Here is a 56,390-nt window from a genome sequence, read left to right on the forward strand (position 1 = left end):
GGGGTCAGCCGGCCGCGGATCTCCGCCAGCTTGAGGAGGTTGGCCTCCGCGTCCGAGGTGAGGGTCTGGGCCTCGCCCGCGTAGTGGTCGTCGATGACGTCCTCCAGTTCGGCGGCGGTGTGGACGGGCAGCAGCCGGGCGGCGATCTTGTTGAGGTTCCGGTACGACCCCTGGAGCCGGAACGGCGGCTCGGTCCGCGCCGCGTCGGATCGCGCGGCGGAGGCGATGTAGGCGCGGTTGACGGCGAGGACGGTGTCGCGGGCGCGCAGCAGGTTGCGCAGGACGGCGAGAATCTCGTCCAGCTCCACCTGCGTGTACGGGTGCGCGAGCCGGTCGGGCCGGACCGTGCCATCGCCCTCGGCCAGCCGCACGAGCAGCTCGGTGTCGGCGCGGCCGCGGGCGGACAGCGGCGCCAGGACGGGGTTGGACGTGAGGGCGTTCTCGATGTAGCTGAGCGCGAACAGGTCGTCCCGGCCGGACAGGACGTCGCCGAGGTTCCACACGTCGGCGCGGTTGGCGAGCATGTCCGGGAGCTGGAAGCGGGCGCCCGACTCGGTGTACGGGTTGCCCGCCATGCAGACCGCGAACCGCTTGCCGCGCAGGTCGTACGAGCGCGGCTCGCCGTCCCGGACGCCGTCGATCCGGCGCTGGGCGTCGCAGAGCGGGATGAACTTCTGGAGCAGTTCGGGCGAGGTGTGCTGGATGTCGTCGAGGTAGAGCAGCACGTTGCCGCCGAGCTCCAGCGCCAGGTTGATCTTCTCGACCTCCTGGCGGGCGGTGGCGTTCGGCGCCTCGGCGGGGTCGAGCGAGGTGACGCCGTGGCCGAGGGCGGGGCCGTCGACCTTGACGAGCAGCAGGCCGAGCCGGTCGGCGACGTACTCCACGAGCGTCGTCTTGCCGTAGCCCGGCGGTGAGATCAGCAGGAGCAGCCCCATCCGGTCGGTGCCGCCGGCGGCCGTGCCGAGCTGCTTGGCGAGGTTGTCGCCGATGAGCGGCAGGTAGATCTCGTCGAGCAGGCCGTTCCGGACGAACGAGCCGAGGACGGCGGGGCGGTGCTCGTCCAGGCGGAGCCGCTTCCGCTCGGTGGCGATCAGCTCGGTGCGGCGGTGCTGGTACGCGCGGTACGCCGGGACGCGTTCCGCCTCGAACCGCCGTACCCGGGCGAGGGTCTCGTCCAGCCGCACGTCCAGCTCGCGGCCGGTCAGGCGGGGGTGCGCGCCGAGCAGCCCGCCGACGGTGGCGGTGAGGGCGGCGGGCGAGTCGCGGCGGGGCGCGTCGCAGAGCAGCGCCGCGACGGCCTCCGCCTGGTCGGGGTCGCCGGGCCGGTACGCGTCGAGCCAGGCGCGGGCCAGCTGGTAGCGCTCGGGGAGCCCGGGAAGGGCGGCGAGGTCGCGTTCCAGGCCGGCCGCCGCGCTCCCGATCTCGGCGCGGAAGTCCTGGAGGAGGCCGCGCGCGAGCGCCCCGCTGACGAAGCCGCCCTCCCCCGATGCCAGCTCCTCGAACAGGTACTCCCCGGCGAGCCCGCCCGCCGCGGGCAGCCCGTTCGCGTCGCAGAACGCGCCGATCGCCGCGTCCAGCTCCGCTCCCATCTCCGCGCCCGCACCGCCGGCGCCGCCCGTCCGGAGCCCCCCGAACGCGCGGCCCTCGTCCAGGCTGCCCGGCGCGTGGCCGCCGTCCGGGCTCCGGGGCGCGGGGCTGTGGCTCGCGGGGCGTGCGGTGCCGAAGGCCGCGCGGGCTCGGGCCAGCGACGCCGCGCGGGTCGCCAGGGCCGCGCGGGCGGGGGTGTCGAGGCCGTGCGTCCAGTAGAGCTGGGCGGCTGCGCGGGCGGCGGGCGGGTAGCGCAGCAGGCCGGCGTCCGCGGACAGGTCGCGGAGCGCGCGCAGGATCAGGGCCGCGTCGTGGTCGTGGACGCCCCGCTCGTACCCCTCGTCGAAGCGCTCGCCGGCGGCGTGCCGGACGTACCCGAGCAGGTCGCCGGAAGGCGCGCCGGGCAGGAGGGACGCCGCCAGGTACTCGGCGCGGTAGACGTCGGCGGTCTCCGAGACGAGGAGCTGGTCCCAGAACGGGCGCGTCTCCAGGAACGCCGCGTCCCGCACGGGCGCGCGGTAGTCGGTGCCCGTCACGGCGAACGCGAGCGCGCCCTCGTGCGGGACGAGCGTCAGCTCCGCGGGCCGGGTGTTGACGGCGAAGCGGTGCCGGCCGAGCCGGATCAGCTCGCCGCCGCCGGCGTACAGGTCGTCGCGGTCCCGCAGCGCGCGGCCCGCCTCCTGGCGGGCGGCCTTGAGCCCGCCGTCCAGCTCCTCGGCGCGGGCCACGTCGCCCAGCTCGCGCAGCTCGGCGGCGACCGCGCGCAGCCGTTCCACCATCGCGTCGGTGCCGAAGTAGGTGTTGACGTCGTCGAGCGAGTCCAGCGCGGCGGCGCGGCGGCGGACGCCGGCGAGGATGCGGCCGGCGGACCCGGCGAGGCGCTCGGCGCGGCGGGCGCGCTCGTCCAGGAGGGCCTGGCGGCGGGCGGAGAACGCCTCGTACACGTCGGCGCGGCGGGTCTCCAGCCGGGCGAGGAAGTCGTCGAACTCGGCGAACCGCGCCTCCAGCCCCTCCAGCCTCAGCAGCAGCCGGCCGAGCTGCTCGTCGCAGCGCTCGGGCGTGCCCGCCAGCGCCAGCGCGCCCGCGACGGCCTGGTCGAGCAGCGCGGACTCGGCGGCGAACGCGGCGCGCCCCTCGGCGTCCAGCAGCTCGCGGCGCCGCCCGTCCAGGACGGCGCGGGCCCGGTTGACGCCGCCGAGCGCCTCGCCGACCCGTTCCAGGATCTCGGTGCGGACCGTCGCGTCCGCGATGTCGAGCCCGCCGACGACCTCGGTGACGATCTCCAGCCCCTCGGTCTGGGCGGTGAGCCGGCCGGCGACGGGCCCGGCCTCGGCGGCCGTGCCGATCGCGGCGGCCTCGGCGTCGAGCCGCTCGATCTCGGCGTGGTAGCCGTCGAACGCGCCGGCGCCGCGCAGGAAGGCGACCGTGCGGTGGCCCGCCGCGTCCTGCTCCGCCGCGAGGGCGGCGGCCAGCGCGTCGATCCGGGCGCCGTCGGCGAAGCGCGTCCCGCGCAGGCTCTCCAGGTGCCCGCGGGCGCGGCGGAGCTCGGCGAGCCGGGCCATCCACGCGTCGGCGGTCGCGGGCTCCTCGCTCTCGCCGAGGCGGATCAGCGACGTGACCGCGGTGTCCGCCTCGTCCACCGCCGCGGCGGCCCGGCGGGTGAGCTCCTGGACGTTCTCGTACTCGGCGAGGACCTGCTCGGCGGCCGTCCGGACGTCGGCCAGCGGCGCCAGCAGGTCGCCCAGCTCGTCCTCGCCGAGCCAGTGGTGGAAGTCGGCGGCGCGGACGCAGGCGGCGATGAGCGCCTCGAAGACCGCGGCGGACGCCGACATCTCCTCGACCATCCGGGTGATCGACAGGCAGTCGGAGATGCCGCGCACGAGGTCGGCGTTGCCGACGCGGTCGAGGGGGCCGGTGCCGGCGGGGCGGGCGGCGGCATAGGCGTCCGACATGTACGGACTCGCCCACACCTGCACGGGATGCACCCGGGCGGCCTCCCCGCCCGTCTCCCGCAGCACCACCAGCGTGCCGTCCTCGAACAGCGCGTGCCCCTGGCACACGACCGGCGCCGCGACCTCCTTCCGGATCACGTTGTAGTGCAGCAGCAGCGTCCGGCCGTCGCCCGGCGCGCGGAAGACGTACAGGACGTCCTCGCCGTTCGGCGACCGCACGACGCGCTCGTACTCCAGGCCGGTCACGTCGGTGTCGAACGTCTTCACGGCGCCCGTGTCGAGGTAGTAGCCGCCGGGGAAGACGATCCCGGCGTCGCCGGGCAGCCGCCGGCACGCCCGCTCGATGCCGTCCAGCCGGGTCACGGTCCCGGTGCGGGTGTTGAACACCAGGTGCCGCCACGCCGTCTCGTTGTACGGGCGGACGCGCAGCAGGACCAGCGCGCCGACGCGGGCGTGGTGCACGCCGGCATCGGCGAGGCTCTGCAGCGGCTCGTCCACCGGCTCCGAGTGGACCTCGGCGTCACCGGCCGTGATCGACAGCGTGCCGCCGAGGGTGTCGACGAACACCTCGCCGCCGATGGAGATCTTCGGATGCCGGCCGGGGACGTGGTCGGCGCGGGTCGTCTCCGTCCACGCGAAGTCGTGCGACGGCGGCCGGACGTGGTCGCGCTCGCCCCGGTTGTCGAGGTAGCGGACGGCGCCGGGGTCGGCGCCGGTCCCGATCTCCCAGCGGAGGACGCGCACGTCGTCCAGGCGCGGGCCCGTCTGGAAGACCGCGAGCAGTCTCCCGTCCCCGACGCGGAGGCGGAGGAGGCGGGCCTGCCGGTAGTAGCGGTACATCTCGGCGAAGTCGCGACCGAACCGCTCGTCCTGGAGCAGGGCGGGCAGCGCCGCGTCGCCGGCCGGGACGATCGAGACGTCGTCGCCGTCGCGGGCCACCCGGTGGAGGGCGAGGACGTCCCCGGCCGCCGCCGGCCCGCCGCCGCCCGTACCGGCCGCGCCGTTGTGGCCGAACAGCAGCAGGCCGCCGACCGCCACGACGTCGCGCGGGACGCGGTCGTCGCCGGTGCGGATCCGCTCGGTGCCGAGCAGGCGCGGCTCCGTCCCGCCGAACACCTCCAGCCGGCGGGCGTTCAGGTCCGCCGCGCGCCGCGCCAGCTCGGCGGCGTGCCCGGCCAGGCGGGCGCGCAGCACCTCGTACGTGCCGTGGTCGAGCCCGCCCCCGGCCGCCGCGGCCGGTGGCGCGGTCGGCGGCTCGGCCGTCGACGGCACGGCGGTCGCGGTCTCGGGGGCGGGCTCGCTCATCGGTGGTCCTCCTCCGGATCCGGCTCGGTCAGTTGGACGTGAGGTTCACGGGCGCGTGGTCGCCCGCGTGGTTGGGCGCGTCCAGCTCGGCGACCGGCATGTCGGCCACGCCGAGCCGCTGCGCCGTCTCCAGCAGCTCGCGCATCCGGCCGCTGTCCGGGCCGCCCTGCTTGATGAGCCGCAGCAGCAGCGCGGACAGCGTCAGGTCGCGGACGCCCGAGGTGTCCAGCGAGCCGAGCAGCCCCGCGAGGTCGTCGGTGAAGCTGCGCGTGCCGTCCAGCCACGGCCCGGCCAGCTCGCGCGCGGTGGCGGAGTTGCCCACGAACCCGTCGACGCTCTTGCCGAGCGAGATCGCGCCCATGAGCCGGTCGAAGAACACGCTCTCGCCGCCGACGATGCTGATGTCGGCCTGCTCCAGCCCGGCCGCGAGCACCGCCGCCTGCGCCTCGGCGACCTGCCGCTGCACGTCGATGCCGGCCATCCGGACGTCCTTCTCGGCCTCCAGCCGCAGCCGGTACTCCTCGTGCTGGCGGGTGGCGTCGTCCAGCGCCGCCATCGCCGCCGCCTTCTCGGTGAGGCCCTCGGCCTCGGCCTTCAGCTTCTCCCGTACGGCGACCGCCTCGGCCATCGCCAGCTCCCGCGCGGCCGCGGCCTCGGCGTGCCCGGTCCGCTCGATCGCCTCGGCGTTCCGCTCGCGCACCTGCACGTCGGCGAGCCCGGCCGCGGCCGTCTCCGCCTGGATCCCCTCGGCGAGCCGCACCTTGGCGCGGGCGTCCAGCTCGGCCGTCCGCTCGCGGGCCTCGGCCAGCACGAGCGCCTCGCGCGCCTTGTGCGCGGCGGCGGCCTCGGCCGCCTCGGCGGCCTTGATGTCCTTGACCAGGTTCTCCTGCGCCTCCGCCTCGGCCTGGATGATCACGGCCTGGCGGGTCCGCTCGGCCTCCTCGACCACGCGCAGCCGCTTGATGTGCTCCTCCTGCTCGGCGACCGTGCGCTCGACCGCGATCCGCTCCCGGACCACGTTGGCGATCTCCCGCCGCTCCGCCTCGATCTCCTTGTCCGCCTCGATGCGGGTCAGCTCGGTGGCGCGCTCGCGGGCGATGACCTCCAGCAGGCGGTCCTTCTCGATCCGCTCGCTCTCGATCGCGATGACCCGCTCCTTGTTCTTCGCCGCGACCGCGACCTCCCGGTTGCGGTTCTCGGTCTGGACGCCCAGCGCCTCGTCGGTGCGCAGGTGCGCGGTCTGCGCGCGCAGCCGCTCCTCCGCCTGGACGCGCTCGATCTCCGCCTGCTCGCGGGCCCGCACGGTCTCGACCTCGCGCTGCTGCTTCAGCTCCGCGTCGGCCTGCCGCCGCTCCAGCTCCAGGATCGCCTCGCGCGCCTCGACGTCCTGCCGGGCGATCTCCTTCTCCTCGTTGCGGGCCAGCTCGTTGGTCCGGACGTGCTCCAGCGCGGTCAGCTCGGTGATCTTCCGGATGCCCTGGGCGTCCAGGATGTTGGACTTGTCGAGCGAGAGCAGCGACGTCTGCTCCAGGTAGTCGATCGCCGCGTCCTCCAGGCTGTAGCCGTTCAGATCGGTGCCGATGACCTGGATGATCGCGTCCCGGAACTCGTTGCGCCGGGTGTAGAGGTCGGCGAAGTCCAGCTGCTTGCCGACGGTCTTGAGGGCCTCGGAGAACTTGGCCGAGAACAGCTCCTGCAGCGTCTCCTGGCTGCTCGCGCGGGCCGTGCCGATCGCGGCGGCCACCTTCTTCACGTCCTCGGCGGTCTTGTTGACCCGGACGAAGAACGTGATGCGGATGTCGGCGCGGATGTTGTCCTTGCAGATCAGCCCGTCCCGGCCGGTCCGCTCGATCTCGATGGTCTTGACCGAGATGTCCATCTGCTCGGCCTTGTGCAGCACCGGCAGCACGATCGCGCCGGTGAACGTCACGTCCACCTTCCGGAGCTTGGAGATGATCAGGGCGCGGCCCTGCTCGACCTTGCGGAACAGCCTGGTCACCATCAGCACGAGTGCGAGGACGACCAGCAGCGCCAGGGCGAGCACCACGCCCGCGCCGATCGTTATGGCATCCATCTGGGATCCCTGTCTGTGAGAAGGGAGGAAAGGGAATGCGGGGCCTGCGGGTCCGAGTGGGAGGCCGGCGGTCAGTCCAGGCCGGGCGCCGCGTCGTACGGCATGACCCAGAAGAACTCGCCGGCGGGGTCGTAGTCGAAGATCAGCGCGGCGCTGCCGCGGGTGAGGGCGCCGGGTTCCGCCCGTCCCGCCACCGCCAGGTCCGAGTCCGGCACCCTGACCTGCACCACCGCGGACGTCCCGTCGTCCGCGGTGACCTCGGCCTGCCCGAAGTCCGCGCCGACCCGGCCGGTGCGGATCACGCACGTCCGGCCCACCAGGTCGCGGCGCGAGCCGCCCGCGGCCGCCGCCCATCCGGCCGGGACGAACCGGCGGACCGCGCGTACCAGCGCGGCCGTGGCCAGCCAGGACGCCGCGAGCGCGGCGGGCAGCGTCACCGCGCCGGGCACGCCCAGCGCGGAGCCGGCCAGGCTCGCGAACCACGCGACCGCGACCAGCGCGGACATCGCCACGGTCACGGGCGCGCCGCCCAGCCTGGCCGCGGCGAGGGCGTCCCCGACGCCGGCCCCTGTATCGGCGTCGAGGACGTCCAGGCCGACCGCCGCCAGCAACCAGTAACCGGCGACGACGATCAGCGGAAAGGTGAAAAGCGCGGTCGGAAAACCCAGTGCGACATCAATGAATTCGCCCATGCGAATGGCACGCTTCCGTGAGGATGACAGGTGTCATCGGACCGCCGCCCGGCGGGCGGCGATCAGCGATCGGTGATCGGAAAGAAGCGGGGAAGGCGCCGGAAAGGGCGTCAGCTCGGGCGCCGCGGCGCCGCGCCGTGCCCGGCGGTCCCCTGATCAGGGAAGGCGGCCGCGCGCACGAAGGCGCGCAGGGCGGCGGGCATGTGCAGGAGATCGCCCACGGACACGGGGCAGTTCAAGGTGCCGAATCGGCTCACGGTGCGCACCTCCTGATCGGCAGACCAATGCTGTCTCGCCGACCAGGCTTCCCGGCACACCAGTAGTTAGCGTAGCGTACTTCCGGCCCTTTGGAAAGGGCCGCATGACCATTCCGCTATAGCGCGATGCCGTTTCAGGCGCCCATCTGCGCTTTCATTCGGCCGATTCGGCCCCGGCCCGAGCGCCCGGCCGCGGTTCGGCGGGCCCGGCGGGTCTCAGAGGTCGCGGGTCCAGTTCTGGCCGACGAGGTCGTGCCCGAAGCTGCGGTGGTTCTCCTCGTCGACCAGCTCGAAGCCCGCGGCCTCGTAGATGCGCCGGGCCGAGACCAGGACGTCGTTCGTCCACAGGGTGATCCGCCGGTACCCGGCCTCCTTCGCGAACCGCAGGCACTCGTCCACCAGCCGGGAGCCGAGGCCGAGCCCGCGCGCCGACGGGTGCACCAGCAGGATCCGCAGCCGCGCCGTCTCCGCCGGGTCGGCGACGCAGAAGACGCAGCCGACGCGCCGCCCGCCGAGCTCGGCGATCCAGGCGGCCTCCCGCCGCGGGTCCCGTTTCGTCCCGTAGTCGGCGACGATCTGGGCCACCAGCGCCTCGAACGACTGGTCCCAGCCGAACTGCTCGGCGTACACCTCGCCGTGGGCCTGCACGACCCAGCCGAGGTCGCCGGGCTCGCCCAGCCGCCGTACGGTCACGTTCGCCTCGCCCGGGTCGCTCATCGGCCATCCTCCCGCACTGACACGACTGTTTCAGTACGGCTAGGGTAGCACCGTGGCCAGCGACACGTCCGCCCCTTCCGCTCCGTCCGCCCGGCAGACGGAGCTGCTCGAACTCGCCTACCGGTACGTCCTCGAACATGGCCTCGCCGACCTGTCGCTGCGCCCCCTCGCCGCCGCGATCGGCTCCAGCCCGCGCGTGCTCCTGTACCTGTTCGGCAGCAAGGACGGCCTCGTGCGCGCCCTGCTGGCCCGCGCCCGCGCCGACGAGCTCGCCCTCCTGGAACGCCTGCGCGAGCAGGGCGCGCTCGACCTCGCGACCGCCGCCGAGCAGGTCTGGAACTGGCTGTCCGCCCCCGCCCACCGCCCGCTGCTGGCCCTGTGGGCCGAGGGGTACGGCCGCTCGCTGGTCGTCCGGGACGGCCCCTGGCACGGCTTCGCCACCGCCACCGTCGACGACTGGCTCGCCCTCCTCGCCGAGGCGCAGCCCCCCGCCGAACGCACCGCCCCCGCCGGCGAGGCCCGCCGCACCCTCGTCCTCGCGGTCCTGCGCGGAGCCCTCCTCGACCTCCTGGCCACCGGCGACCGCACCCGCACCACGGCCGCCGTACGGGCCCACCTCACCGCCCTAACGGCGGATGGAGCGCCGGCGTCGGACCGGTGACGGCCCGCCGAACGATCCGCTTTCACGGCCCCCCGAGGGGTGCGGGACCGCACCGGGCGACCAGACTGGACGGCGGCCCGCCGGACGGGTGGTGGGCGGTCGAGGATGTCGGGGAGGGGCCATCTCCACGCCCAGCGCCGGGAACGCGGCGAGCCTGGTGCCCGGTTACCGCGATCTGTCGATCCTGCATCGCGGGGCGAGCGCGGTCGTCTACCGGGCCGTCCACGAGGAGTCCGGGGCCGTGGTCGCGCTGCGGGTGCGGCGCGGCGGGGGCGACCCGGCGCCGGACGAGTCGGCGGCGCTGGTCCGCGCCTCCCGCGACGAGCACCTGGTCACCGTGCGGGAGACCGGCCGGACGGCGAGCGGGCGGGCGTACGCGGCGCTGGAGTTCTGCGGCGGCGGCACGTACGTGCCCGCCGGGCCGCTCCCGGCACGGGAGGCGGTCGGGGCCGCCGCCGCGGCCGGGAAGGGGCTGCTGGCGCTGCACGCGGAGGGGCTCGTCCACGGCGACGTGCATCCCGGCCGCCTCTTCCGGGGCGGCGGGGGCGCGCTGCTGTCCGGCGCGGCGGCGCTGCGCGGGCTGGACACCGGCGATCTGGAACGGATCGACGCGGGGCACGCGGCGCCCGAGATCCTGCGGCGGGGCGCGCCCACGGCGGCGGCCGACGTGTACGGGCTGGCCGCCACGCTCTGGACGCTGCTCGCCGGGCACCCGCCGTACGCCGGCGACGATCCGTGGGCGGTGCGGCAACGGGCGCTGACCGGTCCCGTACCGCCGCTGCCGCGCGGCGGCCTGCCCGAGCGCCTGCGGGACGCGATGGCGGCGGCGATGAGCGCGGAACCGGCGGAACGTCCCTCGGCCGCGGCCTTCACCGCGGCGCTGGACGAGGTCCTGCGGGAGATGCCGGAGACCGCGGTCGCGGCACCGCGGCCGGAACGGGCGGTCTGGGAGGAGCTTCCGGGATGGTCGTGGGAAGCCGACGCCCCGCGGCCGGAGCCCGCCCCGGCACGGGCGGGCACGGCACGGGAGGGCGCGGGGGGCCGCGCCGGGAAGCTGCGGCCCGCGCGGCGGCTCGGCGGCGTGGTCGCGGCGGCGGTCGCGCTCGCCGTCGTGGGCGCCGGGATCGGCGTCGCGGCGCTGCTCTCCGGGCCCGGGACCGCCCCGGAGGCGCCGCGGGCGGAGCCGGGAACGCCGGTGGTCACCTCCACCCCGACGGCCGTGCGGAACGTCGAGGAGTACGTGCCCGGCCGGGTCCGGATCGTCGACGCCCGCGTCACGATCGAGGTGTCGTGGCAGGACCGCAGCGCGGGCAGGGCCGCGTACTACGTCGTCGGCGGGCCGGACGGGCAGCCGGCCTCCACGCTGGCGACCGCGCCGGCCGGCTCCGAGAAGGTCGTGGTCACCGCGCTGAACCCGAGCGTCGACTACTGCCTCACGGTCGTCGCGGTCGCGGACGTCGACCGGGTCGCGCACGCCGAGCCCGTCTGCACCCGCCGGGTCAAGCGCTCCGACTGAGCCGGCCGGCGGCCCCGGCGGCGGCCCCGGCGGCGGCCCCGGCGGCGGCCCCGGCGGCCGGCACGGCGGTGCCGCCGGTCCGCATCAGCTCCTGCTCGCGGTTCAGCTCGCGCTGCCGCTGGAACGCCCCCGCCACCGTGAGCGCCCCGATGAGGATCGCGACGACCACCAGCCCGGCCAGCACCGCGGGCCACACCCGCTGACGGCGCCGCCAGCTGCGGCCCGACCCGTACAGCAGCGCGCCGTTCAGCTGCCGGCGGCGCAGCGCGTCGGCCTGGAGGACGTACCGCTCGGCCGACGGCGTCGCGTGGAACGCGGCCGGAACGGGCTCCACGCCGGCGCCGCGCCCGGCGCCGGGGTGGGATTCGGGGCCGGTCAGAACATGCCCTCCAGCCGGCGGCCCAGGGCACCGAACTGGTTCCCGGCGCCCTCGGTGCTGGTGATGAGCTTCTGGAACTCGCCGTTCACCTGCTCGAACCGCTGCTCGTACTCGTCGAAGAGGCGGCGGGCGCCGTCCCGGCCCGCGCCCTCCCACTCGTTCAGCGTGCGGCGCGCCTGCCCGTCGATCTGGGCGAGCAGCGCGCGCAGCCGGGACAGGTGGTGCGCCTGGTCGCCGGCGAGCCCGGCCAGCTTGCCGGAGTGGCCGTACACCTCGAAGCCTGGGCCTGCCATGGGGTCCTCCCGGATGAAGAAGTCAGAGCGTGATCTGGCGGGGGATCGAGTTCAGGCCCGCCTGGGCCACGTCGAAGTCGTCCACGGTGCGCTGCACCGTGGAACCGACGGCGGTGTGCGCGTCGGTGAGCTTGATGCCGTTGTCGTCGCACCAGCGGATCAGGCCCTCGCAGTGGTCCATGAGCGCGCGCAGCGCCCCGTTCAGCGAGGAGAGCCCGGCGCCCTGGATGGCGTCCCCGGCGCGTTCCATGTCGGCGCGCAGCGACTGCGCCTGGGCCAGCAGGTTCTGGGACTCGCCGCCCAGCCGCTCGCCTCCCCGGCCCAGCGCGTCGCCCTGCGTCAGCCCGACGAATTCGTTGCTCATCCTGCCTCCCCGATCGTCTCCGGACCGCCGCCGCCAAGATCACGGCGGATCGCGTCCAGCCAAAACGATCAAGGTGATCGAGGGGCCGCCGGAAGGTGAACTCTCCGTGCGGAAATGTTCATCCGGCCCTTGCTGCACGCACCCGCGAAGATCATTAACCTCGCCGGGGAGGGGGTCTGATGTCAGAGGTCGGAGTCAATCCGAACGGTGCGGTGAGCGCGGGCGGCGAGGCGGGGACGATCGCCATGTCGTTCCGCGGGATCACCACGATGTTCCAGTCGGCGGTGGACGTCGCGTACCTGCGGGCCGCGGAGTCGCCGATCCAGAGCGGGTACGCCGAGTACGGCACCGACAACGTGTCGAAGATGGCGCGGGTGCAGGCGCACGGCGAGGCGCTGAGCGGCAACGTCGAGGCCGGCGGCGCCGACGCGGCGCGCACCGACCGGGCCGTCGACGACGACTTCGCCGGGGTCGCCGACCTGCTGCGCCGCGACCTCGACCATCAGGTCCCCCGGGGCTGACATGGCGGTCTTCGATCCCCGCGACACCGACGCCGACCCCGAGATGATCGACATGTCGGTGGACGCGTTCTACGGCGTGGCCGGGCAGCTGACGGGGCGTACCGGCGAGCTGGAGGGCGCCTTCAACGGCGCGGCGATGAACTTCTCCGACCTGGTCGCGGAGCACATCTCGCGGCAGCGCCGCTACAACGCCGAGGACTGGCGCGGCTCGGTCGAGGCCGCGGTGTACGGCGCGGGCGTGACCAAGGGCTGGGCGGGCGACGTCCGCGACTTCAAGCGCCGGCGGCAGGCGCTCATCGGCCGGTGGGAGGACGCCAGGGCGGCCGACTTCGGCGTCCAGCGGATCGAGCCGCGCCCCGAGTTCGCGCCGCTCGACCCGGCGGAGCGGATGGAGCGGGAGACCGAGTTCGCCGAGGACTTCGCGCGCCGCCGCGCCGCCGCCGAGGCGTCCCTGCTGCGGGAGCTGAACGGCGAGGCGAACGCGCTCTGGGAGGAGCTCCAGAGCAAGGCCGGGCTGCGCGGCCGCCAGCTCACCCAGGGCCCGACCCCGCAGAACCTGCGCCATCTGGTCGAGCACGGGATGCTGGGCTGGGCGCCGTACAACATCCGGGGCGCCGAGGCGCCGCTGCCGCTGGACCCGGAGGCGGGCGCGCTCGACGCGGAGGCGCTGCGCTCCTACCTGGACGGCGACCTGCCGCCCGACGCCGGCTACGCCGCGATCATCGCGGCGCTGACCGCCGCGATGAGGCAGGGCGCGGCCAGGGAGCGCGACGGCGAGAGGCTCGACCCGGCGGTCCTCGGCTACCTCGAAGGCTTCTACGGCGAGCTGGGCGACGACGTCCTGCTGATGGTGCCGGGGTTCGTGACCGCAGGCACCGGCCTCGGCGGCCGGCCGCGGCTGCGGGACGACACGCTCCGGGCGGTCGGCAGCGGCCTGCTGATGCTGTCGAACGAGCGGCTCGGCGGCGGCTACGACCGGCTGCCCGCAACCGTGCGGAACCTGTTCAAGGGGAACGTGGTCGCCGACGGCGGCGCCATGACGCCGCACGAGGGCTGGGGGCAGGACTACACGGCGCTCGCCGCGCTGCTCGGCGAGGCCGACCCGGGCCTCACCGGCGGCGAGCGGTTCTCCACCGAGCTGATCGCCGTCACGCCGCACTACCTCGACGTGGTCACGTCCCACGCGAACCGCTTCGAGAGCGACACGCGGCTCACCGACGCGGCGGCCGCCGCGATCCTCGGCGTCGCCACCCGGAACGAGGAGGCGAACCACGCGATCCTCACCGGCGACTACGATCCCGGCACGATCGGCGAGGCCACCCCGGAGCTGCTCCGGTCCCTCTACACCCACGACTGGAGCGACGATGGGCGCGCGGCGGCCGGGCTGACCGAGTGGATCCACCGCGACGGCGTGGACGAGGACCTCGCCGGCGAGGCCGCCGCCGCCCTCATCGACACCGTCACCGACACCGGCGGGATCTACGCCTCGCTCACCGACACCGGCGTCGGCGGCAAGGACTCGATGGGGATGGTCAACCCCGAGCTGTCGCGCGGCTTCGCGAAGATCGGGATCACCTACCTCGACGACTTCGCCCGCCTCCAGGACGATCCGGACAGGACCGCGTACGGCTCGGGGAACCTGGAGGTCGCCTACGGCGACCGCGCCCGCTTCTTCGAGCTGATCGCGGGCGACGAGGGCGCCGCGCGGCACCTGATCGCGGGGGTCGAGGCGTACGAGCACCACGGCCTGAACGGCTACGTCACCGATCCCGGCCAGGACGGCGCGTCCCGGTTCGGCGGCGCGAACGCCAGGCTGCGCGCCTACCTGGACGCGGGGCTGCTCAACGAGGCGATGGACCGTACCGGCAACCGGCACGACGCGGCCATGGACGCCCAGTTGCGGGAGGTGAACGGCAAGACGTTCGCCTCCGGCTTCATCAAGGAGACGGTCGGCAACGTGCCCGTCTTCGGCTCCATCGCCAAGGCCCTCATCGGCGTCGGCAAGGAGGCGTACCGCTACGACTTCCGGGGCGCGATCGCCACGCCCGGCATGGAGATCCAGCTGCCGAACGGGCAGCAGCAGTACTCGCGCGCCGGGCTGACCCGGGAGACGATGCTGACCGTCATCGACGCCGCCGTCCGCGACGGCCGGATCGAGCTGGACGACGTACCGGAGGTCCTGCGCGGCGAGGGCGGCGCGGACCGTCCGATCAGGCGGCTGGACGAGGTGCCGGGCAGCGAGCTGGACCGCGCCGAGGACGCGGCGCGCGCGCTGCTGGACGAGTCGGTGCCCGGCTTCCGGGACCTGCTGGAGGTCCAGGAACGCGAGTACGCCGACGTCTTCCACGCCAACGCCGCCACCAACCCCGACCACTACAAGCAGTACGTCCGCCAAGGCCGGACGATGAACTACTGGAAGTAGCCCGCCCACGACGTCGACTCGTGGCGTGTCTCCCCTGCGGAGCCCTCGCAACAGGACGACACGCCACGAGTCAACGCGGCGCGGCGCGGCGGCCGCGGGCTAGAACGACAGGTCGCGGACGCGGTCGAAGAGGCCCATGGACGCGGCGGCGGCGACCGCCATCGCCACGATCGCCAGCGTCTCGGTCCAGTCGAGGACGCGGCGGAGCCGGGCGCGCGGCACCGGCGGCAGCGGTACGGCGCTCAGCCCGCACACGATGACCGCGGCGGCCAGGGCGAGCGCCGGCGTCCAGCCGGCCAGCCGGTCCTGCTCCGCGGCCGCCGCCACGGCGACCGCGCCCAGCCCCGCGGCCCCCGGCACCCGCACGCTCAGCACGTGCGCCACCCGGTCGAACATCCGCGAGCGCAGCACCAGCGCCGCCGCCGCGACGGCCGCCAGCACCTGGTCGCGGGGCCCGCCGGCCGCCAGGACCAGGAGCGTGAGCACCGCGCCCGTCCCCAGGCCCGCCAGCGCCCCGATGAGCAGGTCCTCGGTCGTGCGCAGCCGCTCGTCGACCTGCCCGGCCGGGATCCGGCCGTGCTCGCGCGCCCGCTGGTCGGCGCCCGCGAGACCGCCGAGCGTCATCGCGGCGCGGGGCAGCGCGCCCACCGCGAGCACCAGGAGGACCGCCGTCACCCGTACGCCCTGCGCGGGCGCGCCGATCAGCGCGCCGGTCGACAGCACGCCCGCCGCGCCGACCAGGACCGCCGTCCCGCTCACGAACGGCAGCGCCGCCGGCAGCCGCGCCCACGCCAGGCCCGCCGCCGCCAGCGCCCCGGTCGCGGCGAGCGCCCCGAGCGCGGCCGGTACGGGCGCCGCGCCGGCCAGGGCGGTACCGGCCAGCGCCGCCGCCAGCCCGCCCCACAGGCAGCCCGCGCCGGCCATGATCCGGCCCAGGACCGGCCGGTCGCCGCACGTCCAGGCGGCGGCCACCGCGGCGAGCGCCGCGGCCAGCGCGCAGGCGGCCCGGCCGGCGGCCGTGCCGGCGGGCAGGTCCCACGCGGTGGCCCACCCGGCGGCCGCGGCGGCCGCGAGCGGGCCCGCGGCGGCCATGACCAGCGCGAACGCCAGCGTCGTGCGGGGCCCCCAGAGCGGGACCGAGCCGTCCACATGGTCCTCGACCGCGCCCCGGACGTCCTCCACCTCGGCGGGCCGGACGCGGACCGAGCGCGGGTGCAGCATCAGCACCTCGCCGTCCGCCACCCCGGCGGCCTCCAGCGACTCCGCCGCCGCGACCGGCCGCCCGTCCAGCCGCGCCAGCCGCCACGCGGCGGGGTCCGCGCCGTCCCGGTCCGGGACGCAGATCTCCATCAGCCGCGGCAGCAGCACCGCCACCGGCACGCCGCCCGGCAGCACCAGATCCGCCCGCCGCCGCGGCCCGGCCACCGTCACCCGGCAGTACCCGTCCGCCGCCGCCTCACCACTCTCCGCCTGCCCGCTGCCCGCCTGCGCGTCGTACGCCCTCGCGCTCTCCGGCGCGTGCCCGCCGTGCGCGTGCCCGCCGTGCGCGTGCCCGCCGTGCCCCTGCGTGCCGTACCCCTGTGTGCCGTACCCCTGCGTGCCGTGGCCCTGTGCGTTGTACGCCTGCGCGTCGTAGGCGTGTGGGCTGGTCGGCGCGTGACCGTTCAGGGCCGGTGCCGTGCCGTTCACCAGCGCCATCCTCGGGTCGTCACGCGCGGCTCACCTTCCGTTCTCCCGGCCGTCGTCCGGCGGCAGGAAGATCATCGTTCGGGCAGGAGACGAGCGCCAGCATGGCCCGCTCCGCTGAAGCGGGGCCGACCGGCGGGTGTACGGAAGGGGAACACGGTGGCCACGACCCCGGTACGGCGGCCCCCGCGGCGGCCGGTGCCCGACCCGGGCGGCGAGCGGCTGGTGCTGGCGGCGCCGCCGCAGCTGCCGGAGAACGCGCCGCTCGGCGGGATGAGCGCGATGATCATGATGCCGGTGGTGTCCGGGGCGGGCGGGCTGCTGATGACGCTGACGCTGGGCCGCCGCCCGCTGTTCGCCGCGGCCGGGCTGCTGTTCATGGTCGCCAGCGTGACGGTCGGCCTGGTGATGTTCCTGTCGCAGTACAACGGGCCGCGGCGGCGCGTCCGCGAGCAGCGCGAACGCTACCTGGACTACCTCGACGGGCTGCGCGCCACGATCAGGGAGGTGGTGGCGGCGCAGCGCGCGGCGTCCGCCGTCCGGCACCCGCCGCCCGCGGCGCTGCCCGACCTGGCCCGGCTGCCGGGCCGCCGGTGGGAGCGGCGCGCGTCCGATCCCGACTTCCTGCGGCTGCGCGCCGGGACCGGCACCGTGCCGCTGGCCCGCCCGCTCAGCGCCCGCATCGACCGCGCCGACCCGCTCACCGTGTACGACCCGATCTGCCTGGACGCCGCCGAGCGCCTCGTCGCGCACTACGGCCGCGTCGCGGGCGAGCCGCTGGAGCTGCCGCTCGCCGACGCCGGAACGGTCTCGATCGTCGCGGACCGGGCGGCCGGCCGTGACCTGGCCCGCGCGCTCGCCGCCCAGCTCGCGGCGTCCACCTCGCCCGCCGACGCCGCGCTCGCCGTGGTCCGGGACGGGCGGCTGGCGGTGGAGTGGGACTGGCTGAAGTGGCTGCCGCACAACGCCGCGGACGGCCTGCTGGACGGCCCGCTGCCCGCCCGCCTGGTCGCGGCGAACACGCTGCAGATGGCGGAGCTGCTGGAGGCCGAGATCGAGGAGCGCACGGTCGCCTGGCAGCGGCGGCGCGGGCGCCCGCCGGGCCCGGGGACGCGGCGGCTGGTGGTCGTGGTGGACGGCGAGTACCAGTCGATCCTCACCGGGCTCGCGTCGGCGGCGCCCGTACCGTCCCTGGCGATGCTCGGCATGCACGTGATCGTGCTGGTGACGGACCGGCGGGAGGAGCCGGAGGCGGTCGAGGTCCGGGTGAGCGTCGGCGGCGACGGCGCCCTGACGATCGAGCGGCTGGTGCCCGTCCCGGATCCGGCCCGGGCCGGCACTCCCGACGCGCCCGCCCCGGCCGGCGCGGCCGCTCCCGAGCCGCTGCCGGAACCGGTCCACGGCACGGCCGACCGGGCGGACGGCGCGCTGCTCACCGAGCTGGCGCGGGAGCTGGCGCCGTTGCGCGCGTCCGCCGCGGACGCCGGCGACGCGCTGCACGCCACCGTCGGGCTGGCCGACATCCTCGGCGTCCGCGACCCGGCGGCGCTCGACACCGGCCGGACCTGGCGCCCGCGGCCCGGCGGCGACTTCCTGCGCGTCCCGGTCGGGGTCGGGCCGTCCGGGCAGCCGGTGCTGCTGGACCTGAAGGAGTCGGCGTTCGGCGGCATGGGGCCGCACGGGCTGGTGGTCGGCGCCACCGGCTCGGGCAAGTCGGAGATGCTGCGCACGCTGGTCGCCGCGCTGGCGATCGGCCATCCGCCGGACCGGCTGGCGCTGCTGCTGGTCGACTTCAAGGGCGGCGCCACGTTCGCGGACATGGACGCGCTGCCGCACTCCGCCGGCATGATCACCAACCTGGCCGGGGACGACGCCCTGGTCGAGCGGTTCCACGAGGCGCTGTACGGCGAGATGGCCCGCCGCCAGCAGCTCCTCAAGGACTGCGGCGCGCTGCCGAACGTGCACGCCTACGAGGAGCTGCGCGCGGCCGGCCGTACCGATCTGGAGCCGCTGCCGCACCTGCTGGTGATCATCGACGAGTTCTCCGAGCTGCTCACCGCGCATCCCGACTTCGCCGACCTGTTCGTCGCGGTGGGCCGGATCGGCCGGTCGATCGGGATCCATCTGCTGCTGGCCACGCAGCGGCTGGAGTCCGGGAAGATCCGCGGGCTGGAGTCGCACCTGTCGTACCGGATCGGGCTGCGCACGTTCTCCGAGGGCGAGAGCCGCGAGGCCATCGGCGTCCCGGACGCCTACCGGCTGCCGCCCGAGCCCGGGTCGGGCATCCTCAAGGTCGACACCTCGGTGTTCGAGCGCTTCAAGGCGGCGATGGTGTCCGGCCCGTACTCGCCGCCGCGCGGCGCGGAACGGGCCGCGCTCCCGGTACTGCCGCTCCTTCCCGGCAACGGCCTGGGCGCCCTGCTCGCCGCCGGTGATCCGGACGGCGCCGCGTCCCCCGTGCCCGCCGCCCCGGCCGGCCGGAGCGTCCTGAAGGTCCTCGTGGACCGGATGGCTCAGGCGGGCGCGCCGCCCGTGCGGCCGGTGTGGGTGCCGCCGCTGCCGGACGCGCTGCCGCTGGACGAGGTCCTCGGCGAGCCTTCCGACGATCCCGAGGAGCTGGTCGGCGTGCTCGGCCTGACGGACCTGCCGCGCGAGCAGCGGCAGGAGCCGGCGCGCTGGGACTTCGCGGGCGGCGACGGCAACGTGATGGTGCTCGGCGGCCCGCAGACCGGCAAGTCGGTGCTGCTGCGCACGCTGGTCGCGAGCCTGGCGCTGCGCTACCCGCCGGGCCGCGTCGCCGTCTACTGCCTCGACTACGGCGGCGGCGCCCTGACCCCGCTGGAGCGGCTGCCGCACGTGGCGACGGTCGCGACCCGTTCCGATCCCGAACGGGTGGAGCGGGTCCTCACCGACCTCGCGGGCCTGCTGGACGAGCGGGAGCGGCTGATGCGCCGCCACCGGCTCGACTCCCCCGCCGCGCTGCGCCGCGCCCGCGCGAGCGGCCGGGTGCCCGAGTCGGTGTACGGCGACGTCTTCCTGCTCATCGACGGCCTGGCGGCGGCCCGCGAGGCGTTCGAGGACCTGGACGAGCGGCTGGCCGGGCTGGTGACCCGCGGTCCCGCGCTGGGCCTGCACACCGTCGTGACGGCGGGCGCGACGTCGCAGGTGCGGTCCAAGACGCAGTCGGCGTTCGGCGGCCGGATCGAGCTGCGGCTGACCGACCCGTACGACTCCGCGATCGGCCGCCGGGCCGCCGAGAAGCTGCCGCGCGACCGGCCGGGCCGGATCCTGCTGCCGGGCGAGCGGGTCGGGCAGGTCGCGCTGCCCCGGATCGACGGCGGCACCGGGCTGGACGATCTCGCGACGGCCGAGCGGGCGCTGATCGACGAGGCGGTCGCGCGCTGGTCCGGCCCGTCGGTCGCGTCCGTGCGGGTGCTGCCCGAGCACGTGGACCTGGCCGAGCTGCCGGCCGCCGCGCCCGCGGACCCGGTCACCTCGCTGCTCGTCGGCGTGAGCGACCGCGACCTCGGCCCCGCCCGGCTCGACCTGCTCGCCGATCCGCACCTGGTCGTGTACGGGGACCCGCGCACCGGCAAGTCCGCGCTGCTCCGCACGCTGCTGCGGCAGATCGCCGCGGCGCCGTACGAGGGCGTCGGCATCGTGCTGATCGATCCGCGGCGCAGCCATCTGGGGCTGATCGAGACCCCGCACCAGCTGGCGTACTGCACCGAGCGCAACCACGCCGGGCAGATCCTCACCGAGGTCGCGGAGCAGATCCGCAAGCGGCTGCCGGGGCCGGACGTCACGCCGCGCCAGCTGCGCGAGCGGTCCTGGTGGAAGGGGCTGGAGATGTTCGTGGTGGCCGACGACCTCGACCTGGTCACCGCGGGCGGCGCGAACCCGCTCGCGCCGCTGCTGGAGTTCCTGCCGCAGGGCGCCGACCTGGGGCTGCACCTGATCGTCGCGCGGCGTACCGGCGGGGCGGCGCGGGCGCTGTACGAGCCGGTGCTGCAGGCGCTGACCGAGATGTCGTCGCCCGGGGTGCTGTTCTCCGGCGACCGGATGGAGGGCCGGCTGGCCAACGGCGCCGCGTCCCGGCGGCTCCCGGAGGGCCGGGCGCTGCTGGCGCGCCGCGGCGTGCCGCCCGAGCAGGTCCAGGTCGCCTGGACCGACCCCGTCGCGGGATGAGAAGCGGGGCCGGGGGCGAGCCCCGGCCCCGCGAGCGGGGGGCGGCGTTCAGTGTCGGTGAACGTCCAGTCGTTCAGTCGTTCAGGATCAGTGGAAGTTGAAGGTCGCGGAGTCGACCGTCGCGGTGCCCGGGCAGAGGAAGCCGCCCGAGGTCTTGTTGGCCGTGTACGGGCCGCCGGTGTAGGTGCGGGTCGTCCCGTCGCGGTTGATCGAGACGTTCGTGACGGTGTAGCCGCAGTTCATGCCGAGGAACGAGCCGGTCACGGTGATCGACGGCGAGGTGGCGGTGCCGGCCGCGTCGTTGAACGTGACCGTCGGCGACTGGCTGATGGCGACGGTCACGCCGCCGTCGCAGGTCGCGCTGATCGTGGTGTGGTCCACCGTCAGGGTGTTGGGCGGCGTGTCGCTGGTCGTGGCGTTGGTCCAGGAGCAGTTCGTGCCCATCGCGGACACGGAGCCGTCGACCAGTCCGGGAGCGGCGGCGTGGGCCGGGGCGGCCGCGAGGCCGGCGGCGGCGACGAGCGCGGCGAGTCCTGCGAGCATGCTGGCGGGTCTCATGCGGGGGGTCCTTCCTCCTCCAGCGCGGCGGTCCTTCCGCCGCCGTCCGACGCGGCCACCGGTCTCGGGGAGCCGGGGTGGAGGCCGGTTTCCGGCCGGTCGAACGTGAATCTCCCTCATAGTCACCGGATCGCCGGGCCGATGCCCCGTCCGTTCAGGACAGGTTTAGTCGGCGCCCGCAGCGGGCGCAGTGGCACACGTGCCCGCCCGCGTCGGGGGCGCCGGACTCCAGCGCGTCGCGCAGCCGCCGCCTGCTGGTCACCCCGAGCTTCCGCATCGCGTTGGCCAGGTGGTACTTCACCGTCCGGTCCGAAAGGCAGAGCTCGGCGGCGATGTCCGGGTTCGTGTGGCCCGCGGCGGCGAGGTCCGCGATCTCCCGTTCCCGCGGGGACAGCCGGTCGCCGTACCCGCGCCGCCCCCTGCGGTGCGGGACGGGCAGCCCCGCCTCCCGCATCAGCCGCTTCACCCGGTCGGCGTCCCACGCCAGGCCGAGGCCGGTGAACGTGCTCCACGCGTGGCGCAGCGGCTCGGCGTCCGGCTCCCACCCCGCCGCCAGCCGCGCCCGCTCCCGGGCGGCGCTCGCGTGCGCCGCCATCCGGGGATCGGGCAGCGCCGCGTACGCGCCGCGCGCCCGGCCGTACCCCGCCGCCGCCCGCGCCGGGTCGCCGTCCCGCTCGCAGATCCGCGCCTCGGCGAACGCGAGCGCGGCCCGCGCGAGCGGCACGTCCCGTCCCTCAAGGGCGGCGCGGTAGCGCGGCAGCACCGCGCGCACCGCCTCCGGCGGCGCGAACGGGAGCAGCGGCGCCGCCCAGCCCCAGATCCCCTTGCGGGCCACCGCGTCCAGGACCTCGCGGGCGAGCGCGCACGCCGCGTTCCGCTGCCCGTCCGCCAGCGCCACCCGGTTGAAGTCGGCGGCGGCGTGCGCCGCGACGGCCAGCTCGCCGGTGCGCAGCGCGTCGCGCGCGACCTCGCGCAGCTCGCGGCGCGCCTCATCCAGGCGCCCCTGCCCGGTACGGATCTGCGCCGCCAGCAGCCGGGACGCGGGCGCCGTCCCGCCCGGTCCGCCCGCCTCCTTGGCACTGATCTCGCCCATCGCCCAGCGGGCGCGCGCCGCCGTCACCCGCAGCCGGGGGGCGTACGCGCCGTTCGCGCCCAGCCGCCGGGCGCGTTCGGCCAGCTCCAGGCCGCGCGCGTAATGCCCGGCGTGCAGCGCCGCGTCGGCGATCTCCGCCAGCCCGCGGACGAGCCGCACGGTCGCCTCCGGGTTCTCGCCGCGCGCGGGGAGCGCGCCGACGGCCGCCCGCGCCCCGGGATCGCCGATCGCCACCAGCAGGTGCGCGGCCGTCGCCGCCACCACCACCCGCGCCACCGGGTCCACGGTCGGTTCCGCCGCCGCCCGCGCCCGCTCCAGCGACGCCCGCTGCGCGCGCAGGCCGCGTCCCGGCAGCCGGTCCGGGGTCGCCAGCAGCGCGTGCGCGACGGCCGCGAGGTCGTCCCGCGCCCCCACGTCCGCGACCGCGTCCGCGAGCCCGTCCGGCACCTCCCCGGCCTCCAGCGCGAGCCACGCCAGCAGCAGCCGCAACTCCCCGCGCTGAACGGCCGACCCGCCGCCTCCTTTGAGCACGGCGATCAGCAACGACCGCGTTCCCGCGCCGCTTTCCCCCGCCGACTCACCGGCGGCCGCGTCGGCGACTCGCACCGCCGCGGCTGATTCATCGTCGGCGCGGGCCAGGGTGGCGCGGGCGAGCTTGACGGCCAGTTCGGTGCGGCGCTCGCGGGGGACGGCGCCCGACCGGATGAGTTCGCGCAGGTAGGCGCAGGCCGTGCCGAACGAGCCGCCGGCCGCGGCGAGCGCGGCGGCCGCCTCCGCGCTGGCCGCCCACCCCCGCAGGTCGCCGGCCTGCCGGTGGTGGTCCACGGCCCGGACGACCATGCCCCGGCAGGTCAGCTCGCGGGCGGCGGTCCGGTGCAGCTCGCGCCGCCGGTAGCCGGGAACGGACGCGTAGACGGCGATCCGGGCGAGCTCGTGGCGGAACCGCACGATGCCGCCGTCCGCGTCCCGGAGCAGCCCGCGGCGGATCGCCTCGGCGAGGGCCGCGCCGGTCGCGCGCTCATCCGTCCCGGCGACCCTGGCCACCAGCTCCGGCGCGGCCGGTTCGGCGAGGACGGCCGCCGCCTCCAATACGGCGTCGCCGCCGGGCGGGAGGCCGCGGGCCCGGTCGACGATCTCCGCGGCGATCGCCCGCGGCGCGACCGGCGGCGGCTCGCCGGTCAGCGACCACGCGCCGTCCGCGGGGCGGAGCAGGCCGAGGTCGCGCAGCAGCCGCGCGTCCTCCCGGACGGCCCGCGGCACGCCGCCGCTGCGCTCGTACAGCCGTTCCGCGACCTCGCGGGGCATCGCCGCCGCCTCGCCGAGGACCGCCGCCGCCATCCGTCCCGCGGCGGCGACCGACAGCGGCTCCAGATGGAGGCGCACGGCCGGCGGCCCGGCCCCGGCGGGGCCGGGCGTCCGGGTGAGGACGACCGACAGCTCGGGCGGCGGGCGCGTTCCGATCATGCGGAGCAGCTCGACGGTGGCCTCGTCCGCCCACTGGAGGTCCTCCAGCGCCAGGACGGCCGGTCCGAGCTTGCCGAGCAGTTCGGCGGCGGCGCGGACGAGGCGGTGCCGGAGCAGCCGCGGATCGCCGAGCGACGGCGGGGGCGGCGGCAGGATCGCGGCCAGGTCGGGCAGCACGGTGCGCAGCACCCCGGTGAGCGCGCTCAGCCGCCGGGCGGGCGGGCGGCCGACGCCGGCGAGCGCCTCGATCACCGGCCCGAGCGGGCACGGCACCGCGGCGGGGACGGCGTGCCCGGTCAGCAGGTGGCGGGCGCCGAGGGCCTTGTCGGCGAGCGCCTCGCGTACCAGCCGGGTCTTCCCGGCACCCGGCTCCCCCTCGACCACCACCATCACCGGCGGGCGGGCGAGCGCCGCCACCAGCGACCCGAGATCGCGGTCACGCTCGGTCAGCGGCGGATCCTGAGGCGGCATGACGGGGGACCTCCTGCCACTCGCCGGGATTTTCACACGGCGGGGGCGGGCTGCCTAGGCACCCGCGGCGCCACTGTGACTCATTGCCGTCACCGCTCGCCGCCCGAGAGCGATACTTGACGCAGCCGGTTAGCAGCACCTGACAATCGGCGGCGGCCCTCCGCTCCTACGGCGACAAGTCCCGCGTCACGTCTTGACAGTGGGAAGGCGGGCTTCGAGGCCGTCCAGGATGGCGTGGAGCCCGAATTCGAAGCTGCCGTCCGGTGCCCCGGCGTAGTCGGCCGCCTCGGGCCGTTCGACGCGGGCGCGGAGCCGGGGGAACCGCATCGCGACCTCGCCCGCCTGCTCCATCGTCTTCTGGAACGCCTCCTCCGCGTTCCCGCCGGCACGGCTGAACCGCCTGGTCAGCGACGCCATGGCCGATTCGCCGAGGGCGTTCCCGAGCACGAACGTGAAGACGGTCGCCGCGGCCCGGTCCGCCTGCGCGCCGGTGAACCCGGCCGCCTCGTACACCGCGAGGCTGCGGTCGTCGAAGCGCGCCTTGCCCGGCCCGTGGAACAGGTGCGAGCCGAACGCCTGAACGAGCCACGGGTGCCCGGTCATCATCGCGTGCAGTCCGGTGGCCAGCGCGGCGGCCGCCGCCCGCCAGCCGACCGCGTCGAGGTCGGGCAGCGCGATCTCGTCCCACACCCGGTCGCCGGCGAGGACGACCAGGTCGTCCTTGTTCTTCACGTGCCAGTAGACCGCCGTCGCGGCGGAGTCGAGGCGCCTGCCCAGGCTCCGCATGTTGAGGCCCTCCAGGCCCTCGGCGTCCAGCAGTTCGACGGCGGCCTGGACGATCTGGTCCCGGGTCAGCGTGTCTCGCGGCATGCGTCCACGATAGGGCTCCGGCGAAGCACTTGCACATCGTTCAAGTGTCGGGCTACCGTTCACTTGAACAGTGTTCAAGTCGCTTTGAAGGAGACACCGTGACCACCATCGCCGCCGCCATGCAGCTGCTCATCGCCGTGGCCTTCGTGACCATCCCCCTCGTCCGCCACCGGTACGGGCCCGCCGCGCAGGCCGCCGCGGAACGGGAACTGGAGCGCCAGGGCGTCCCCGCCCGGGTGCTGGCCGAGAACCGGCTCAGGTTCGACGCCGGCGGCCACGAGACCGCGGCACCCGCCACCGTCGCGCTGATCATGATCGTCCTGGCGGCGCTGAACCTGGCCGGGCACCACTGGGGCGAGATCCTGTCCTGGACGTTCATGCCGCTCGTGCTCATCGGCAACGGCGTCATCCTGTACAGCCAGCTGACCGCCACGAGATCCGTCCAGGCCGCGTTCGCCAGGAAGAACGACCCGATGCTGGCGCGCGTGGACGTGCCCGCCTTCCTCAAGGCGTCCGAGGAGGGCTTCCCCCGCTGGGTGTTCCCGATCCTGCAGAACGCCCGCCACACCGCCGTCTTCGGCGGCGCGGCCATCGCCCTGCTCGCGACCGCTCTGGCCTGACCCGCCGCCGGGCGGCGGGCTTACGCGGAGATGCCGGCGAGGAAGTCGAGCATCGCGGCGTTGACCTCGTCCGCCGCCTCCATCTGGATGAAATGCCCCGCCCCTTCGAGGACGCGCACGGTGCGCAGCCCCGGGACGAGTTCCCGCATCGCCTCCAGGGAACCGGCGCCCATGATCTCGTGCACGGGATCTCGGTCGCCCACGAGGAACAGCGTCGGCACGGTGACGGGCTCGTCCGGGCGGGCCTGCTTCTCCCGCCACACGAGGTCGTTCGCGCGGTACCAGTTGAGCCCGCCCGTGAAGCCCGTCCGGCGGAACTCGGTCACGTAGTACGCGAACTCCTCCTCCGACAGCCACGGCCAGGGCAGCGGTGGCGCCTCCGGGAGGACGTCCAGGTAGCCGTTGCCCTCACTCGGGTGCTTCCACGTGTCGAGGTACCGGTAGCCGCCGCTCAACGCCCAGAAGACGTTCGCCAGGAACCGTTCCGGAGCACCGCCCAGCTCCTCGTCCGCCGGCCCGACCTCCTGGAAGTAGTGCATGTGGGTGAAGTGGTGCTCCGCCAGCCGGGCGAACCCCTCGCTCGGCGGCCGCTTCGACACCGGAACGCGCGGGACGCTCAGCTGCATCAGCGCCTTCACCCGTCCGGGCGCCCACTGCGGCAGGTCCCAGACGAGCGAGGCCCCGAAGTCGTGCCCCGCGAACACGGCCTCCTCGATGCCGAGCGCGTCGAGGATCCCGACGAGGTCGGCGACCGTGCGCTCCCGGCCGTACTCCCGCGCCGACTCCGGCCGGTCGCTGCGCCCGTACCCGCGCATGTCCGGCGCGACGGCCCGGTAACCGGCCGCCGCCAGCGCCGGGAACTGGTGGCGCCAGCTGTACCAGAGCCCCGGGAAGCCGTGGCACATGACCACGGGGATCCCTTCGCCCTGCTCGGCCACGTGCAGGCGGGTCCCGCCCGCATCGACCATGTGGTGACGGATCTCGCCGGCTGCCTCACTCATGCGAACGGCCTTCCCTGCGACTCGCGGGCCCCGCCGATCCCACCATCCCCGGGAACGCGCCCGCCGCCCCCTCCCACTCAACGGGACATGACCGGCCCTCACCCGGCGCGCGGCCCGCCGGATCTCGGCCGCGACGAGACCCGGCTCGGTGAGGACCGACACGTGACCGGAGTGCCGCACCAGCACGTGCCAACCGTGCCGTCATCTTCACGGCGACCTGAGCTGCGGCCGCGTCAGGGCGCGGTGAGCGGCTCCGAACGGTAGGCGCGGTGGAGCAGGTCCAGGAAGGACGGCGCTTCGGGCAACGACCGGTCGCCGATGGCGCGTACCGCGATGCCCGGCGTCCATGAGTTCATGACCACGGCACCGGACAGCGCGGGCAGGTCGGCGACGGTGATCTCCTGCTCGCGCTGGGGAACGCCGAGCGCGTCCAGCCGGCGGCGGAGGATGCCCATCGTGGTCCCGCCCAGCATGCCCGCCACCGGCCACACCACCGCGGTGCCGTCCCAGAAGGCCAGGTTCCAGATCGTCGCCTCGCTGAGCCGTCCCCGCCGGTCGGCGAAGGCGGCGTCATCGAACCCCTGCCCGACCGCCCGGCGCAGGAAGTAGGTCTTGGCGACCTCGCCGACATGCTTCACCTCGGGGAGCACGCGCTCGTGCTCGACCACCGCCAGGCGCAGCGGGCCCGCCGGGCCGGACGCGGCCGGCGCGGTGCGCACCAGCACCTCGGGTTCGGCGTCGGCGGCGGTGAACTCGCCCACCGGCGAGAAGACGGTCGCCGTCAGCGACAGGTCGTCCGGCCCCTCCTCCAGTGCCGCCCGCAGGAGGGCCCGTACGCGCTCGTCCGGCAACGCCCGCCCGAACATCTCCTTGGAGGCGTTCCGCAGACGTTCCAGGTGCAGGTCCAGGCCGCGCACCCGGCCGCCGCGCACCTGCATGGCGGTGAAGTGGGCGTAGCCGGCGAAGCTGAGCGGCGCCAGCTCGCCGGCGGTCGCCGGCCGGCCGTCGCGGTGAACGACGAAAGAGGGCATGAGTGACTCCAATGCGTTGACAGGGATGAGATCAAGATCGTCCGCGCCTGCCCGACGCGGGAACGATGCCGTGGTCGCGCTGGGCGACCAGGTTGTGGAGGTCGGCGGCCGCGATCGCGCGCAGGGTCGGCAGCACGGCCGCGGCCTGCTCGGGCGTGGACACGTGCAGCGGCCACCGGCCGACCGTGCCGCCCTGCAGATGCGGTTGCCGGAACCCGGCGCCGTAGAACGCGTGCAGCCGTACGGCGCCGATGCCGGCCAGCCGCTGCTCGGGCCAGGACAGTTCCCAGAGCGCTTCCAACCCCCGTTCGGCGGTACGGCGCGTACCGGAGGCGGTGAGCCGGCCGGTGCCCAGGAGCAGCGGGCCGTTCAACTCCTCGAGCGCCTGCCGCGCGAACGGGTCCAGGAGCGGCACCGCCCGCAGGAAGAGGACGTCCTCGGCGGCCCTGTCGCGCGGATCGGCGTAGTGCCGCAGCAGCGCCGCGGCATGGGCGGGGACGCTCATGACCGCTCCTCCCTCGAATTTGGACATGTCCAGAGTCGCTGGCCGACAATGTCCGAAACAAGAACGATCTCGCGCAGGACCGGTGAGCCAGGCTCACCGATGAAGAGAAGGGGCGCCGTGGAACGCCATGAGATCGAAGCGTTCCTGACACTGGCCGAGGAACTGCACTTCCGGCGCACCGCCGACCGCCTCGGGCTGGCCCAGGGCCGGGTCAGCCAGATCATCAAGAAGCTGGAGCGCCGGATCGGGGCGCCGCTGTTCGACCGCACCAGCCGCCGCGTCGCGCTCACCCCGATCGGGCGGCAGCTCCGCGACGGCCTGCTGCCCGCCCACCGGCAGATCCAGTCGGCGATCGGCCAGGCGCGCACCGCCGCGCGCGGCTTCGCCGGCCCGATCCGGGTGGGTTTCTCCGCCTCCTGGTCGGGCGAGGCCGTCATCGCGGCCGCGGACCTCTTCCAGGCCCGCCACCCCGACGCCGAGGTGCACATCAGGGAGGTGCAGCTCAACGACCCGCTCGGCCCCTTGCGCGCTGACGAGATCGATCTGCAGCTCACCGAGTTCCCGATCCGCGAGCCCGACATCACCGCCGGGCCCGTGGTGTTCAGCGAGCCGCGCGGGCTCATGGTCCCCGCGCGGCACCCGCTCGCCGGCCGTCCCTCGGTGTCGGTCGAGGACCTCGCCGACACCACGCTGATCCCCATGACGGGCGAAGCCATCCCGCAGTACTGGCTGGACGCCGTCTACCCCCGCCGCACCCCCGCCGGGCGCCCCATCCAGCACGGGCCCGGCGCCACCTACTGGCAGGAGGCGGTCACGCTCGTCGCCTCCGGCAAGGGCGTCTCACCCGCCTCGCTCCGCGCCGCGCACTACTACTCGCATCCGGGCGTGGCGATGGTCCCCTTCCATGACGCCCCGCCGATCGAGTACGGCCTGCTGTGGCCCACCGCCCGCGAGACCGCCCGCGTCCGCGCCTTCGCCGAACTGACCCTGCGCACCGCACGGACACGGAAAGAAGATTAGGTGAGCCTCAGCTAACTTGACGGAGGTAGCCGCCGTGGCCCTCGCCCAACGTCCCCTTCTTCGGCTGGACGGTAGGCGAGCAGAACCTCCCCACCCGCCCGCGCCGCCACTGGGTGAAGTCAGCCGTTCCAAAGGAACACGTCATGTTCTGCGGCTACTGGCGAGCAGCCACCAAACACCCCTGACGCCGCTCGCCTCAGTCGAAGATCTCGTCGGCCGACTCGGCATGCATGGCCCGACGGAACCAGGCACGCAGATGCCGTGCGTCCTGGCATTGCAGGATCCGATTCCGCACCTCGTCCGGCACCTCGATCTCCCGCTCGTCGAAGGCGTCAAGGATCGAGGTCCTCAACCCCTCTACACGCCCTTCGGCGCGTCCTTCGGCGACGTATTTGCGGGCGAAATCGCTCTGGTATTCGTATGTTCCGCTCTTCATGAGTTCCTCCCATGTGCGCCGGGCGGCCCCGTCGAGCCGCGCCAGCACGAAATCAGCGTACAGTCGCGCTCTGTCATCGTCGACGCCGGCGAAACTCGACATCGCCGCGGTCAGCACCCCCTTCGAGGACGGCCCGCTGCCGTGCGCCATCGCCGACAGCACCGCCAACTCAGGCGCCCGCTGCGCCTGCACGATGTCCTCCACGACCGGCACCGCCTCAGGACCGATCGCGAACGGCGTGAGCATCGAACGAGGCCCGCCCAGCTCGATCGGCGCCGCGCACCACGTCCCGACTCCGCTGGTAGGGCTGATCACCAGCAGCACGACCGGGCACTTCAGCCGGGCGCGCAGCGTGGTCACGTACACCGGCCAGCTCCACCGCTTGTCCGGGTCACGCCGCAACTGGACCTCGACCACGATCCCCAGCTTCCTGCTGTCCCCGGAGAGCACCACTACGGCGTCCGCACGGTACTCCGTGGGCGAGCAGTCGTTGAGATCGCCGGAATCCAGAGAAATCTCCCGGAATTCGGGCAAATCAATACCAGCCGAGCTTTCCAGCAACTCCACCGCCAATGCCGGACGATTCCGGAACAGCTCGATCAGGAAGTCATGAACCATGGACACCATGGGCCAGATTCTTGGCCACCACCTGACTCTTCCGCAGGCGATCGAACAGATTAGCGGCACCAAAATACCCGACAAATGCCATTAGATAGGAGACACCGGCAACGTAACGCGACAAGTCCGAGTGGACGCCACGCCCTTCGCCGCGATGGTACGAGGCAGGGCACGAAGCACGACCATCCCCCTGAGGGCGGTCGCCACAGCGACGAGTGGCACCTACGCAGTCCCCGCACCAGGCGGCACCGCGCTCTCGGCAACCTGGCCGGTCGGCCCCACGGATGCGCGCAGGACACGTACCAGGCCACTGCGGCAGCAGATGGGTGCACTGTCCGCACTCCTCCCGGCACCGCGATAAAACCGTCCCGTTCACCTGATGCCTGCGGGTCCTTGCTGTCGCGTACCGCCACCATGCCAGGCAGCCCCGCCAATTCGACACAGTTGCCGCCGTTGGAACTGCTGTAACTGCTCTTGCGCCACTTGGCACCAGTCAGGTCCATTGCTCCACTACACCTCCGACCGGTGCCGGAGTCACTGGCCTTGGCCACTCGTTGACTCGTGGCGCGTCACCTCTCACCAGGCCCGCTAGAGGCCAACACGCCACGACTCAACCCGCGATTTGGGAACGGTGGGGCCGAGCGGGCAGGGGCTGCGGGGGCAGACGGGGACGCGGGGACGGGTCAGGCGGTGGGGTGAGCCGCCGTTGCCTGGACGGCTGCACGCAGCACGGACGGCGTCACCAGCAGCACGGGACCGTTCGGGTCCTTGCTGTCGTGCACGCCGACGACGCCACCTGCACTTGCCAGCTCGACGCAGTCACCACCGTTCTCACCGCTCCGGCTTGCCCTACGCCAGGCGGTGTTGTCTTCCCGGACGGCCAGGAGGGCGGAAAGGTCTGCCACTTCGATGCAGTTCGCGATGATCGTCTCGCCGTGGCTGCTCTTGCGCCAGTTGGCTCCGGCCAGGTCCATCGCTCCAGTAAACCTACGGCCGGTGCACGGGTCACTGGTCTTGCCCGCTAGTACGCGTTGATTCGTGGGGTGTCGCCTCTCACCAGGCCCGCTGGAGACCAAGACGCCACGAGTCAACCCACGGATCGGGGACGGTCTGGACGGGCTCGGCAGGCGGGCGGCTGCTGAGTTGGGACGGGGGAGCGGGGACAGGTCAGGCAGAGGGGTAGGCCGCTATTTCCTGGATGGCCACACGCAGCACGGACGGCGACACCAGCAACACAGGGCCCTCAGGGTCCTTGCTGTCACGTACCGCCACCATGCCGGGGAGCCCGGCCAGTTCTACACAGTTGCCGCCGTTGGACGCACTACGGCTGCTCTTACGCCACTCGGCGTGGGTCAGGTCCATTTCTCTTGGACTACCTTTCCAATCAGTTCACACGACATCTGCTCAGAGAGTGCACGTGAACGAAGAACGATCAGGGTTCGCCCTAGAGCGGACAACTCCGCCGGGGCATCCGTAGTGATTGCTCGGATGGCTGTCTCGACATAAGCGACCTCACTGCGGTCCTCCATCGTGGCGACTACGAACGCGCCTGTATTGCCGTCGTGCTCGCCACTTGACAACACTACTTGAACCGTGACGTTGGGCAACTGGATCATTGCCAGAAGGTGCTCCAGCTGGCCCTTCATGGTCTCGGCTGTGCCGACGGGCCGATGAAGCGCCTGTTCATCGACCAGGATCGCCAACATCGGCGGAGCCGTCCCATCGTCCTTGGTGAGGATGGACTGACGCTTGAGCCGCGCGTCTGCCGCCTCCTGGTTGCCTTGCAGGATGGCCAGCGCGTACGCCGAGGTCTGAGCCAGACCGGGGATCAACGAGTGTTCCCAGCAGACCAGCACAGTTGCGTCCGCTTCGACCTGGGGCCAGTCGAACCAGATGGGGACGGGGTGGCCATCCTTGTTGAGGTCATCCCACAGGCTGATCAGGGAGCCCTCACCATCTAGGTGGGCGTCGACGATCTCCACGAACGATCGAGTGGCTCGCTTCTTGCCAGTCTTGATCTTGCTGACTTGTGCGCCACTGACGTTCGTTATCTGAGAGATGGTCTCCTGCTTCACACCTTTGGCATCGCGCAGTCGGCGCATCTGGCGACCGAATGCGATCAGTGCAGGGTTCTCCCGAGGATGCTGACGCCTGGGGGCATGACGCTTTCCTCTCGGTGGAACTTTCCGAGTTCGACCAGTGATCTTCCTGTGACTTCCACATCCGCTCGGCAACCAAATCCTAGCCCGAAAAGTGACTCAATGTGAGAGCAACACCACACAGAGCAAGGAGGGGCAGTGAGAGAAGAGTCCCAGAGCGAGATCGTGATCAAGCGGCGGCTGGAAGCGGTGGCCGAGGTACGGCGGTTCATCCGGCTCACGCTGGGGCGGTGGGGCATGGAGGACTACAACCCGTGCCTGGTGGCCAGTGAGTTGGTCACCAACGCCATCCGGTATGCCAGTACCGAGGACGATGAGGTGAGCGTGCGGCTCGGGCGGCTGGAGGACGGGGCGCTGTGGATGGAGGTGCAGGACTCCACCACCGAGATCCCGCGCATCGTGGACGCGGCACTCACCAGCGAGTCCGGTCGTGGGCTGTTCGTCGTCGAGCAGTTCACCCGCTACTGGGGCGTCCGGCCCTTGGCCGATCAGGCCGGCAAGGTCGTCTTCGCCGTCCTTGATCCGTGACGTGCGGCTGGTGCGTCGCTGGGACGCGGTTACCGGTGAGCCGTACGGCGATCTGCGGTTGATGGGGGACGTCGTCGCGGCGGTCTCGCTGCTCGGCGGGGACGCGCTCATCGCTACGGGTGTGCGCGGCGGCGCCGTCACGATCCGGCCTGTCGCCCCGGAGGGCCTCAGGGGGCGAGGCGGTAGTGGTAGGCGTGGTGGGGTTTGAAGCCGAGGCGGTCGTAGAGGGCTCGGGCGTTCGGGTTGTCGTTCTCTACCTGTAGGTAGAGGGCCTTGGTGCCGCGGTCGGCGGCGTGGGCGGACAGGGCGGCCGTGATGGCGGTGGCGAGACCGCGGCGGCGGTGGGCGGGGTGTACTTCGACGGCCGTTATGCCCGCCCATGTTTCGGAGCCTGCTACTCGGCCGATGGCGATGGCCTTTCCCTGGTGGACGATCTGGGCGAACGTCTGCCAGGGGGCGGAGGTGAGGAGGCGGGTGGCGATGGGGGGCAGGCCGTTGGGGGCGTAGAGGGAGAGCCAGGCGGCGTCGGGTTCGGGGGCGGTGTGGAGGTCGGCGGCCGGCGGGGCGGGGAGGTCGGCGGGGGTGGCGGTCATGACCGTCGCGGCGCCGGAGCGGATCGTCCAGCCGCGGGCGGCCAGGAGGCGGTCGAGGGGGCTGGCCTCGGGGCGTGCCGTCGGGTACGGGACGGCGATCATCGGGGGTAGGCCGCGGGCGGTGTACCAGGCGGTCACCGTGTCGACGGCTTGAGGGAGGGGCATGCCGGGCGAGCCGGTCGCCAGGGCGCTGTTGGCCCGGCCGGTGAAGCCCTCCGCGGCGCGGAGCGTCCAGTCGCCGAGGGGTTCTTCTTCCGGGGCGCGCCAGCCGAGCGCGGCCTCCTTCTCAAGGTCGTGGATCTCCATGGGTGGAAAGCCTGACAGACGGCCTCGGGCGGGACGGCGGCGGCCGGGTGGAGCGGTGAGGCCAAGACAGAGGTTGACAGGTGGCGGGGAGGGTTCTTATAAATTGAGTTGTAGGTTTCCTCTTGTACAGGGAGCAGGTAGCCCGGGCCGGGGGCGGCCCGGGGATCTTCGGAGGTGAGGCACGATGCTGCTGACGTCGATCGACCCGTTCGTGCAGGAGTTCGAGCGCCAGTTCGACCGGGCGCTCCGCCGGACCGCCGGGGAGACCGGCGGCGCCGGGATGCCCATGGACGGCATCCGCCGCGCCGACGACGTCGTCCTGCGGTTCGACCTGCCCGGCATCGACCCCGGCTCGATCGAGGTCACCGTCGACCGCGGCGTCCTGTCGGTGACCGCGCGCAGGGAAGAGGAGTTCGGCGAGGACGAGCGCGTGTTCGTCCGCGAGCGGGTGATGGGGACCTTCACCCGCCGGGTGTACCTGTCGGAGCACCTGGACGCCGAGGCGGTCGAGGCCGCGTACGACAACGGCGTCCTGGCCGTCCGCATCCCGGTCCTGGAGAAGGCCAGGCCGCGCAAGGTCGCCGTCCAGCGGACCGGCGAGGCGCCCAAGGCCATCCGCAACTGAACCGCAGGCGGGGGCGGCCGGCTTCGGCCGCCCCCGGAACGGCAGGAGGGGGACGGCTGTGAAGCTGCCCATGGACGACGAGCACGCGGCGCTGTTCACGGTGGGCCAGGTCGCCGACATGCTACAGGTCAGGCAGGCGTTCCTGCGCCGCATCGATGATCACCAGGTGGTGTCGCCGCAGCGCTCGCCGGGCGGGCAGCGCCGCTACAGCCGTCACGAGGTCGGCCGGATCCAGCAGGTCGTCACGATGATGGACGAGGGCATGACGCTGCCGGCCATCCGCCGCATCATCGAGTTGCAGCACGAGCTCGCCGAGCTCACCCGCGAGCGCGACGAGCTCGCCCGCCGCCTGGACGCACTCGGCGAGGGCGGCGGGCCGCGGTGACGGCCGTTCAGCCGATCGCGCGGGCGTAGCGGGCCGAGAGGGCGCGGAGGCGGTCGACGAGTTCGGGCGGGTCGGTGACGGTGAAGTCCTCGTTCAGGAGCCCGAGGTGGACGGCGAGGGTTTCGAGGGTGGCGGCGCCCGTGTGGAGGACGCAGGTGTCGGCGTCGACGGCCTCGACCGTTCCGACGGCCGGGTTGATGTGGGCGGTGACGCGGTCGGCGGGGGCGTGGACCACGACCCGCGCGGTGTGGCGCCAGGCGGCCGCGGAGACGCCGCGCATGACGCGGGTGACGACGTCCTCGGGCGGTTCGCGGGGGGTGAAGCGGGGGCCGGTCGGGACGCGCGGCGTCAGGCGGTCGACGCGGAACGTCCGCCAGTCGGCGCGCTGGACGTCCCAGGCGACGAGGTACCAGCGGCGGCCCCAGGAGACGAGGCGGTGCGGCTCGACCTCGCGGACGGTCTCGGTGCCGTCGTGGTTGCGGTAGTCGAAGCGGAGGCGTTCGTGGTCGCGGCAGGCGGCGGTGAGGGCGATCAGGGTGTCGGCGGCGACCTTGGGGCCGGGGCGGTCGGGCGGTACGGGGACGGTGTGGGTGTGCAGGGCGTTGACGCGGCGGCGGAGGCGCTCGGGGAGGACCTGTTCGAGCTTGGCGAGCGCGCGGAGGGACGTCTCCTCGACGCCGGAGACGCTGCTGGTACGGAGGCCGAGCGCGACCGCGACGGCTTCCTCGTCGTCCAGGAGGAGCGGCGGGAGGCGGGTGCCGGCGCCGAGGCGGTAGCCGCCGGCGGAGCCGCGGGTGGCGTGGACGGGGTAGCCGAGGGCGCGCAGGCGTTCGATGTCGTTGCGGACGGTGCGGGTGCTGACGTCGAGGCGGTCGGCCAGTTCGGAGCCGGGCCACTCGCGGGGCGTCTGGAGGAGGGAGAGGAGGCGGAGCAGGCGCGCCGAGGTTTCCAACATCCTTCGAGAATGCCAGAGCATTAGGAATGGACTCTGCCTAAAGGCGGCGTAGCGTTCCTCTCATGAAGAACAGCACCGAGATCAAGCCGTTCCGCATCGACGTCCCGCAGGCCGAGCTGGACGACCTCAGGGACCGGCTGGCCCGGACGCGCTGGGCCGACGAGCTGCCCGAGGCGGAGGTCACCGACGGCGTGCGGAAGGGGCCGGTCCAGCCGGGCTGGGAGTACGGTGTGCCGGGCTCGTTCGTCCGGGAGATGGTCGAGCGCTGGCGCGGCGAGTACGACTGGCGCGCGTGGGAAGCGAAGATCAACGCGTTCCCGCAGTTCACGACCGAGATCGACGGGCAGGTGATCCACTTCCTGCATGTGCGGTCCGAGGTGGAAGACGCCACGCCGCTGATCCTGACGCACGGCTGGCCCAACACGTTCGTCGAGTACCTCGACCTGATCGGGCCGCTGACCGACCCGGCCGCGCACGGCGGGGACGCGAGCGAGGCTTTCCACGTGGTGATCCCGTCGATCCCGGGGTTCGGGTTCTCGTCGCACACGCGGACCAAGGGCTGGAACGCGGCGCGGGTGGCGGACGCGTGGGCCGAGCTGATGAGCCGGCTCGGGTACGAGCGGTTCGGCGCGCACGGCAACGACGCCGGGGCGATCATCAGCCCGGAGCTGGGCCGGCGGCACGGCGACCGGGTGATCGGCGTGCACGTCAACCAGATCTTCTCGTTCCCGTCGGGCGACCCGGCCGAGTTCGAGGGCATGAGCCGGGAGGACATGGAGTACATGGGGTTCCTCCAGTCGTTCGTGGAGCACGCGATCCACGACCGGGCGCAGCAGGCGCAGCCGCAGACGCTCGCGCACGCGCTGGCCGACTCGCCGTCCGGGCAGCTCGCCTGGATCGCGCAGCTGCTGGCGTCGGTGGAGCCGGACGTCCTGCTGACCAACGCGAGCATCTACTGGTTCACGAACACGGCCGCGTCGTCGGCCCGGTTCTACTACGAGAACCACCACACCGAGTGGGGGGACGAGCCGACGACGTTCCCGATCGGGCTGGCGTCGTTCGCGTTCGACTTCCGGCCGCTGCGCCGGTTCGCCGAGCGGGACCACAAGAACATCGTGTCGTGGAGCGCGTTCGACCGGGGCGGCCACTGGGCCGCGCACGACGCCCCCGATCTGCTCGTCGGCGACCTCCGGCGGTTCTTCGGCCGCCTCGCCTGAGGCGCCCCGCAGGGGCCGGGCCATCGCGCGCGGTGGCCCCGGCCCCTGCGGTAGCCGTTTGGGAGCGCTACAAATACGCACTTAATGACAGACGGAACCGCCTGCCGGAAACGGCCGCGAGCAATTCCGGCCATTTCGAGGAGTTGACGCCTGCCCGGGCAAGCGATTGCTGCATCATTGGTCCCGGCCGAACGCAGAGTCACCGGGACACCACGCGTCCCGCGTTCCGCCGTGCCCGCTCGCCGTGCCCCGCGAAGGACGTCGAATGTCAGCACACGCATCTGGGAGCGCGCCCGCCGCCACGGAGACGGGCGGGAGCGAACCCGTCCGGCTGACCGGTGCCGGCATCGCCAGCGAGCCCGCCGAGTTCTACCAGCGGCTGCGGCACGAGTACGGCCCGGTGGTGCCGGTCCTGCTGGACGGCGACGTGCCCGCCTGGTTCGTGGTGGGGTACCGGGAGCTGAACCACATCACCGGCGACCCGCGGCAGTTCGCCCGCGACTGCCGCCGCTGGAACGCCTGGGACCGGGTGCCCGCGGACTGGCCGCTGATGCCGTACGTCGGCTGGACCCCGTCCGTGATGTTCACCGAGGGGGCCGAGCACCGGCGGCGGGCGGGCGCGATCGGCGACGCGCTGGACGCCGTGGACCGCACCGAGCTGGCGCGGATCTGCGAGCGGACCGCCGACGACCTCATCGACGGGTTCGCCGGGTACGGCGAGGCCGACCTCATCGCGCAGTACTCGCACCAGATCCCGCTGCTGGTGCTGGCGCACCTGTTCGGCCTGCCGAGCGCGGACGTGCCGGTGCTGGTACGGGACGTGGCCGAGTCGCTCGACGTGAACGAGGAGGCCGCCGCGGCGCACGAGCGCATCCAGGAGCGGATGCGGCGGCTGGTGGCCGAGCGTGCGGAACGCCCGGGACCGGACGTGCCGTCCCGGCTGCTGGGCCATCCCGCCGGGCTCACCGAGGACGAGGTGACCATCGACCTGCTGGTGGTGATGGCGGCCGCGCAGCAGCCGACCGGCAACTGGATCGGCAACGCGCTGCGGCTGATGCTGGTGGACGATCAGTTCTCGGTGGGGTTGCAGGGCGGCCGGAACAGCGTGGACCAGGCGCTCAACCAGGTGCTCTGGGAGGACACCCCGACGCAGAACTTCATCGGCCGCTGGGCGGTGCGGCCGTGCCGGCTCGGCGGCCGCGACATCCGCGCCGGCGACCTGCTGGTGCTGGGGCTGGCGGCGGCCAACACCGATCCGCAGGTGCGGTCGGCCGGGTACGACGATCCGAACAACCGGGCGCACATGTCGTTCGGGCACGGCGAGCACGGCTGCCCGTTCCCGGCGCCCGAGCACGCCGAGGTGATCGCGAAGACGGCGGTGGAGGTGCTGCTGGACCGGCTGCCCGACATGCGGCTGGCGGTCCCGGCGGACGAGCTGGAGTGGCGGCCGTCGCTGTGGATGCGCGGCCTGCACGCCCTCCCGGTCGCCTTCACCCCGGCCGCCTACTAGCCGCCGGCCCCCGTGTTGACTCGTGGCGTGTCGCCCTCTCGCGAGGCCGCCGGAGGCGGACACGCCACGAGTCGACGGCGCGGGGTCAGGCCGCGGGGGTGAACTCCAGGGGCAGCGATCCGGGGCCGCGGGTGAAGACGCCTCGTTCGGACGGGTCCGCGCCGGCGGCCAAGCGGACGTCCGGCATGGCGTCCAGCAGCTGGTTCGCGCCGACCTCGACCTCGGTCTTGGCCAGCAGCGCGCCCACGCAGAAGTGCCGGCCCAGCGCGAACGCCAGGTGGTCGGCGGCGGCGGAGAACGCGTTGGTGGTGGTCAGGTCGCCGCGGAAGATGTCGAAGCGGTCGGGGTCGGCGTACCGGTCAGGGTCCCGCCCGGCCGCGCCGATCAGCGCGGTGACGGTGCTGCCGGCGGGGATGGCGACGCCGCTCAGCTCGACGTCCGCGGCCGGCTGCCGCATGATCATGTGGACGGGCGGGGTGTAGCGCAGCGTCTCGGCGAACGCCTGCGGGATCAGGCTGCGGTCGTCCCGTACGGCGGCCAGCTGGTCGGGGTGCGCGAGCAGGTTGGCGAACAGCGCGGAGATCGCCTTGTCGGTGGTCTCGCCGCCGGCGGCCAGCAGCAGGCTGACGAACGCCTTGATGTCCTCGTCGCTCATCCGGGTGCCGTCGATCTCGGCCAGGCACAGCTTCGACAGCAGGTCGTCGCCGGGGTTCGCGCGCCGCTCGGCGATGATCGGCAGCATGTACGCGGCCAGCTCGTCGCGGGTGCGCACGCCCGCCGCGGCCACGCCGGGGTCCTGCGTGAGGTTGCCGAGGAACGCGATGATCGAGGTGTACCACTTCTGGAAGCGGGCGTGGTCGGCCTGGTCGAGCCCCAGCATGTCGACGATGACGTTGATCGGGAAGTGCGTGCTGAACTGGCCGACCAGCTCGACCCGGCCGTCGGCGCGGAACCGGTCGATCAGCGAGCGCGCGTTGCGTTCGATGACCGGCAGGAACCGCTCCTCCAGCTCGCTGCCGCGGAAGGCGGGGGCGACCAGGCCGCGGCGGACGGCGTGCTCGCGGCCGCTGAGCTGGAGGATGGTGCGGCCGTGCACGGGTTCGAGCTGCCAGTCGTAGTTGGCGGTGGTGAAGACCTGGTCGCGGAAGACGCGGGCGACGTCCTCGTACCGCGAGACGATGAAACTCTGCATGCCCTCGTGCCAGTGGACCGGAGCATTTTCGCGGAACACCCGGTAGGAGGAGTAAGGATCGGCGGCGAATTCGGCCGACACGATATCGGGCAGTTCAGGCGTCGTGGTCACGTGGAACGCTCCTGGCAGAGGGACCGGCAGAGATTCTCTCCGAGCCTAGGAAGCGGCGCCGAGCCGGGGCCAGAGTTTCGATCTTGACCCACATTTAGGACATAGAACCAGGAAGACCGAAATTGCGGAAACCAGCCCACTCGCGTCCCGGCCGTCCCCCTCAAGGTCGTGCGAATCACTGTTCCGCTCCTGGACGGATGGGAAGGCATGCTCAGGGGACGGCGTCCAGGAGAGGGGACAGCAGTGGAGCATTCGGGCATGCCGGTCGTGGTCGGCACGGACGGGTCCGAGCACGCGCAGCGGGCCGTGCTGTGGGCCGCGGACGAGGCGGACCTGCGCGGGCTGCCGTTGAAGATCGTGCTGGCGGTGGACATGCCGGGGTTCAAGCCGCGCGACTTCGACAAGGCCCTGACCGAGTCCGGGGAGCGGGTCCTGCACGACGCGGCGCAGCAGGTCCGGGAGCGGCGGCCGGGAGTCGACGTGTCGACGGAGCTGCTGCGCGGGGACATGCCGGGGGCGGTACGGGACCAGGCCGGCTCCGCGTTCGAGATCGTGCTCGGCAGCCGCGGCCTGGGCGGCTTCAAGGGGCTGCTGCTCGGGTCGACGGCGATGCGGGTCGCCGGGCGGGTGCCCGGGCCGGTGGTGATCGTGCGGGGCCGGACGGAGGGCGGGCACGGGCGGATCGTGCTGGGCGTCGACCCGTTCCACGAGGAGGGGGACCCGCTGGAGTACGCGTTCGAGGCGGCCGTCGCCCGCAAGGCGTCGATCCGCGCGATGCACGTCTTCCAGGTGGCCGACACGCTGCTGCCGCTGACGCCGACCGTCTCCACCGAGCAGGTGGCGGAGGTGGCGCGGGACGAGGTGGCCAAGGCGCTGGCGCCGTGGAAGGAGAAGTTCCCGCAGGTGGACGTGGACGAGGAGGTCGTCCAGGGGCATCCGGTGGAGGCGCTGGTGGACGCGTCCAGGACGGCCGATCTGCTGGTGCTCGGCGCGCACGGGCACACCGCGATCGGCGGGATGATCGTCGGCTCGACCACGCAGGGGGCGTTCCAGCACGCGGACTGCCCGGTCGTCGCCGTCCGGCCGCGCTCCTGAAATATCACCCGTAACGGATGTTGCGGGATAAAGCGGGCTGGGCGACCGTGCTCGTATGAGCGAATCCGAAGCCCCGGCCGAACGCCGGCCCCGGGTGGTGCGGCGCCTCCCGGGGTACGCCGGCCTGGCCGGTGCCGTGCTGTTCGCGTGCCTGTCCTTCACGCCGTCGCTGCTGCCGCGCTCGTGGCTTCTCCAGGGCGCGATCAGCGGCGTCACGGCCGCGATCGGGTACGGGCTGGGCGCCGGCGCCGGGGCGCTGGCCCGCAAGGCCGTGCGCTGGAGGCCGGCGCCCCGGGGGAGGCGCGCCGCGTGGTGGACGTTGGCCGTCGCGGGGATCGGCCTCTTCCTCCTGCTCGACTGGCTCGGCGCGCTCTGGCAGGAGGACCTGCGGCGGCGGATGGGCATGGACGCGAACGTCGCCAGGGACGGGCTGCTCATCCTCGTCGTGACCGTGCTGGTGTTCGCGCTGCTCGTGCTGCTGGCGCGGTCGCTCCGGCTGCTCACCCGCAAGCTCGTCGCGGTGCTGGGCCGGTGGGTGCCGCGCCCGGCCGCCTACATCGGGGCGGTCGCGATCACGGTGTTCCTGGTGGTCGGGTTCCTGGAGGGCTTCCTGCTCAAGGCGCTGGTCAACACCGCGAACGAGGCGGCGCACCTCGCCAACGGCGGGACGACCGAGGGGATCACCCGCCCCGCCGCGGCCGGCCTGTCGGGGAGCCCGGCGTCGTACGTCCCCTGGGACAGCCTCGGCGTGAAGGGCCGCGACTTCGTCGGGCGGGCGAACACGGCCGCCGAGCTCGGCCGCTACACCGGCCGCCCGGCGAAGGAACCGGTCCGGGTCTACGTCGGCCTGGAGTCGGCGGACACGACCGGGGAGCAGGCGGCGCTGGCGGTCCGCGAGCTGGAGCGCACGGGCGCGTTCGACCGCCGCGTGCTGGTGATCGTCGGCACCACCGGGTCCGGCTGGGTGGACGAGACGGTGCCGGACGCGCTGGAGCACATGTACGGCGGTGACTCGGCCGTCGTGGCGGTCCAGTACTCGTACCTGCCGAGCTGGATCTCGTTCCTGACCGACAAGACGAAGGCCACCGCCGCGTCGGAGGACCTGGTGCGGGCCGTGCACGCCCGCTGGTCGAAGGAGCCGGAGGCCGAACGGCCGAAGCTGGCGCTGTTCGGGGAGAGCCTCGGGTCGTACGGGACGGAGACGGCGTTCGACGAGCTGTCCCGGCTCACGTCCGCGACCGACGGGGCGCTGCTGGTCGGGCCGCCGTTCGACAACCCGATCTGGAAGCAGGTGACGACCGGCCGCGACAAGGGCAGCCCGATCTGGCGGCCGGTGGTCGAGCAGGGGCGTACGGTGCGGTTCGGGCAGGACCCCGCGGACCTGCGCTCGCCCGCCACGGCCTGGGACTTCCCGCGGGTGGTGTACCTGCAGAACGCGTCGGACCCGATCACGTGGTGGAGCCCGGGACTGGTGCTGCGCCCGCCGGACTGGCTCGACCGGCCGCGCGGAACGGACGTGTCGGGGCAGATGCGCTGGTACCCGTTCATCAGCTTCTGGCAGGTCACGGCCGACATGGTGTTCGCCACCGAGGTCCCGGACGGGCACGGGCACAGCTACGGCGCCAACATCGTGGACGGCTGGGCGGCGCTGCTGTCGCCGCCCGGCTGGACGGGCCAGGACACCGCCCGGCTGCGCGCCCACCTCGGCGGCTGACAGGAGGGCGGCGGCGGCTCAGCCGGAGGCCAGCGCGGCGGCGAACGCGAAGCCGATCCCGTTCAGCGCCCAGTGCAGGCCCATCGGCGCGAGCAGGCTCCCGGAGCGCCGGCGCAGCTCGCAGAACACCGCCCCGCCGAGCGCGGTCACGACGACCGCGGCCGTGACGGCGGCGGCCGTCGCGCCCGTTCCGGTGCCGGCGAGCGACTCGACGGCGGCGTTCCGGGAGGCCAGGTTCAGCGACGGGAGCACGTGCCAGAACCCGAACAGGAGCGACGACCCGGCGACGGCCTTGGGGACGCCGTAGCGGCGGGCGAGCATCGCGTACAGGACGCCCCGGAACGCGACCTCCTCCAGCAGCACCGTGCCCAGCGGGATGTGCACGAGGACGTTGTAGAGCACCTCGGGGAACGGCGAGCCGCCCGCGCGCTCGTCCTCGAACGCGGTACGGGTGAACGGCAGCAGGGCCGCGACCGTGTACACGGCGAGCACGAGGAGCGCCGCGGCGGCGGCCCAGCGCGGGCCGCGCCGGAGGCCGTCCCGTCCCAGCCCGAGATCGGGCCACGAGCAGCCGTCCCAGCGCGCGGCGAGGAGCAGGAGGGCGGCACCGGCGGCGCACGTGGCGACGTACGCGCCGGGCGCGAGCCGGTTGTTGAGCAGGTTCGCGGCGACCAGGACCACCGCGACGGCGGCGGGCGCGATCACCGGCCCCACCGCCCTGAGCTGTGGCGTCCCGCCACCGGAGCGCGCCATGTCGCACCAGGACTACCCGCCGGGATCGACGCTCATTCGCGGTTGGCCGCTTACGGTACCGCCGCCCCGGGGACCGGCGGCGCATGGAGTCCCGGCCGTGGCCCGGCCGCCGCGCTAGGGGAGGACGGGCGTCCTGACCTCGTACGTCCGGCCTCGTTCCGCGCGGATCCAGCACGGGTCGTCGAAGGCGGTGCCCTCGCGGATCAGCCTGCGCTTGAGCACCTTGTTCGTCGCGGTCGTCGGCAGCTCCTCGGCGATGCGCACGTACCGGGGCCACGCCTTCGGCGACAGGTCCGCCTGGGCCGCCAGGAACTCCCCGAACGACGCCGGGGTCAGCGCGTGCCCCTCGTGCAGGATGAGCGCCGCGACCAGCTCGTCCCCGGCGTCCGGGGCGGGCACGCCGTAGGCCGCCGCCTGGCTGACGCCGGGATGCCGGAGCAGGATGTTCTCGATCATCCCGGCGGCGAGGTTCTCCCCGTCCACGCGGAGCCAGTCGCTCGTGCGCCCGGCGAGGTAGACGTAGCCGTCCGCGTCCCGGTAGGCGAGGTCGCCCGACCAGTACATGCCGCCGTCGAGGCGCTCGGTGGTGGCGTTCGCGTCGTTGTAGTAGCCGTTGAAGTAGCCGGCGCCCTGCGTGTTGACCAGCTCGCCGACCGCCTCGTCGAGGTTGGTGACCCGCCCGTTCGCGTCGAACACGGCCCGGGGGCATTCCTCGCGCGTCATGCGGTTGTAGACGGCGACCCCGTCCCAGGGGACCCCGATGGATCCGGCTGGGGTGCCGCTCTCGCGGGTGATGATGATGGCCGCCTCGGTGGAGCCGAAACCGTCCCAGACCGTCGCGCCGAATCGGCGCGTGAACTCCTCGATGTCGCGGTCGGACGCCTCGTTGCCGAACGCGACCCGCAGCGGGTTGTCGGCGTCGTCGTCCCGTTCCGGCGTGCGGAGGATGTAGGCGAGCGGCTTGCCCACGTAGTTCATGTACGTCGCGCCGTAACGCCGGATGTCGGCCAGGAAGCCGCCGGCGGAGAACCGGGGCGCGAGCGCCATCGCGGCGCCCGAGCACAGCGCCACCGAGTAGCCGCCGAGGATGGCGTTGCTGTGGAACATCGGCATCGACAGGTAGCAGGTGTCCTCTTCCGTGATGGTGAACCGGTCGCACAGCGAGGCGCCCGAGAAGACGACCATGAGGTTGCTGACCTGCACTGCCTTGGGCGCGCCGCTGGTGCCCGACGTGAAGATCAGCATGAACGTGTCCATGGCCTCGGCCTCGCGCGGCTCCTCCACCTCGCCCGGCCGCGCCGCCAGCAGGCGCGGCCACTCCTCGCCCCCCGTGTCGATCACCCGTACGCCGGGCAGGTCGAGCCCGTCGAGGAGCGGCAGATGCTCGGCGTCCGTCAGGAGGACCTGGCAGTCCGCGCGCAGGATGTCGTCCGCCAGGGCTTGGCCGCGGCGGGTGCCGTTGATCCCGGCGGCGACGTACCCGGCCAGCGCGGACGCCGCCAGGCCGAAGACCATTTCGGGGGTGTTGTCGAGAAGCAGCCCGACATGCAGGGGACGATCGGCCGCGAGCATCGGCCTGAGGGCGTTGGCGCGCGCTCCGGCACCGGCGACGTACTCGCGCCAGGACCAGACCCGGTCCCCGTACTTGACGGCCGGCGCGTCGCTCTCGGCACGCGCCCGGAGGTATCGCTGAACAGTTTCCATGGCTGTTCCCTCCTCAACCGGACACCTGTCCAGTCGCTGGTCCAGCCAGAAAACCACAGCCCCCCACCCAAACGCCATAGCGAAGCCCGCACCCGCCGCGCGACGCAGGTCAGCTCCCGTCGAGGAACGCGGCGATGTCCGCGGCGATCCTGTCGGGCTGCTCGCCGTTCACGGCGTGCGAAGCCTCCGGGTAGACCTTCACCGTCCCGTTCTGGAGGACGTCCTCGGCGCGCCTCCGCGACGCGGCGACGTCGTGCATCACCGACTCCCCCGCGAGGATCGCCAGTACCGGCATCTCCAGGCGGCGCAGCGATCCGGCCGGGACGAGACCGGGCTGCGGCAGGCGCAGCGTGTAGTTCCGCATCCCGGTCTCGATCATGTCGGCCACCGGCACGTCCTCCACGGGAGCGCCGCCCGCGGTGTAGGAGTTGAACGAGTCGCGCCAGGACTTCGGCAGCCACGGCACGGAGGCCGGGATCGCGCGGATCGCCGTACCGGCGGGGATCTTCGAGAACGTGTACACGGGGTCGAGCAGGATCAGCGAGGCGACATGCCGCGCCCGGCGGACGGCGAGGTTCGCGGCCGTCCAGCCGCCGATCGACAGCCCGACCAGGTGGAAGGACTCCTCCGGCAGCCGGTCGAGCACCTGGTCCAGCCACGCGGCCTGGTCGGCGGCCGAGGTGATCGGCGCGTCCTGCACGCTCTTCCCGGGCTCGCCGAGCAGGTCGATCGTGTAGACGTCGCCGATCCCGAGCAGGCGCGCCATGTTGTCCGCCCAGACCGGGGACGCCGACGCGCGCCCGGGAAGCAGCACCAGCGGTTCCTTCCGCCCGGTGCGCCCCTCGTACCGGTAGACCCGCACGAACCCGAAGTCCGTGCGCACGTCGATCGTCCGGGCGGCGGGCGGCATGTTCTTCATGGCCCTGTCGTAGGCGGCCATGAAGTCCGCCCGCCCGGCCGCGCCGTTCCAGTGGCCCACCGGCGCCGGGCGGCGCAGGCCGAAGGCCGCCGCGACCACGCCCACCGCGACCACGCCGGCCGTGATCTTCAGCGCGCGCCGGCGTCTCCTCCCGCCCGTTCGGACGGGGCGTTCCCGCGCTTCGTCCCGCTCGGCGTCCTCCATCCGGGCACCCCCTGAACGTCGGTCGAATTTTTGACCTAGCGGTCAAATCATACGCCAGGCTGGGATACGGTCATGTCCATGGCAGGGAAGCGCCCGGCGCCGGGCAGTGACGGCAGGCCCCTCAGCTTCATCGAGCGGAAGCGGCGCGAGCAGCTGATCGAGGCCACGATCGCGCTGGTGGCCGAGCACGGGTACGCGGCCACCTCCCTGGCGCGGATCGCGCAGGCCGCCGGGATCACCAAGGGCGCGGTGCTCTACCACTTCCCCTCGAAGGACGCGGTCGTGGCGGCGGCTCGCACCCATGTCCTGGACGCGCTCGTGGCCGACGTGGGCGCGGCGGTCGACGCGGCACCGCCCGGGGCCCGGCCGGCCGCCTACGTGCGCCGCATGGTCGGATACCTGACCGAGCACCCGGACCATGCCCGCACCCTGATCGAGGTGCTGATCAGCGGCGGCCGTCCCGATCCGGCCGCCCGCCGGGAACCGTTCGCCGCCCTCCTCCAGGCCGCCCGCGAGGCCCGCGGCCTCCCTCCCGCCGCGGACCCGCGCACGCCGGCCGTCATCGCGGGCGGGGCGATCGACGCGATCGTCGACGCGCGCCTCCAGGACCCCGCCTACGACTCCGCCGCCGCCGCCGAAGCCCTCGTCACGATGCTGGAGAGCACCTTCCTCCGCACCTAGGGGAGGGTCCATTTCTGGTTGGCGGCGGTGTGGCAGGTCCAGGCGATCAGGCGGGTGCCGTCGGCCGAGACGTTGCCCTCGACGTCCAGGCAGCGGCCGGAGCGGACGTTGAGGAGGGTGCCGTCCGGGCGGGGCGTCCAGGTCTGGCCTGGGGAGCCGTCGCAGGTCCAGAGGACGGCGGAGGCGCCGTTGGTGGTGCCGCTGCGGACGTCCAGGCACTTGCCGAGGGCGCGGACCGTGCGGTCGTCGGGCAGCGACCAGCGCTGGGCGGCGGTGTTCGCGCAGGCGGCGAGGCTGGTCTGGGTGCCGTCGGCGGTGGCGCCGCCGGTCACGGTGGCGCACTTGGCGGCCAGGCCGGTGACCGGGCCCGCGTCGCTGAAGACGCCCAGTTCCCAGAGGGAGTAGCCGTAGGCCGTTCCGCGGGCGGTGCCGTAGACGCGGACGTAGCGGGCGTCGGCGGGGGCGAAGGTGATGTGGTCGGTGCCGCCGTCGCCGGTGGTGGTCGAGTACACCGGTGTCCAGGTGGTGTTGTTCGTGGAGACCTCGACGCGGTAGCCGCGGCCGTACGCGACCTCCCAGTTGAGCAGGACGCGGTCCACGCTCGTGACGGAGCCGAGGTCGACGCTGATCCACTGCGGGTCGGTGCGGGCGCTCGACCAGCGGGTGGTCATGGAGCCGTCGACGGCGTTCGGCCCGGGGTAGGCGGACGTCTCGGTGCTGGAGACCGTCACCGGGCGGCCGCGCGCGAGGTCGCGTTTGGCTCGGTACGTCGCGGTGTACGTGGTGGCGGCCGCCGGCGCGGTGATGTTGTGGTTGCGGGCGCCGCCGTCCGACCAGGACGCCCAGCGGTACACGTCGTTCGCGGAGATCTGGGTGGCGGCGCCGGAGATCGAGCCGCTGGACCCGACGATGGACGTGCGTGTGTAGGGGGCCGCGGCCGTCCCGGAGAAGTAGGTGAGCTGGAGGCCGGGCGGCGCGGACGCGAAGGTCAGGTTCACGGTGTTCGGATCGAGGCGGACGCTCTTGGTGTCGGTCAGGCCGCCGGCGTCGCGGGCGGTGAGCCGCAGTTCGAGGTACGACGGGTACTCGTGGTCGGGCGCGGTGAACGTGCCGCTCGTCCCGGTCATCTCGGTGATCTCGTGGGTGTGGCAGTCGCTGGGGCAGTGGTGCATGACGAGTTCCCAGCTCAGCGCGGAGGCGGGCAGCGTCCCCTGGTCGGGGTCGGTGGCCGTGCCGGAGAACGCGATCGTCGAGCCGACGTTCCAGCGCGTGGCCGGGCCCGGCGCGACGATGGTGGCCGTGGGGGCGCTGTTGCCGACGCTGATCTGCTGCGCGGCGGTTCCGGTGCCGCCGCGGCCGTCGTTCACGCGGAGCCGCACGGTGACGGTCCCGGTGGCGGTGTACGTGTGCTGCGGGGTGGCGGCGGTGGAGTCGTCGTACGCGCCGTCGCCGTCGAGGTCCCACGCGTACGTGAGCGGGTCGCCGTCGGCGTCGTCGGAGGCGCGCCCGTCGAAGGTCACGGTGAGCGGGGCGCCGCCGCTGGTGCGGTCGGCGCCGATGACGGCGGTGGGCGGATTGTTGGTGGCGCTGTAGACGTACCGGATGATCCGGCCATTGTCGTAGTCGACCGCGAAGATGTCGCCGCCGGGACCGGCCTGCAATTCGGTCATTCCATATCCGGTGGCGAAGGTGACGATGTCGGATGGGTTCGGGAGGCCGTTCGCGCCGGGCCTCATCGCCCATGCGCATTTGCGGCTGTAATCGTTGAAGAACAGCGCTCCGTCGTACGCGGCGGGATAGTTGCCGCCGGGGTAGAACGCCATGCCGCCGACCGACGAGCTGCCCGTCGTGCACGTCTCCCCCGGCACGATCTTCGCGCTGTGGTCGTACGCGTAGTACGGGGCCGTGACCGCGCCCGTCCCGGCGGCGTAGAGGTTCTCGCACACGGTCAGGTCGGTGCCGTCGTACCCGCCCTGGCGGCCCGAGCCCTCGTAGCAGGGCCAGCCGAAATTGGTGACGCCGGCCGTCGGGTCCGTGACGCGGTTGATCTCCTCCCAGGTGCTCCAGCCGACGTCGCCGGCCCAGATCTCGTTCGTTCCGGGGCGGATGGCGAACCGGTACGGGTTGCGCAGCCCGTGCCCGACGATGCGCCGGGTGTTGGGGTCCGGACCGGCCTGCTGGGGATTGCCGGGGGCCGCGGCGCCGGTGTCGGGGTGCACCCGGATGAGGCTGCCGTCGAGGGTGGCGGGGTCGCCGGTGGTGCGGGTGTCCTGGGCGCGCAGCGCACCGCCCTGGGCGGACGGGGGCGACAGCGCGGTGCCGACGGCGCCGGGCGGGTCGCCGCACGGGTTGTCGGGCGTGGTGTCGGACTCGGGGAACGCGTCCTGGCCGTAGTCGGCGTAGTTGAAGCTCGCGCCGTCACCGGCGCCCGCGTACAGCATGCCGTCGGCGCCGAACGCGATCGTGCCGACCGAGTGGCTGGGGAACTGCTGGCACCAGTCCTCGATCAGGACCTGCTCGGCGACCGCCGACCCGGTCGGGGTCAGCACCGACAGGCGCCCGCCGACCTGGCATCCGTCGCTGGTCGGGCCGGGCGGCGTGGGGCACGGGTCGCCGGTCGACGTGGCCGTCCCCCAGCGGGGCGCGGGGCCGCCGATCAGCCCGTCGTAGGTGTAGAGGACGTAGACGCGGGGGTCGGCCGGGAAGTCGGGGTGGAGGGCCAGCCCGAGGAGGCCGCGGTCCCAGTAGTTGTGGACGTTGGCGCGCAGGTCGGCGTACACCGCGGGGGTCGTGTCGCCGAGCGAGTCGAAGACCTTGATGATCCCGCTCTTCTCGGCGACGAACACCCGGCCGTCGGCGGCGAACTCCACGTTGCTGGGGTTGGCCAGTCCCGTGATCACGACCTGCTCGCTGAATCCGGGCGGCAGCGCCGCGCGCGCCGCGTCCGGCGCCGGCGACGGCGGCAGCACCAGTGCCGCCAGGGGGACGAGCATCAGCGCGCAGAGCACCGCGACGACGCGGCGGCGTGCGGGAACGGCCATGGAATCCCCCTGTGCGGTCGGGCACCGGCGAGCAAGCCACTCAACACGCGCAATATCCCTCAACAATGGCGTTGAACGACATTTTTGGCCCGTTCCGGCCGATGGCCCTGACAAATCCCGTCAGGCCCCGCACACTAGGGATTCACTCGGAGATTTCCTGGTTAAGTCGCCAGCCTTATATCACCATTCGCCGGGGTCGCGAGCGTTCACCCCCGCCGGCTGAGTTCGGCCCGCCCAGTGGGACCCGCGCCGCGGGCGGGCGCCCGTTCGCGCACACTCGCCCGATATGAACGCCCCACGGACCGAGTGGTCCGACCGCCAGCAGATCCACGACGCCGTCCTGCGGTACTGCCGCGGGATCGACCGGCTCGACTTCGACCTCGTCCGGTCCGCGTACCACCCCGACGCCATCGACCACCACACCGGCTTCGACGGGACCCTGGACGAGTACATCGCCTGGGTCGAGCCCCTGCTGCGCGCCCGGCGCGGCGGGACGATGCACATCGTCGCCAACCACCTCGTCGAGCTGCTCGGCGACACCGCGATCAGCGAGACGTACGGGACGTCGGTCCACTGGGGCGAGCCCGCGGACAGCGCGCGCGCCAACTTCACCAGCGGCGTGCGGTTCGTCGACCACATGGCCTTCCGGGACGGCCGCTGGGCGATCGCCGAGCGGTGGGCCGTCCGGGAGTGGACCAGGTCCGACGCGGGCCGGCTGATCGCCAGGGAGGCCCCGGGGCCGGCCGGCACCCGCGACGGGAACGACCCCTTGGCGCGGCTCCAGCGGAGGCTGCGCGGAACGGAGGCAGGCGAGTGAAGGTGGGGATCAGCTCCCCGATCCTGGCGCTGGCGGGCAAGCGCCCGGCGTGGGAGGCGGAGGCCGGGACGGCGGAGGTCGTCCGGGTGGCGCGGGCGGCGGACCGGCTGGGGTACGCGTTCATGACGTGCCCGGACCATGTGGCCGTGCCGCCGGGGCTGCCGCGCGGGGAGCGTTTCTACGACCCGCTGGCGACGTTCGCGTTCCTGGCCGGGCAGACCCGGCGGCTCCGGTTCCTGCCGTACGTGCTGGTGCTGCCCTTCTACCACCCGCTGGAGATCGCCAAGCGGTACGGGACGCTCGACCACCTCAGCGGCGGCCGGCTGATCCTCGCGTTCGGGGTCGGGAACCTGAAGGAGGAGTTCGACATGCTCGGCGCTCCCTTCGAGGACCGCGGGCCGCGCGCCGACGACGCGCTGAAGGCGCTGCTGGCGGCGCTGTCCGGCCGGACGGTGTCGTACGAGGGGCCGTACTACGCGTTCACCGACATGGTGGTCGATCCGCACGCCGCGCAGGAGCGGGTGCCGCTGTGGATCGGCGGGCACAGCGAGCGCGCCCTGCGCCGGGCGGTCACCCTCGGCGACGGCTGGGCGCCCGCGCCGCAGTCGTTCCGCGGGCCGTCGCCGGAGCTGATGCGGGAGATGCTGGACCGGCACGACCTGCCGGACGGCTTCGACGTCGTCCTCACGCCCGGCGAGCGCCTGGACCCGGTGAACGCGCCCGGCCGGGTCGCCGAGGTCATCGCCACCGCGGAGGAGGCGGGCGCCACCCACATCAACCTGACGGTGAGGCACGAGTCGCTCCCCCACTACCTGGAGCAGCTGGAAGCCTTCGCCGAAGCAGCCGCCCTGGACATCCACCCCTGACCGCCCCGGCGGGTCGACTCGTGGCGTGTCCGCCTTCGGGCGGCGGCGCGGAGGGGGGACACGCCACGAGTCAACGCGGGGGTGCGGTGGGGCGGGTGCCTGGGGTGTGGCCGTATTGCTTGGCGTATGCCGAGATGAAGGCTGACGGGCTGGCGTAACCGACTCGGTGGGCGACCTTCGTGACCGGCAGGGTGCCCAGCAGGACGCGGGCGGCGCTCAGGCGGAGCAGGGTGCGGTAGCGCGTGTACGGCACGCCGAACTCGCGGACGAAGTCGCGCTGCAGCGTCTTCGGGCTGATGAGGAGGCGCTCGGCCCACTCGTCGAGCCGGGTGGCGTCGGCCGGGTCCCGGGAGAGGGCGCGGGCGACGGTCATCGCGTAGCCCGGACCGGCGGGCGAGCCGGTGCCCGCGCCGGCGGGCGGGACGGCGGGGGCGGGGCGCAGGCCGGTCATGATGCGGCCGCGGGCGGCCAGGGCCGTGGTGAGGTCGCAGCCGGGACCGCCGATCGTCGCGATCAGGCCCGCCGCCTCGGCGTCGATCGTGACCGGGCCCGCGCGCAGGTCCGCCAAAGCGGCGGGGATCTCGCGCAGGCAGACGCGGTAGACGGTCTGCCGGTCGCTCGCGCGGACCTCGTGCCGCATCGCGCGCTGCGCCCAGAACGCCTCGCGCGGCCCGGTGAACCCGACCGCCGATCCGTGCACGGTCGCGAGCAGGCCGTCGGGCGACCAGTAGAGCTGGTGCAGGAAGTCCTGGCGGCTCTCGCCGAAGGACAGGCCGGCCGACGACCGGTACTTGAGCACGAAGATGCCGTCCGGGCGGCCGAGGCCGTAGCCGTACTCGTCGCACCGCACCGGATCGTCCCCGGCCTCCGCGGGGCCCTCCAGCCCTCTGAGGTGTCCTCTGGGCGACACAGGTTGTCCTCTCACCGATATGGCAGCGGGTCAGGTAAGGCTAACCTAAGTGAGCTGTCCGGCGACGTCCGGGTGGTGCCTGACCCTCTCTGACCATAAGGAACGACCCTCATGTCCCCTCGTAAGCCCTGGAGGCTGGCCGGCGTCCTGGCCGTCGCGCTCGCCCTCGCGGCCGGCTGCGGATCCGGTTCGGGCGAGTCCGGCGGCTCCGGCAAGACGCGCACCTTCGCCGCCGACAACGGCTCCGTCACCATCCCCGCCGACCCAAAGCGCGTCGTCGCGACCGGGTACGCGGTCCCGGCGCTGATCGAGGCCGACGCGGCGCTGGTCGGCATCTCCAGTTGGAAGCGCGGGCTGCCGATGATGACCGCCGAGGACCGCGCCACCTACGACAAGCTGACCAAGATCGCCGGGGAGACCGCCGCCGAGACCAACTACGAGGCGATCGCCAAGGCCAAGCCCGACCTGATCGTCATCGGGGTGCCGAAGCCCGTGCTCGGCGACCTGGACATGAACCGCCTCAAGTCGATCGCGCCCGTCGTGGCGATCGGCCCGAGCATCCCGGCCGCCTGGCGCGACCTGTCCCGCCGCCAGTCGGACGCCGCCGGCCGCCTGCAGAACTTCGAGGCCCGCAAGGCCGCGTACGAGAAGAAGGCCGGCGAGCTCAAGGCCAAATACAAGGACGCGCTGGCCGGGCTGAAGTTCGGGCACGTCGGCGGGTACGGCGAGGCGTCGTCCGGAACGTTCCAGCGCGAGTTCGCCGGCTCCTGGGGCACCAACATCGCCACCGACGCCGGCGTGACGTACTACGGCCAGGTCAAGAAGAAGACCGGCGGCTCCGGCGACGTGTCCGAGATGCCGTCCATCGAGGAGCTGCCCGAGAGCCTCGGCGAGGCGGACGTGATCACGTACACGCTCCAGCCGGACGGCACGCCGAGCGCGTCGGTGAAGTACGTGCTCGACTCCAAGCTCTGGAAGAACCTGCCCGCGGTGAAGGCCGGCAAGGCCTACGGCTACCGCTACACCGAGGCCGCCACCTACGCCTCGGCGATCAAGACCCTGGAAGCCGTCGACCAGGCGCTCGCGCCGCTGCTGAAGAAGTGAACCGCGACAACCCGCGGGGCCGGGTGGCGGAGCACCACAGGACGGGCACCGGCCTGGAGCGCATCCCGTACCCCATCGGCATCCGCACCGCGGAACTCGTGCGCCGCGAGGAGATCACGCCGCGGATGCTGCGGCTGACCCTCGGCGGCCCCGGGCTCGACGGCATGCACACGTACCAGGCCGACGACCACGTCCGGATCGTCTTCCCGGACCCGGACGGCACCCGGCGCCTGCCGATCCCGAACGGCCGGCAGATGCTCGACTGGCCGCGCCCGTTCCCGACGACGCGCAAGTACACGATCCGCCGGTACGACGCCGGGGCGCGCGAGCTGGACCTCGACTTCGTCCTGCACGAGGGCGGGCTGGCGTCCGGCTGGGCGGCCGGCGCGCGGATCGGCGAGGAGGTCGCGATCGCGGGCCCGCCCGGGGCCAAGTCGTTCCCGCACAACTACGACCACTACGTGTTCGCGGTCGACTCCACCGCGCTGCCCGCGCTCGCGCGCTGGCTGGACGAGTCGCCCGAGGACGTGTCGGCCACGGCGGTCGTCGACGGCGACGCGGACTACCCGCTCGCGGAGCGCGCCGGCGTCCGGGTCGTCCACGGCGACCTCGGCGGGACCGTGCAGGGCCTCGCCCTGCCGGCGGGGCGGACGTTCCTGTTCGCCGCCGGCGAGGCCGACGCCCTCAAGCCGCTGCGGGCCTGGAGCAAGGACCGCATGGACGCCCTGTTCACCGGCTACTGGAAGCGCGGGGTCGTCGAGTTTGAGGATTGACGTGACCCGGCGGGTCGCGATCCTGCTGGCGTCGGTCCTGGCCCTGGCGGTCCTGGCCGGCGCCAGCGTGTGCGTCGGGGCGCACGCCGTCCCGCCGCACGCGATCTGGGACGCCTTCACCTCCTACGCCGGCACCGACGAGCATGTGATCGTCCGCGACATCCGGGGGCCGCGGACGGTCATCGCGCTGTGCGTCGGCGCCGCCCTCGGCACCGCCGGAACCCTGATCCAGACGCTGACCCGCAACCCGCTCGCCGAACCCGGCGTCCTCGGTGTCACCGCGGGCGCCGGCTTCGCCATCATCCTCGGCACGGTCGCGGGCGTGGCCGCGTCCCAGTCCGCCCGGCTCGGGCTCGCCCTGGCCGGCGCGGTCGCCGCGGCCGTGCTCGTGTACGGCGTCGGCCGCACGTTCCCGCTGCGGCTCGTCCTGGCCGGGGTCGCGCTGACCTACGTCCTGACGGGCCTGTCGCTCGCGCTGCGGCTGGTCTACCCGGACGCGCTCGACCGGTACCGGTTCTGGTCGGTGGGCGCGCTCGCCGGGCGCGAGCAGCTGCCGCTCGCCCTGCCGCTCGCGGCCATCGCGGTCGGGCTCGTCGGCGCCGTGCTGGTGACGCGCCCGCTGGGCGGCATGGCGCTCGGCGAGAACGTCGCCCACGCGCTCGGCGCCCGCGTCAAGCACACGAGGATCGCCGTGCTCGCGCTGTTCACCCTGCTGTCCGGCGCCGCGACCGCCATCGCCGGGCCGATCCTCTTCGTGGGGCTGATGGTCCCGCACCTGGCGCGGCGGCCGGCGGCCGGCTCGGTCCCGTGGCTGATGACGTACACGATGGTGTTCGGCCCGATCCTGCTCGTGGCCTCCGACATCGGCTCGCGGATCCTGCTGCCGACCGGGGAGGTCCCGGTGGCGATCGTGACCGCGTTCGTCGGCGCGCCCGTGCTGATCTGGGCGGTCCGCCGGTACGGGGCGGTGTCGCTGTGAGCGCCGTCGTCCTGCGCGCGGGCCCGTTCTCGGCCCTCATCGAGCGGCGCCTGCTCGTCTCGTCCGCCGTCCTCACCGCCGCCGCCCTCGTCCTCGCCGTCGCCGCCCTGTGCCGCGGCGACTCCTGGGACTCCCCCGGCGAGGTCCTGGCCGGGCTCGCCGGGTACGGGGACTCGGTCCTGGTCGTCCGCGAGTGGCGGCTGCCCCGGGTGGCCGCCGCGCTGGTCTTCGGCGCGGCGCTGGGCGCGGCCGGCGCGGTCTTCCAGAACATCACCCGGAACGCGCTCGGCAGCCCGGACGTCATCGGCCTGGACGCCGGCGCGTACACCGGGGTGCTGGTCGCGATCACGCTGTTCGGCGGGACCGCCGCCGGGCTCGCCGCCGGCTCCCTCGCGGGCGGGCTGCTGGCCGCGGCGGCCGTGTACGCGCTGTCGCTGCGGCAGGGCCTCAGCGGCGTCCGGCTCGTCGTCATCGGCATCGCCGCCAACGCGATGCTCACGGCGGTGAACTCGTGGATCATCCTGCGCGCCGACCTGGACGTGGCCATCGCCGCGGTCGGCTGGAACTCCGGCTCGCTGAACGGCCTCGACTGGAGCGAGGTGCGGCTGCCGTTCCTCGTCATCGGCGCGCTGGGCCTGCTGCTCGCCGTCCTGTCCCGCGCCATGCACCAGGTCGCCCTCGGGGACGAGGTCGGCGCCTCGTCCGGCGTCCATCTCGGCCGCTTCCGGCTGCTGGTCGTGGTGGCCGGGGTCGGGCTCACCGCGGCCGTCACCTCGGCGGCCGGGCCGATCGTGTTCGTCGCGCTCGCCGCGCCGCAGATCGGCCGCCGGATCGCGGGCGCGCCCGGCGTGCCGCCGCTGCCCGCCGCGCTGACCGGCGCGCTGCTGCTGGTGGCCGCGGACCTGGCCGCGCAGACCGTGCTGGCCCCCGTCCAGCTGCCGGTCGGCG

The 56,390-nt window shown here is 73.7% G+C and carries 49 protein-coding genes (2 of these 49 cut by a window edge); 21 read left to right on the forward strand and 28 right to left on the reverse strand.

Annotation, left to right across the window (positions count from 1 at the left end):
- The 5 genes from ACA361_RS37575 to ACA361_RS37595 form a co-directional block, all read right to left on the reverse strand.
- Positions 1-4,844, reverse strand: partial view of a DNA repair ATPase gene (locus ACA361_RS37575; protein ID WP_375019889.1) — the 5' portion only. It extends 241 nt beyond the left edge of the window; only the first 4,844 of its 5,085 coding nucleotides appear in the window; its start codon is at positions 4,842-4,844; the stop codon falls past the left edge of the window.
- Positions 4,845-4,872: 28 nt separating this feature from the next.
- Positions 4,873-6,918 carry a flotillin family protein gene (locus tag ACA361_RS37580; RefSeq protein ID WP_375019890.1) on the reverse strand — a complete coding sequence of 682 codons (2,046 nt, stop codon included), beginning with the start codon at positions 6,916-6,918 and terminating at the stop codon, positions 4,873-4,875.
- Positions 6,919-6,989: 71 nt separating this feature from the next.
- Complete coding sequence (locus ACA361_RS37585) at positions 6,990-7,610, reverse strand: hypothetical protein (protein ID WP_375019891.1); 621 nt, start codon at positions 7,608-7,610, stop codon at positions 6,990-6,992.
- A gap of 110 nt (positions 7,611-7,720) precedes the next feature.
- On the reverse strand, positions 7,721-7,867 hold the full coding sequence (locus tag ACA361_RS37590) for a hypothetical protein (RefSeq protein WP_375019892.1): 147 nt from the start codon (positions 7,865-7,867) through the stop codon (positions 7,721-7,723).
- 216 nt (positions 7,868-8,083) lie between these two features.
- Positions 8,084-8,584, reverse strand: coding sequence for a GNAT family N-acetyltransferase (locus tag ACA361_RS37595; RefSeq protein WP_375019893.1), 501 nt, complete (start codon positions 8,582-8,584; stop codon positions 8,084-8,086).
- A gap of 52 nt (positions 8,585-8,636) precedes the next feature.
- Here ACA361_RS37595 and ACA361_RS37600 point away from each other — a divergent pair, with 52 nt between their 5' ends.
- Both ACA361_RS37600 and ACA361_RS37605 read left to right on the forward strand, forming a co-directional pair.
- A complete protein-coding gene (locus tag ACA361_RS37600; protein ID WP_375019894.1) occupies positions 8,637-9,245 on the forward strand; it encodes a TetR family transcriptional regulator in 609 nt (202 codons plus the stop codon).
- A 157-nt stretch (positions 9,246-9,402) separates the two neighbouring features.
- Entirely contained in the window at positions 9,403-10,761 is a 1,359-nt protein-coding gene (locus ACA361_RS37605; RefSeq protein ID WP_375019895.1) for a serine/threonine protein kinase, read from the forward strand.
- On the opposite strand, the gene ACA361_RS37610 is transcribed toward ACA361_RS37605, so the two are convergent.
- The 3 genes from ACA361_RS37610 to ACA361_RS37620 are packed head-to-tail and all read right to left on the reverse strand — an operon-like array spanning position 10,745 to position 11,797.
- Positions 10,745-11,095, reverse strand: a complete 351-nt coding sequence (locus ACA361_RS37610; protein WP_375019896.1) for a hypothetical protein — start codon at positions 11,093-11,095, stop codon at positions 10,745-10,747. The two genes, ACA361_RS37605 and ACA361_RS37610, sit on opposite strands and share 17 nt — an antisense overlap.
- Before the next feature lie 41 nt (positions 11,096-11,136).
- Positions 11,137-11,433 (reverse strand): hypothetical protein, encoded by a 297-nt coding sequence (locus ACA361_RS37615; RefSeq protein ID WP_375019897.1) that lies wholly within the window; start codon positions 11,431-11,433, stop codon positions 11,137-11,139.
- Between the two features lie 22 nt (positions 11,434-11,455).
- A complete protein-coding gene (locus ACA361_RS37620; RefSeq protein ID WP_375019898.1) occupies positions 11,456-11,797 on the reverse strand; it encodes a hypothetical protein in 342 nt (113 codons plus the stop codon).
- A 179-nt stretch (positions 11,798-11,976) separates the two neighbouring features.
- Here ACA361_RS37620 and ACA361_RS37625 point away from each other — a divergent pair, with 179 nt between their 5' ends.
- Together ACA361_RS37625 and ACA361_RS37630 are read left to right on the forward strand one after the other, a co-directional pair.
- Complete coding sequence (locus tag ACA361_RS37625; RefSeq protein WP_375019899.1) at positions 11,977-12,318, forward strand: hypothetical protein; 342 nt, start codon at positions 11,977-11,979, stop codon at positions 12,316-12,318.
- Between the two features lies 1 nt (position 12,319).
- Positions 12,320-14,740, forward strand: coding sequence for a hypothetical protein (locus ACA361_RS37630; RefSeq protein WP_375019900.1), 2,421 nt, complete (start codon positions 12,320-12,322; stop codon positions 14,738-14,740).
- Between the two features lie 99 nt (positions 14,741-14,839).
- On the opposite strand, the gene eccD is transcribed toward ACA361_RS37630, so the two are convergent.
- Positions 14,840-16,429: a type VII secretion integral membrane protein EccD gene (gene eccD, locus ACA361_RS37635; RefSeq protein WP_375019901.1), complete on the reverse strand. Its 1,590-nt coding sequence runs from the start codon at positions 16,427-16,429 to the stop codon at positions 14,840-14,842.
- 222 nt (positions 16,430-16,651) lie between these two features.
- Between eccD and eccCa the strand changes: the two genes are divergently transcribed.
- The gene (gene eccCa / locus ACA361_RS37640) at positions 16,652-20,614 is read left to right on the forward strand and encodes a type VII secretion protein EccCa (protein ID WP_375019950.1); all 3,963 of its coding nucleotides are present in this window, start codon (positions 16,652-16,654) and stop codon (positions 20,612-20,614) included.
- Positions 20,615-20,701: 87 nt separating this feature from the next.
- Here the strand turns inward: eccCa and ACA361_RS37645 are convergent, their stop codons facing one another.
- The 3 genes from ACA361_RS37645 to ACA361_RS37655 all read right to left on the reverse strand — a co-directional run bounded on the left by ACA361_RS37645 (position 20,702) and on the right by ACA361_RS37655 (position 25,070).
- The gene (locus ACA361_RS37645) at positions 20,702-21,172 is read right to left on the reverse strand and encodes a hypothetical protein (protein WP_375019902.1); all 471 of its coding nucleotides are present in this window, start codon (positions 21,170-21,172) and stop codon (positions 20,702-20,704) included.
- A gap of 154 nt (positions 21,173-21,326) precedes the next feature.
- Positions 21,327-24,200, reverse strand: a complete 2,874-nt coding sequence (locus tag ACA361_RS37650) for an AAA family ATPase (RefSeq protein ID WP_375019903.1) — start codon at positions 24,198-24,200, stop codon at positions 21,327-21,329.
- Positions 24,201-24,386: 186 nt separating this feature from the next.
- Positions 24,387-25,070 (reverse strand): TetR/AcrR family transcriptional regulator, encoded by a 684-nt coding sequence (locus ACA361_RS37655; RefSeq protein ID WP_375019904.1) that lies wholly within the window; start codon positions 25,068-25,070, stop codon positions 24,387-24,389.
- A gap of 98 nt (positions 25,071-25,168) precedes the next feature.
- Between ACA361_RS37655 and ACA361_RS37660 the strand changes: the two genes are divergently transcribed.
- Positions 25,169-25,690 (forward strand): hypothetical protein, encoded by a 522-nt coding sequence (locus tag ACA361_RS37660; RefSeq protein WP_375019905.1) that lies wholly within the window; start codon positions 25,169-25,171, stop codon positions 25,688-25,690.
- 20 nt (positions 25,691-25,710) lie between these two features.
- On the opposite strand, the gene ACA361_RS37665 is transcribed toward ACA361_RS37660, so the two are convergent.
- The 3 genes from ACA361_RS37665 to ACA361_RS37675 form a co-directional block, all read right to left on the reverse strand.
- Positions 25,711-26,691, reverse strand: a complete 981-nt coding sequence (locus ACA361_RS37665) for an alpha/beta fold hydrolase (protein ID WP_375019906.1) — start codon at positions 26,689-26,691, stop codon at positions 25,711-25,713.
- Between the two features lie 233 nt (positions 26,692-26,924).
- Positions 26,925-27,722: an aminotransferase class IV family protein gene (locus tag ACA361_RS37670; RefSeq protein WP_375019907.1), complete on the reverse strand. Its 798-nt coding sequence runs from the start codon at positions 27,720-27,722 to the stop codon at positions 26,925-26,927.
- A 31-nt stretch (positions 27,723-27,753) separates the two neighbouring features.
- Entirely contained in the window at positions 27,754-28,227 is a 474-nt protein-coding gene (locus tag ACA361_RS37675; protein WP_375019908.1) for a hypothetical protein, read from the reverse strand.
- A 117-nt stretch (positions 28,228-28,344) separates the two neighbouring features.
- On the opposite strand from ACA361_RS37675, the gene ACA361_RS37680 reads away from it, so the two are divergent.
- Positions 28,345-29,247 carry a LysR family transcriptional regulator gene (locus ACA361_RS37680; RefSeq protein ID WP_375019909.1) on the forward strand — a complete coding sequence of 301 codons (903 nt, stop codon included), beginning with the start codon at positions 28,345-28,347 and terminating at the stop codon, positions 29,245-29,247.
- A 196-nt stretch (positions 29,248-29,443) separates the two neighbouring features.
- On the opposite strand, the gene ACA361_RS37685 is transcribed toward ACA361_RS37680, so the two are convergent.
- From ACA361_RS37685 to ACA361_RS37705, 5 genes are all read right to left on the reverse strand, one after another.
- The gene (locus tag ACA361_RS37685; protein ID WP_375019910.1) at positions 29,444-30,310 is read right to left on the reverse strand and encodes a hypothetical protein; all 867 of its coding nucleotides are present in this window, start codon (positions 30,308-30,310) and stop codon (positions 29,444-29,446) included.
- A gap of 50 nt (positions 30,311-30,360) precedes the next feature.
- Positions 30,361-30,804, reverse strand: coding sequence for a DUF397 domain-containing protein (locus ACA361_RS37690; protein ID WP_375019911.1), 444 nt, complete (start codon positions 30,802-30,804; stop codon positions 30,361-30,363).
- A gap of 180 nt (positions 30,805-30,984) precedes the next feature.
- Positions 30,985-31,275 carry a DUF397 domain-containing protein gene (locus tag ACA361_RS37695; protein ID WP_375019912.1) on the reverse strand — a complete coding sequence of 97 codons (291 nt, stop codon included), beginning with the start codon at positions 31,273-31,275 and terminating at the stop codon, positions 30,985-30,987.
- 193 nt (positions 31,276-31,468) lie between these two features.
- A complete protein-coding gene (locus ACA361_RS37700) occupies positions 31,469-31,663 on the reverse strand; it encodes a DUF397 domain-containing protein (protein WP_375019913.1) in 195 nt (64 codons plus the stop codon).
- Positions 31,654-32,535, reverse strand: a complete 882-nt coding sequence (locus ACA361_RS37705; RefSeq protein WP_375019914.1) for a helix-turn-helix domain-containing protein — start codon at positions 32,533-32,535, stop codon at positions 31,654-31,656. The genes ACA361_RS37700 and ACA361_RS37705 overlap by 10 nt, the downstream gene beginning before the upstream one ends.
- Before the next feature lie 63 nt (positions 32,536-32,598).
- On the opposite strand from ACA361_RS37705, the gene ACA361_RS37710 reads away from it, so the two are divergent.
- Positions 32,599-32,988, forward strand: coding sequence for an ATP-binding protein (locus ACA361_RS37710; RefSeq protein ID WP_375019915.1), 390 nt, complete (start codon positions 32,599-32,601; stop codon positions 32,986-32,988).
- 167 nt (positions 32,989-33,155) lie between these two features.
- Here the strand turns inward: ACA361_RS37710 and ACA361_RS37715 are convergent, their stop codons facing one another.
- Positions 33,156-33,887 carry a GNAT family N-acetyltransferase gene (locus ACA361_RS37715; RefSeq protein WP_375019916.1) on the reverse strand — a complete coding sequence of 244 codons (732 nt, stop codon included), beginning with the start codon at positions 33,885-33,887 and terminating at the stop codon, positions 33,156-33,158.
- A 184-nt stretch (positions 33,888-34,071) separates the two neighbouring features.
- On the opposite strand from ACA361_RS37715, the gene ACA361_RS37720 reads away from it, so the two are divergent.
- Together ACA361_RS37720 and ACA361_RS37725 are read left to right on the forward strand one after the other, a co-directional pair.
- Positions 34,072-34,512 carry an Hsp20/alpha crystallin family protein gene (locus tag ACA361_RS37720; protein ID WP_375019917.1) on the forward strand — a complete coding sequence of 147 codons (441 nt, stop codon included), beginning with the start codon at positions 34,072-34,074 and terminating at the stop codon, positions 34,510-34,512.
- 58 nt (positions 34,513-34,570) lie between these two features.
- Positions 34,571-34,897 (forward strand): MerR family transcriptional regulator, encoded by a 327-nt coding sequence (locus tag ACA361_RS37725; protein ID WP_375019918.1) that lies wholly within the window; start codon positions 34,571-34,573, stop codon positions 34,895-34,897.
- Positions 34,898-34,904: 7 nt separating this feature from the next.
- Here the strand turns inward: ACA361_RS37725 and ACA361_RS37730 are convergent, their stop codons facing one another.
- A complete protein-coding gene (locus ACA361_RS37730) occupies positions 34,905-35,852 on the reverse strand; it encodes a helix-turn-helix transcriptional regulator (protein WP_375019919.1) in 948 nt (315 codons plus the stop codon).
- Between the two features lie 62 nt (positions 35,853-35,914).
- Between ACA361_RS37730 and ACA361_RS37735 the strand changes: the two genes are divergently transcribed.
- Positions 35,915-37,069: an epoxide hydrolase family protein gene (locus ACA361_RS37735; protein WP_375019920.1), complete on the forward strand. Its 1,155-nt coding sequence runs from the start codon at positions 35,915-35,917 to the stop codon at positions 37,067-37,069.
- Between the two features lie 265 nt (positions 37,070-37,334).
- On the forward strand, positions 37,335-38,579 hold the full coding sequence (locus ACA361_RS37740; RefSeq protein WP_375019921.1) for a cytochrome P450: 1,245 nt from the start codon (positions 37,335-37,337) through the stop codon (positions 38,577-38,579).
- An 85-nt stretch (positions 38,580-38,664) separates the two neighbouring features.
- Here the strand turns inward: ACA361_RS37740 and ACA361_RS37745 are convergent, their stop codons facing one another.
- Positions 38,665-39,882, reverse strand: a complete 1,218-nt coding sequence (locus tag ACA361_RS37745; protein ID WP_375019922.1) for a cytochrome P450 — start codon at positions 39,880-39,882, stop codon at positions 38,665-38,667.
- A 258-nt stretch (positions 39,883-40,140) separates the two neighbouring features.
- On the opposite strand from ACA361_RS37745, the gene ACA361_RS37750 reads away from it, so the two are divergent.
- Both ACA361_RS37750 and ACA361_RS37755 read left to right on the forward strand, forming a co-directional pair.
- Entirely contained in the window at positions 40,141-40,977 is an 837-nt protein-coding gene (locus ACA361_RS37750; protein ID WP_375019923.1) for a universal stress protein, read from the forward strand.
- 55 nt (positions 40,978-41,032) lie between these two features.
- Positions 41,033-42,691 carry an alpha/beta hydrolase gene (locus tag ACA361_RS37755; RefSeq protein WP_375019924.1) on the forward strand — a complete coding sequence of 553 codons (1,659 nt, stop codon included), beginning with the start codon at positions 41,033-41,035 and terminating at the stop codon, positions 42,689-42,691.
- An 18-nt stretch (positions 42,692-42,709) separates the two neighbouring features.
- Here the strand turns inward: ACA361_RS37755 and ACA361_RS37760 are convergent, their stop codons facing one another.
- The 3 genes from ACA361_RS37760 to ACA361_RS37770 all read right to left on the reverse strand — a co-directional run bounded on the left by ACA361_RS37760 (position 42,710) and on the right by ACA361_RS37770 (position 46,271).
- The gene (locus tag ACA361_RS37760; RefSeq protein WP_375019925.1) at positions 42,710-43,444 is read right to left on the reverse strand and encodes a lysostaphin resistance A-like protein; all 735 of its coding nucleotides are present in this window, start codon (positions 43,442-43,444) and stop codon (positions 42,710-42,712) included.
- Positions 43,445-43,558: 114 nt separating this feature from the next.
- The gene (gene fadD1 / locus ACA361_RS37765; protein ID WP_375019926.1) at positions 43,559-45,148 is read right to left on the reverse strand and encodes a fatty-acid--CoA ligase FadD1; all 1,590 of its coding nucleotides are present in this window, start codon (positions 45,146-45,148) and stop codon (positions 43,559-43,561) included.
- Between the two features lie 109 nt (positions 45,149-45,257).
- Positions 45,258-46,271 (reverse strand): alpha/beta fold hydrolase, encoded by a 1,014-nt coding sequence (locus ACA361_RS37770; protein ID WP_375019927.1) that lies wholly within the window; start codon positions 46,269-46,271, stop codon positions 45,258-45,260.
- Positions 46,272-46,349: 78 nt separating this feature from the next.
- On the opposite strand from ACA361_RS37770, the gene ACA361_RS37775 reads away from it, so the two are divergent.
- Positions 46,350-46,952, forward strand: coding sequence for a TetR/AcrR family transcriptional regulator (locus ACA361_RS37775; RefSeq protein WP_375019928.1), 603 nt, complete (start codon positions 46,350-46,352; stop codon positions 46,950-46,952).
- On the opposite strand, the gene ACA361_RS37780 is transcribed toward ACA361_RS37775, so the two are convergent.
- Complete coding sequence (locus ACA361_RS37780) at positions 46,949-49,993, reverse strand: PQQ-dependent sugar dehydrogenase (protein ID WP_375019929.1); 3,045 nt, start codon at positions 49,991-49,993, stop codon at positions 46,949-46,951. The genes ACA361_RS37775 and ACA361_RS37780 overlap by 4 nt on opposite strands.
- Positions 49,994-50,279: 286 nt before the next feature.
- Between ACA361_RS37780 and ACA361_RS37785 the strand changes: the two genes are divergently transcribed.
- Both ACA361_RS37785 and ACA361_RS37790 read left to right on the forward strand, forming a co-directional pair.
- Positions 50,280-50,810 (forward strand): nuclear transport factor 2 family protein, encoded by a 531-nt coding sequence (locus tag ACA361_RS37785; protein WP_375019930.1) that lies wholly within the window; start codon positions 50,280-50,282, stop codon positions 50,808-50,810.
- On the forward strand, positions 50,807-51,676 hold the full coding sequence (locus ACA361_RS37790) for a TIGR03619 family F420-dependent LLM class oxidoreductase (protein WP_375019931.1): 870 nt from the start codon (positions 50,807-50,809) through the stop codon (positions 51,674-51,676). Before ACA361_RS37785 ends, ACA361_RS37790 begins: the two co-directional genes overlap by 4 nt.
- 70 nt (positions 51,677-51,746) lie before the next feature.
- On the opposite strand, the gene ACA361_RS37795 is transcribed toward ACA361_RS37790, so the two are convergent.
- Positions 51,747-52,586 (reverse strand): helix-turn-helix transcriptional regulator, encoded by an 840-nt coding sequence (locus tag ACA361_RS37795; protein ID WP_375019932.1) that lies wholly within the window; start codon positions 52,584-52,586, stop codon positions 51,747-51,749.
- A gap of 111 nt (positions 52,587-52,697) precedes the next feature.
- On the opposite strand from ACA361_RS37795, the gene ACA361_RS37800 reads away from it, so the two are divergent.
- The 4 genes in view from ACA361_RS37800 to ACA361_RS37815 are tightly spaced (at most 1 nt apart) and all read left to right on the forward strand, a layout consistent with a single transcriptional unit that may run on beyond the window.
- Positions 52,698-53,690 (forward strand): ABC transporter substrate-binding protein, encoded by a 993-nt coding sequence (locus ACA361_RS37800; RefSeq protein WP_375019933.1) that lies wholly within the window; start codon positions 52,698-52,700, stop codon positions 53,688-53,690.
- Entirely contained in the window at positions 53,687-54,463 is a 777-nt protein-coding gene (locus ACA361_RS37805) for a siderophore-interacting protein (RefSeq protein WP_375019934.1), read from the forward strand. Before ACA361_RS37800 ends, ACA361_RS37805 begins: the two co-directional genes overlap by 4 nt.
- A gap of 1 nt (position 54,464) precedes the next feature.
- Positions 54,465-55,442 (forward strand): FecCD family ABC transporter permease, encoded by a 978-nt coding sequence (locus ACA361_RS37810; protein WP_375019935.1) that lies wholly within the window; start codon positions 54,465-54,467, stop codon positions 55,440-55,442.
- A protein-coding gene (locus ACA361_RS37815; protein ID WP_375019936.1) for a FecCD family ABC transporter permease crosses the window boundary here: on the forward strand, positions 55,439-56,390 show its 5' portion. The gene runs 68 nt beyond the window's last position; the window shows 952 of its 1,020 coding nt (coding positions 1-952); it begins with the start codon at positions 55,439-55,441; its stop codon lies off the right edge, out of view. Before ACA361_RS37810 ends, ACA361_RS37815 begins: the two co-directional genes overlap by 4 nt.

This window comes from Actinomadura sp. 21ATH (assembly GCF_041951345.1).
Lineage (GTDB): Bacteria > Actinomycetota > Actinomycetes > Streptosporangiales > Streptosporangiaceae > Spirillospora.

Excerpts from the sequence above, each read along its gene's own strand:
- ACA361_RS37630 (WP_375019900.1), top strand. The coding sequence starts at position 12,320 with ATGGCGGTCTTCGATCCCCGCGACACCGACGCCGACCCCGAGATGATC.
- ACA361_RS37690 (WP_375019911.1), bottom strand. The coding sequence starts at position 30,804 with ATGGACCTGACTGGTGCCAAGTGGCGCAAGAGCAGTTACAGCAGTTCC.
- ACA361_RS37625 (WP_375019899.1), top strand. The coding sequence starts at position 11,977 with ATGTCAGAGGTCGGAGTCAATCCGAACGGTGCGGTGAGCGCGGGCGGC.
- ACA361_RS37770 (WP_375019927.1), bottom strand. The coding sequence starts at position 46,271 with ATGGAGGACGCCGAGCGGGACGAAGCGCGGGAACGCCCCGTCCGAACG.
- ACA361_RS37800 (WP_375019933.1), top strand. The coding sequence starts at position 52,698 with ATGTCCCCTCGTAAGCCCTGGAGGCTGGCCGGCGTCCTGGCCGTCGCG.
- ACA361_RS37675 (WP_375019908.1), bottom strand. The coding sequence starts at position 28,227 with ATGAGCGTCCCCGCCCATGCCGCGGCGCTGCTGCGGCACTACGCCGAT.
- ACA361_RS37775 (WP_375019928.1), top strand. The coding sequence starts at position 46,350 with ATGGCAGGGAAGCGCCCGGCGCCGGGCAGTGACGGCAGGCCCCTCAGC.
- ACA361_RS37695 (WP_375019912.1), bottom strand. The coding sequence starts at position 31,275 with ATGGACCTGGCCGGAGCCAACTGGCGCAAGAGCAGCCACGGCGAGACG.
- ACA361_RS37685 (WP_375019910.1), bottom strand. The coding sequence starts at position 30,310 with ATGGTGTCCATGGTTCATGACTTCCTGATCGAGCTGTTCCGGAATCGT.
- ACA361_RS37665 (WP_375019906.1), bottom strand. The coding sequence starts at position 26,691 with ATGAGTGAGGCAGCCGGCGAGATCCGTCACCACATGGTCGATGCGGGC.
- ACA361_RS37585 (WP_375019891.1), bottom strand. The coding sequence starts at position 7,610 with ATGGGCGAATTCATTGATGTCGCACTGGGTTTTCCGACCGCGCTTTTC.
- ACA361_RS37650 (WP_375019903.1), bottom strand. The coding sequence starts at position 24,200 with ATGCCGCCTCAGGATCCGCCGCTGACCGAGCGTGACCGCGATCTCGGG.
- ACA361_RS37580 (WP_375019890.1), bottom strand. The coding sequence starts at position 6,918 with ATGGATGCCATAACGATCGGCGCGGGCGTGGTGCTCGCCCTGGCGCTG.
- ACA361_RS37760 (WP_375019925.1), bottom strand. The coding sequence starts at position 43,444 with ATGGCGCGCTCCGGTGGCGGGACGCCACAGCTCAGGGCGGTGGGGCCG.
- ACA361_RS37780 (WP_375019929.1), bottom strand. The coding sequence starts at position 49,993 with ATGGCCGTTCCCGCACGCCGCCGCGTCGTCGCGGTGCTCTGCGCGCTG.
- ACA361_RS37715 (WP_375019916.1), bottom strand. The coding sequence starts at position 33,887 with ATGGAGATCCACGACCTTGAGAAGGAGGCCGCGCTCGGCTGGCGCGCC.
- ACA361_RS37595 (WP_375019893.1), bottom strand. The coding sequence starts at position 8,584 with ATGAGCGACCCGGGCGAGGCGAACGTGACCGTACGGCGGCTGGGCGAG.
- ACA361_RS37785 (WP_375019930.1), top strand. The coding sequence starts at position 50,280 with ATGAACGCCCCACGGACCGAGTGGTCCGACCGCCAGCAGATCCACGAC.
- ACA361_RS37755 (WP_375019924.1), top strand. The coding sequence starts at position 41,033 with ATGAGCGAATCCGAAGCCCCGGCCGAACGCCGGCCCCGGGTGGTGCGG.
- ACA361_RS37750 (WP_375019923.1), top strand. The coding sequence starts at position 40,141 with ATGCCGGTCGTGGTCGGCACGGACGGGTCCGAGCACGCGCAGCGGGCC.
- ACA361_RS37720 (WP_375019917.1), top strand. The coding sequence starts at position 34,072 with ATGCTGCTGACGTCGATCGACCCGTTCGTGCAGGAGTTCGAGCGCCAG.
- ACA361_RS37620 (WP_375019898.1), bottom strand. The coding sequence starts at position 11,797 with ATGAGCAACGAATTCGTCGGGCTGACGCAGGGCGACGCGCTGGGCCGG.
- ACA361_RS37670 (WP_375019907.1), bottom strand. The coding sequence starts at position 27,722 with ATGCCCTCTTTCGTCGTTCACCGCGACGGCCGGCCGGCGACCGCCGGC.
- ACA361_RS37735 (WP_375019920.1), top strand. The coding sequence starts at position 35,915 with ATGAAGAACAGCACCGAGATCAAGCCGTTCCGCATCGACGTCCCGCAG.
- ACA361_RS37655 (WP_375019904.1), bottom strand. The coding sequence starts at position 25,070 with ATGCCGCGAGACACGCTGACCCGGGACCAGATCGTCCAGGCCGCCGTC.
- ACA361_RS37645 (WP_375019902.1), bottom strand. The coding sequence starts at position 21,172 with ATGAGACCCGCCAGCATGCTCGCAGGACTCGCCGCGCTCGTCGCCGCC.
- ACA361_RS37730 (WP_375019919.1), bottom strand. The coding sequence starts at position 35,852 with ATGTTGGAAACCTCGGCGCGCCTGCTCCGCCTCCTCTCCCTCCTCCAG.
- ACA361_RS37615 (WP_375019897.1), bottom strand. The coding sequence starts at position 11,433 with ATGGCAGGCCCAGGCTTCGAGGTGTACGGCCACTCCGGCAAGCTGGCC.
- ACA361_RS37700 (WP_375019913.1), bottom strand. The coding sequence starts at position 31,663 with ATGGACCTGACCCACGCCGAGTGGCGTAAGAGCAGCCGTAGTGCGTCC.
- fadD1 (WP_375019926.1), bottom strand. The coding sequence starts at position 45,148 with ATGGAAACTGTTCAGCGATACCTCCGGGCGCGTGCCGAGAGCGACGCG.
- ACA361_RS37740 (WP_375019921.1), top strand. The coding sequence starts at position 37,335 with ATGTCAGCACACGCATCTGGGAGCGCGCCCGCCGCCACGGAGACGGGC.